This is a genomic window from Parabacteroides bouchesdurhonensis (assembly GCF_900186615.1).
Taxonomy (GTDB): Bacteria; Bacteroidota; Bacteroidia; order Bacteroidales; family Tannerellaceae; genus Parabacteroides; species Parabacteroides bouchesdurhonensis.
On the sequence record NZ_LT896588.1, the window covers coordinates 396,704 to 454,374 of the forward strand.

General features: G+C 42.7%; 39 protein-coding genes (2 of these 39 running past the window's edge). 26 read left to right on the forward strand and 13 right to left on the reverse strand.

Going from position 1 to position 57,671, the window contains the following annotated elements; genetic code table 11:
* On the forward strand, positions 1-1,616 hold the 3' portion of the coding sequence (locus tag C1721_RS01820) for a MutS family DNA mismatch repair protein (RefSeq protein WP_102406621.1). 178 nt of this gene lie to the left of the window's left edge; only the last 1,616 of its 1,794 coding nucleotides appear in the window; its start codon lies off the left edge, out of view; its stop codon occupies positions 1,614-1,616.
* Positions 1,617-1,701: 85 nt separating this feature from the next.
* Here the strand turns inward: C1721_RS01820 and C1721_RS01825 are convergent, their stop codons facing one another.
* A complete protein-coding gene (locus tag C1721_RS01825; protein WP_102406624.1) occupies positions 1,702-2,496 on the reverse strand; it encodes a M48 family metallopeptidase in 795 nt (264 codons plus the stop codon).
* A gap of 252 nt (positions 2,497-2,748) precedes the next feature.
* Here C1721_RS01825 and C1721_RS01830 point away from each other — a divergent pair, with 252 nt between their 5' ends.
* The 6 genes from C1721_RS01830 (at position 2,749) to C1721_RS01855 (ending at position 8,030) form a co-directional block, all read left to right on the forward strand.
* A complete protein-coding gene (locus tag C1721_RS01830; RefSeq protein WP_102406626.1) occupies positions 2,749-3,192 on the forward strand; it encodes an arginine repressor in 444 nt (147 codons plus the stop codon).
* A gap of 55 nt (positions 3,193-3,247) precedes the next feature.
* Positions 3,248-3,817, forward strand: a complete 570-nt coding sequence (locus C1721_RS01835) for a GNAT family N-acetyltransferase (protein ID WP_102406628.1) — start codon at positions 3,248-3,250, stop codon at positions 3,815-3,817.
* 20 nt (positions 3,818-3,837) lie between these two features.
* The gene (locus tag C1721_RS01840) at positions 3,838-5,037 is read left to right on the forward strand and encodes an argininosuccinate synthase (RefSeq protein ID WP_102406630.1); all 1,200 of its coding nucleotides are present in this window, start codon (positions 3,838-3,840) and stop codon (positions 5,035-5,037) included.
* Between the two features lie 89 nt (positions 5,038-5,126).
* Entirely contained in the window at positions 5,127-6,095 is a 969-nt protein-coding gene (argC, locus tag C1721_RS01845) for an N-acetyl-gamma-glutamyl-phosphate reductase (RefSeq protein WP_102406632.1), read from the forward strand.
* A 57-nt stretch (positions 6,096-6,152) separates the two neighbouring features.
* Positions 6,153-7,280, forward strand: coding sequence for an aspartate aminotransferase family protein (locus tag C1721_RS01850; protein WP_102406634.1), 1,128 nt, complete (start codon positions 6,153-6,155; stop codon positions 7,278-7,280).
* Positions 7,281-7,427: 147 nt separating this feature from the next.
* Positions 7,428-8,030, forward strand: coding sequence for a copper resistance protein NlpE N-terminal domain-containing protein (locus C1721_RS01855; protein ID WP_102406637.1), 603 nt, complete (start codon positions 7,428-7,430; stop codon positions 8,028-8,030).
* A gap of 87 nt (positions 8,031-8,117) precedes the next feature.
* On the opposite strand, the gene C1721_RS01860 is transcribed toward C1721_RS01855, so the two are convergent.
* Entirely contained in the window at positions 8,118-9,305 is a 1,188-nt protein-coding gene (locus C1721_RS01860; RefSeq protein WP_102406639.1) for a C1 family peptidase, read from the reverse strand.
* 110 nt (positions 9,306-9,415) lie between these two features.
* Here C1721_RS01860 and proC point away from each other — a divergent pair, with 110 nt between their 5' ends.
* From proC to C1721_RS01940, 16 genes are all read left to right on the forward strand, one after another.
* The gene (proC, locus tag C1721_RS01865; RefSeq protein ID WP_102406642.1) at positions 9,416-10,219 is read left to right on the forward strand and encodes a pyrroline-5-carboxylate reductase; all 804 of its coding nucleotides are present in this window, start codon (positions 9,416-9,418) and stop codon (positions 10,217-10,219) included.
* A gap of 331 nt (positions 10,220-10,550) precedes the next feature.
* The gene (locus C1721_RS01870) at positions 10,551-13,676 is read left to right on the forward strand and encodes a SusC/RagA family TonB-linked outer membrane protein (protein WP_102406644.1); all 3,126 of its coding nucleotides are present in this window, start codon (positions 10,551-10,553) and stop codon (positions 13,674-13,676) included.
* Positions 13,677-13,775: 99 nt separating this feature from the next.
* Positions 13,776-15,311 (forward strand): SusD/RagB family nutrient-binding outer membrane lipoprotein, encoded by a 1,536-nt coding sequence (locus tag C1721_RS01875; RefSeq protein WP_234347253.1) that lies wholly within the window; start codon positions 13,776-13,778, stop codon positions 15,309-15,311.
* A 464-nt stretch (positions 15,312-15,775) separates the two neighbouring features.
* Entirely contained in the window at positions 15,776-16,981 is a 1,206-nt protein-coding gene (locus C1721_RS01880; RefSeq protein ID WP_102406650.1) for an ROK family transcriptional regulator, read from the forward strand.
* Between the two features lie 151 nt (positions 16,982-17,132).
* The gene (locus tag C1721_RS01885; protein ID WP_102406652.1) at positions 17,133-18,305 is read left to right on the forward strand and encodes a n-acyl-d-glucosamine 2-epimerase; all 1,173 of its coding nucleotides are present in this window, start codon (positions 17,133-17,135) and stop codon (positions 18,303-18,305) included.
* 113 nt (positions 18,306-18,418) lie between these two features.
* Positions 18,419-21,541, forward strand: a complete 3,123-nt coding sequence (locus C1721_RS01890) for a SusC/RagA family TonB-linked outer membrane protein (protein WP_102406654.1) — start codon at positions 18,419-18,421, stop codon at positions 21,539-21,541.
* Positions 21,542-21,553: 12 nt separating this feature from the next.
* The gene (locus tag C1721_RS01895; protein WP_102406656.1) at positions 21,554-23,329 is read left to right on the forward strand and encodes a RagB/SusD family nutrient uptake outer membrane protein; all 1,776 of its coding nucleotides are present in this window, start codon (positions 21,554-21,556) and stop codon (positions 23,327-23,329) included.
* Between the two features lie 77 nt (positions 23,330-23,406).
* Positions 23,407-26,538, forward strand: a complete 3,132-nt coding sequence (locus C1721_RS01900; RefSeq protein WP_102406658.1) for an FAD-dependent oxidoreductase — start codon at positions 23,407-23,409, stop codon at positions 26,536-26,538.
* 12 nt (positions 26,539-26,550) lie between these two features.
* On the forward strand, positions 26,551-28,443 hold the full coding sequence (locus C1721_RS01905; protein ID WP_102406660.1) for an FAD-dependent oxidoreductase: 1,893 nt from the start codon (positions 26,551-26,553) through the stop codon (positions 28,441-28,443).
* Positions 28,444-28,464: 21 nt separating this feature from the next.
* Positions 28,465-29,571: a DUF4434 domain-containing protein gene (locus tag C1721_RS01910; protein ID WP_102406662.1), complete on the forward strand. Its 1,107-nt coding sequence runs from the start codon at positions 28,465-28,467 to the stop codon at positions 29,569-29,571.
* A gap of 16 nt (positions 29,572-29,587) precedes the next feature.
* On the forward strand, positions 29,588-31,015 hold the full coding sequence (locus tag C1721_RS01915; RefSeq protein WP_102406664.1) for a sugar porter family MFS transporter: 1,428 nt from the start codon (positions 29,588-29,590) through the stop codon (positions 31,013-31,015).
* Between the two features lie 206 nt (positions 31,016-31,221).
* Positions 31,222-31,422: a ferredoxin gene (locus tag C1721_RS01920; RefSeq protein WP_234347254.1), complete on the forward strand. Its 201-nt coding sequence runs from the start codon at positions 31,222-31,224 to the stop codon at positions 31,420-31,422.
* A 237-nt stretch (positions 31,423-31,659) separates the two neighbouring features.
* The gene (locus tag C1721_RS01925; protein ID WP_102406666.1) at positions 31,660-32,214 is read left to right on the forward strand and encodes a helix-turn-helix domain-containing protein; all 555 of its coding nucleotides are present in this window, start codon (positions 31,660-31,662) and stop codon (positions 32,212-32,214) included.
* A 21-nt stretch (positions 32,215-32,235) separates the two neighbouring features.
* Positions 32,236-33,888 carry an AMP-binding protein gene (locus C1721_RS01930; RefSeq protein ID WP_102406668.1) on the forward strand — a complete coding sequence of 551 codons (1,653 nt, stop codon included), beginning with the start codon at positions 32,236-32,238 and terminating at the stop codon, positions 33,886-33,888.
* A gap of 30 nt (positions 33,889-33,918) precedes the next feature.
* Entirely contained in the window at positions 33,919-34,992 is a 1,074-nt protein-coding gene (gene proB, locus C1721_RS01935; protein ID WP_102406670.1) for a glutamate 5-kinase, read from the forward strand.
* Between the two features lie 3 nt (positions 34,993-34,995).
* Positions 34,996-36,240: a glutamate-5-semialdehyde dehydrogenase gene (locus tag C1721_RS01940; RefSeq protein ID WP_102406672.1), complete on the forward strand. Its 1,245-nt coding sequence runs from the start codon at positions 34,996-34,998 to the stop codon at positions 36,238-36,240.
* A gap of 6 nt (positions 36,241-36,246) precedes the next feature.
* On the opposite strand, the gene C1721_RS01945 is transcribed toward C1721_RS01940, so the two are convergent.
* Positions 36,247-37,680 (reverse strand): CCA tRNA nucleotidyltransferase, encoded by a 1,434-nt coding sequence (locus C1721_RS01945; protein WP_102406674.1) that lies wholly within the window; start codon positions 37,678-37,680, stop codon positions 36,247-36,249.
* Positions 37,681-37,811: 131 nt separating this feature from the next.
* Here C1721_RS01945 and C1721_RS01950 point away from each other — a divergent pair, with 131 nt between their 5' ends.
* Positions 37,812-40,415 (forward strand): chitobiase/beta-hexosaminidase C-terminal domain-containing protein, encoded by a 2,604-nt coding sequence (locus C1721_RS01950; protein ID WP_159063521.1) that lies wholly within the window; start codon positions 37,812-37,814, stop codon positions 40,413-40,415.
* 26 nt (positions 40,416-40,441) lie between these two features.
* Complete coding sequence (locus C1721_RS01955) at positions 40,442-41,284, forward strand: outer membrane protein assembly factor BamD (protein WP_102406679.1); 843 nt, start codon at positions 40,442-40,444, stop codon at positions 41,282-41,284.
* Positions 41,285-41,408: 124 nt separating this feature from the next.
* Here C1721_RS01955 and C1721_RS01960 read toward each other — a convergent pair whose 3' ends face one another.
* The 3 genes from C1721_RS01960 to C1721_RS01970 all read right to left on the reverse strand — a co-directional run bounded on the left by C1721_RS01960 (position 41,409) and on the right by C1721_RS01970 (position 48,494).
* The gene (locus C1721_RS01960) at positions 41,409-44,015 is read right to left on the reverse strand and encodes a DUF6383 domain-containing protein (protein ID WP_102409193.1); all 2,607 of its coding nucleotides are present in this window, start codon (positions 44,013-44,015) and stop codon (positions 41,409-41,411) included.
* Positions 44,016-44,228: 213 nt separating this feature from the next.
* Positions 44,229-46,922, reverse strand: a complete 2,694-nt coding sequence (locus C1721_RS01965) for a DUF6383 domain-containing protein (RefSeq protein ID WP_102406681.1) — start codon at positions 46,920-46,922, stop codon at positions 44,229-44,231.
* Positions 46,923-47,642: 720 nt separating this feature from the next.
* Positions 47,643-48,494: a mechanosensitive ion channel family protein gene (locus C1721_RS01970; protein ID WP_102406683.1), complete on the reverse strand. Its 852-nt coding sequence runs from the start codon at positions 48,492-48,494 to the stop codon at positions 47,643-47,645.
* Positions 48,495-48,645: 151 nt separating this feature from the next.
* Here C1721_RS01970 and C1721_RS01975 point away from each other — a divergent pair, with 151 nt between their 5' ends.
* The gene (locus C1721_RS01975; RefSeq protein WP_102406685.1) at positions 48,646-49,467 is read left to right on the forward strand and encodes a tetratricopeptide repeat protein; all 822 of its coding nucleotides are present in this window, start codon (positions 48,646-48,648) and stop codon (positions 49,465-49,467) included.
* 254 nt (positions 49,468-49,721) lie between these two features.
* Here C1721_RS01975 and leuB read toward each other — a convergent pair whose 3' ends face one another.
* From leuB to C1721_RS02010, 7 genes are all read right to left on the reverse strand, one after another.
* Positions 49,722-50,783, reverse strand: coding sequence for a 3-isopropylmalate dehydrogenase (gene leuB / locus C1721_RS01980; RefSeq protein ID WP_102406687.1), 1,062 nt, complete (start codon positions 50,781-50,783; stop codon positions 49,722-49,724).
* Positions 50,784-50,903: 120 nt separating this feature from the next.
* On the reverse strand, positions 50,904-51,347 hold the full coding sequence (locus C1721_RS01985; protein ID WP_102406689.1) for a methylglyoxal synthase: 444 nt from the start codon (positions 51,345-51,347) through the stop codon (positions 50,904-50,906).
* Between the two features lie 149 nt (positions 51,348-51,496).
* Positions 51,497-53,005: an alpha-isopropylmalate synthase regulatory domain-containing protein gene (locus C1721_RS01990; protein WP_199830391.1), complete on the reverse strand. Its 1,509-nt coding sequence runs from the start codon at positions 53,003-53,005 to the stop codon at positions 51,497-51,499.
* Positions 53,006-53,224: 219 nt separating this feature from the next.
* Positions 53,225-53,815: a 3-isopropylmalate dehydratase small subunit gene (leuD, locus tag C1721_RS01995; protein WP_102406691.1), complete on the reverse strand. Its 591-nt coding sequence runs from the start codon at positions 53,813-53,815 to the stop codon at positions 53,225-53,227.
* A gap of 173 nt (positions 53,816-53,988) precedes the next feature.
* Complete coding sequence (leuC, locus tag C1721_RS02000) at positions 53,989-55,383, reverse strand: 3-isopropylmalate dehydratase large subunit (RefSeq protein ID WP_102406693.1); 1,395 nt, start codon at positions 55,381-55,383, stop codon at positions 53,989-53,991.
* A gap of 18 nt (positions 55,384-55,401) precedes the next feature.
* Positions 55,402-56,904, reverse strand: a complete 1,503-nt coding sequence (locus tag C1721_RS02005; RefSeq protein ID WP_102406695.1) for a 2-isopropylmalate synthase — start codon at positions 56,902-56,904, stop codon at positions 55,402-55,404.
* A gap of 339 nt (positions 56,905-57,243) precedes the next feature.
* Positions 57,244-57,671: the end of an ADP-ribosylglycohydrolase family protein gene (locus C1721_RS02010; RefSeq protein WP_102406697.1), read on the reverse strand. Its footprint extends 1,117 nt past the window's final position; only the last 428 of its 1,545 coding nucleotides appear in the window; the start codon falls outside the window, past its right edge; it ends in the stop codon at positions 57,244-57,246.

Here is a 57,671-nt window from a genome sequence, read left to right on the forward strand (position 1 = left end):
TTCTATATGCAGTTCCTTTTGCCATCCTTATGCTTTATCACAGCAAATTGTTTAATCGCAAAACTTATGCAGAGTCTTTAATTCAATTAAATACAGATGAATTAAAAGGATTGGATTATGATTTCAGCGCTTTTGACGGTGCAGAGGATAAAAGCGCTGGCGAACACGACTTTAGTTTGGACCTTGACTTATTCGGACAGCGTTCATTATTTCAATCCATCAACAGGACCGTCACCCTATTTGGACGGGAATTGCTCGCCAATTGGTTTATGAACCCGTTGACCAATAAAGACAGCATATTGAAACGTCAGGAGGCTGTTAAAGAACTTGCCCCACAATCCTTATTAAGACAGCATTTCTATGTAACCGGAATCCAACAGAAAGGCAGCAAGAGCGATTTGAATATGCTTGTGTCTCTGACAAATGAGGAAACGATATTTGCCAATAGTTTTTTGTGGAAAGTTCTCATATGGATTATTCCTGCGTTATGGATACTCATCATCATTGGTTGCGCATTCAATTTGGTGAGCTATTCTGTCCCCGGTATCTACCTTATAATATGTTTGTTCATTGCCTATTTCAGAGGCAAACAAGTCAACGATTTATATAATTCGGTGGATAAGATGAACAAAATACTCTCCGTGTACTCCGAATTAATGAAAAGTATCGAAGGTGACCAATTCCAGTCGGCAGAACTTGTTTCCATAAGTAACGAGTTAAGCTCCGGGAAAAAGACCGCGTCACAGGCTATAAAGCAACTTTCCTTATATATAGGAGGTTTGGATCAACGTTTCAGTGCAGCCGGAATCATCCTCAATTTATTTTACCTGCGTGACACACGACATGCTATTTTACTGGAAAAATGGAAATTGGAACATGCAGACGACGTGCCTCGCTGGATCAATGCGTTAGCCCATTTCGACGCACTCTGTTCATTAGGTAATTTTAGTTTCAACCATCCGGATTACATTTATCCGGACATTGCCGATACTTATTTTTGTATGGAAGGCAAAGCACTCGGTCATCCTCTATTAAACAGAAATGTGTGCGTAAAAAATGACATTGATATAGAAAGAAGCCCTTGGTTCTTGATTATTACCGGAGCAAACATGGCCGGCAAAAGTACGTATCTGAGAACAATTGGCGTCAATTATTTATTAGCATGTGTAGGAGCTCCGGCTTATGCTAAATCCCTGGTTGTCTATCCTGCAAAAATGGTCACCAGCCTGCGTACCTCCGATTCATTGGTCAGCAACGAATCCTATTTTTTTGCAGAACTAAAAAGACTAAAAATGATTATCGACCGACTGCAACAAGGAGAAAAGCTATTCATTATACTGGATGAAATACTGAAAGGGACCAATTCTATTGATAAACAAAAAGGATCTATTGCCCTGATGAAACAACTTGTATCATATAAAGCATGCGGCATCATTGCCACGCACGACCTGGTATTGGGAACATTGGAAAATGAATTTCCGGAGCAGATAAAAAACTATCGTTTTGAAGCCGACATAAAAGATGATGAATTGTCTTTTTCTTATCAATTACGTGAAGGCATTGCCGAAAATATGAATGCTTGTTTTCTAATGAAGAAAATGGGAATTACAATATAGAAAAAAAGTTCCATTCGGAAGAAATTCCAATTTCTCTCGAAAGAAATCAAATTTTCTTCCGAATGGAACAAAAAACGGTCTGCGATTATTTCTTTCCATATTTTGCCTTTATCTCCGGCAATTCTTTCTGAATATTAGCAATACGGGTTGCATCACTGGGATGAGTGCTCATAAATTCCGGTGTTGAGCCATTTTTTCCTGCAGACATTTTCTGCCAAAAATTAACAGCTACATCCGGATTATAGCCAGCCATCGTCATAAAAACCAAACCCATATAATCCGCTTCCGATTCATGCTTGCGGGAAAAAGGAAGCATCACTCCATACTGAGCCCCTACTCCATAAACAGTATTTGCCGCTTGCTGCACAGCTGCGCTTTTATTACTTACAGCAACACTCAGAAGAGCTGCTCCATACTGGGACATCAATTGCTGGCTCATCCGTTCATTACTATGCTTTGCAACGGCATGCGCTACTTCGTGCCCGAGAACAACAGCCAACTCGTCATCCGAAGATACCAAAGGCAACAATCCTTCATATACAACAATTTTCCCACCGGGCATGCAGAAGGCATTCACCTGAGGATCATTCACCAGATTGAACTCCCAATTAAAATTACCCACTTCATTCGCCATGCCGTTTGCCTTTAAATAGGCTTCTGTAGCTGCCGCTATTTTCTTACCCACGCGGATTACCATGTCACTCTTTACCTTATCCGTTGACTTCTTGGCCGTCTTAATATAATCATTGTATTGTGTCAGACTTGACGACAAAACTTCCTGATCCGATACTAGCAGTACTTGTTTACGGCCGGTTAAAGGAACACTGGAACAACTTGCAAGGATCAACAATACACCTAATAAATATGCAATCTTTTTCATAACTCCTATTTTTCTCTTTCAAACGCAAAAATAATACAACTTTATAATGATAGAACAAACAATCCGGATGTTTAGATTTATTTTAAATCATCCCGATCATTTTTTTAATTCATCGAGATGATTTAGAAAAAACATCGGGATGAATTTAAAAAACATCTCGATGAATAAATTATATCAAAATAAATAGTCGCAAATGTATATTTATTCAATTATACTCTTTATATTTGCAACCTGTTTGCATAAATATACAATATGAGTACTAAAAAAGAACGATTGGACGCTATCTGCCGCATTATAGAAACGGAAGCTATAGGTAATCAGGAAGAACTGCTTAAAGCATTAACTGCTAGCGGTTTTTCTACTACCCAAGCAACGCTTTCACGCGACATTAAGCAACTGAAAGTGGTGAAGGTACACGACGGAGACGGGAACTATGTATATCGTTTACCCAACTATGCGGTATTTATGCAATCTGAACAAGGACAGGGAGCAAGTCATCCGAATATTGAGTTCTCAGGCAATCTGGCCGTTGTAAAAACGCGTCCGGGTTATGCAATGGGAATAGCTTCGGATATCGACACGCATGCTCCCCGTGAAATACTTGGTACTATTGCCGGAGATGATACGATACTGATTATTCCACGTGAAGGCATCAGCCGCGACAGGATCGTAAAGGCTTTATCGAATTTTATATAATATATTAATGTATAGGCAAAACTTGAATTAAGAAGATTAAGAACAAACAAATACAATGGAACAAGAAACAGAAATTGACGTTATGGTAGCTGATGCTTCACACGAAGTATATGTAGATACCATCCTCGAAACAATTGAAGCTGCTGCTAAAGTTCGCGGAACCGGAATTGCCAAGCGTACACACGAATATGTAGCACAAAAGATGAAGGAAGGTAAAGCTATAATTGCACTTGCAGGAGATGAATTTGCAGGTTTCAGCTATATTGAATCATGGGGTAACAAGCAATACGTGGCCACTTCGGGACTTATCGTTGTAGAAAAATTTCGAGGTTTAGGTTTGGCAAAACGCATTAAAGACGCTTCCTTTGCACTAGCACGTTTACGATGGCCGAAAGCAAAAATATTCAGTTTAACCTCCGGTGCAGCTGTTATGAAAATGAATACAGCGCTTGGCTATGTTCCGGTTACTTTTAACGAACTGACCGACGACGAAGCTTTCTGGCATGGATGCGAAGGTTGCATCAACCATCACATATTGGTGGAAAAGAACCGGAAATTCTGTATTTGTACAGCCATGCTTTACGATCCGGAGCAGCATAAAGATGATTCAGAACATAAGAAATAATAATAAAACAAGATAAGAAGATGAAGAAGAAAGTAGTAGTAGCATTTAGTGGCGGTCTTGATACCTCTTTCACTGTAATGTATCTGGCTAAGGAAAAAGGTTACGAGGTATATGCCGCTTGTGCCAACACAGGTGGTTTCAGTGACGAACAACTAAAGCAAAATGAAGAAAATGCTTATAAACTGGGAGCTACAAAATACGTAACAATTGACGTAACAAAGGAATACTACGAAAAAAGCTTGAAATATATGGTATTCGGAAATGTTCTGCGTAACGGGACATATCCTATTTCCGTTAGCTCGGAACGTATTTTCCAGGCTTTGGCAATCGCGCGCTATGCAAACGAAATTGGCGCAGACGCTATTGCCCACGGATCAACAGGTGCCGGAAATGACCAGATTCGCTTCGATATGACATTCCTTGTGTTAGCTCCAAATGTAGAAATCATCACTCTGACCCGTGACATGGCATTAAGCCGCGACTACGAAATCAGCTATCTGAAAGAACATGGCTTTGAAGCAGACTTCACTAAATTGAAATACTCATACAACGTTGGATTATGGGGCACTTCCATTTGTGGTGGAGAAATTCTGGATTCCGCACAAGGATTACCGGAAAGCGCTTATCTGAAACAGGTGGAAAAAACAGGTAGTGAGCAACTGCGCATCGAGTTCAAGAAGGGAGAAATCTATGCTGTAAACGGTGAAGTTTTTGATGATAAAATCAAAGCAATTCAAAAAGTAGAAGAAATTGGTGCCGCTTACGGAATAGGCCGCGATATGCATGTGGGCGACACGATTATCGGCATCAAAGGGCGTGTTGGTTTTGAAGCAGCTGCTCCAATGCTGATTATAGGAGCGCATCGTTTCCTTGAGAAATATACGTTAAGCAAATGGCAACAATATTGGAAAGATCAGGTTGCAAACTGGTACGGCATGTTTTTGCATGAAAGCCAGTATCTGGAACCGGTTATGCGTGATATTGAAGCCATGTTGCAGGAATCTCAGCGTAATGTGAACGGAACTGCTATTCTTGAGCTTCGTCCGTTATCATTCTCCACTGTTGGTGTCGAGTCTGACGATGATTTGGTAAAAACCAAATTTGGCGAATATGGAGAAATGCAAAAAGGTTGGACAGCCGAAGATGCAAAAGGTTTCATCAAGGTAACATCTACTCCTTTGCGTGTTTATTATACAAACCACAAAGACGAAGAGATTTAATAATTATCCAATATGCAAATGTGCTAATATGCCAATAAAAGACAATATTAGTATTTACATTAGCATATCAGCAAATTCAGATATTATTTATGATTAAAATTGGAATTATAGGTGGAGCAGGTTATACGGCAGGTGAATTAATTCGTCTGCTTATTAACCATCCTGACGCCGAGATTGTATTTGTAAACAGTACCAGTAACGCAGGAAACCTGATTACCGACGTACACAGCGGTCTTTACGGTGAAACGAACATGCGCTTTACCGGTGAACTTCCGTTAGACAGCATCGACCTTCTTTTCTTCTGTACTGCCCATGGAGACACAAAGAAGTTTATGGAAAGCCACACTGTGCCGGAAAGTGTAAAAATTATAGATCTCAGCATGGATTATCGCATCGAAAGTGATGAACACGATTTCGTGTATGGATTGCCGGAGCTGAATCGCCGCCGTATCTGTAATGCAAAGCATATTGCAAATCCCGGTTGTTTTGCCACCTGTATCCAATTAGGAATACTGCCGTTAGCTAAACACTTAATGTTGAATTCCGAGTTACATGTAAATGCGATCACAGGTTCTACAGGAGCTGGCGTAAAACCTTCGGCAACGTCTCATTTTAGCTGGCGTAACGATAATATATCTATTTATAAACCTTTCACCCATCAGCATCTGGCTGAAATAGGACAAAGTTTAAGACAATTGCAAAACAGCTTCAACAGTTCAATTAACTTTATTCCGGTACGAGGTAATTTCTCCCGCGGAATATTTGCTACCACATATATGGATTGCAAGATTGAGCTGGATGAAATCAGACGCATTTATGAAGAGTATTATGACGACCATTCGTTCACCTTTCTGACAGACAAGAATCCGGATTTGAAACAGGTAGTCAATACAAACAAATGCCTTATCTATTTGCAGAAGCACGAAGAAAAGCTGCTTATTGTTTCTATGATAGATAACTTACTAAAAGGAGCCAGCGGACAGGCTGTTCATAATATGAACTTGCTGTTCGGACTAGAAGAAACTGTAGGTTTGCATCTGAAGCCTTCGGCATTTTAATAATTTGAAATCTTCATTAGCGTATTCGCTGATTGTTTCATTAACACATTATTTATTATGAACTTATTTGACGTATATCCATTATTCAACATAGAGATAACGAAAGGCAAAGGATGCCACGTATGGGATACAGAAGGGAATGAATATCTTGACCTGTATGGTGGGCATGCCGTTATATCAGTTGGGCACAGTCACCCGGCGTATGTAAAAGCTATTACGGAACAAGTAAACAAACTGGGATTCTATTCAAACTCCGTAATCAACAGTTTACAGCAAAAACTTGCCGACAAATTAGGCAAAGCCTGTGGATATGAAGATTATTCGTTATTCTTGATAAACTCGGGAGCAGAAGCAAATGAGAATGCTTTAAAACTGGCTTCTTTCCACAATGGAAAGAAGCGTGTATTAGCATTCAAACATGCTTTTCACGGACGGACATCTGCTGCTGTCCGGGTAACTGATAACCCCAAAATAATTGCTCCGGTAAATGAAGATTTAGCTGTGACTTATCTTCCACTCAACGACATTGAAGCAGTAAAAGCCGAACTGGAAAAAGGAGACGTCTCATCTGTAATTATTGAGGGAATCCAGGGTGTAGGCGGCATTCAACTGCCTAATGATAAATTCATGCAGGATTTACGTACATTATGTACCAAATACGAAGCATGTCTTATCTTAGACGAAATACAATCCGGTTACGGACGTAGCGGGAAGTTTTTCGCCCATCAATATGCCGGTATTAAACCGGATTTAATCACTGTAGCAAAAGGTATCGGAAACGGTTTTCCAATGAGTGGATTGATTATAAGCCCTATGTTTAAACCCGTTTACGGAATGTTAGGAACAACATTCGGTGGTAACCATTTAGCTTGCGCGGCAGCTATTGCCGTATTGGATATCATGGAAGATGAAAAGTTAATTGATAACGCGGCTAAAGTTGGAGCTTATCTATTAAGTGAACTGCATATGTTACCCGGAATCAAAGAAGTTCGCGGACGCGGATTAATGATTGGTATCGAATTCGAAGAATCTATCAAAGAAGTCCGCGGTAAACTGTTATTTGAAGAAAAAGTATTTACAGGTGTAGCGGGAACAAATACAATCCGTTTGCTCCCACCTCTCTGCCTTAGCATGGATGAGGCTGCAGATTTTATGAAACGCTTCAAAAAAGTACTAAAAGCTTAATTCGTTCTTAATTTATATTATTGAGCCGCTTCCTGAATTTTCAGGAGGCGGCTTTTTGCATAATAGTTAAATTTATTTCTCTGTAAAACAAAATATAGGGGAACATTTGTTATATCCCCAAACGTCACTAATAAAAACACAAACAAAATGAAAAAGTATTTTATCGCAATTGCAGCCTTGGGACTTTTGGCTGCTTGTAGTGGAAAACAATCCCAAAAGAATGTTCCTGTAGAAGTAGAGGAAGAAAGCATAACCGTAGCTGAGGCTGTGCCTGTAGAGGCAGCTCCGATTATTCCTTCTATGAAAGAAAAAACAGCGAAACCGATCAATATGCGTGACTCTTTAAAAACTGATCCGAAAAAAGGAGCTGTAATACAAAAGAAGTACAAAGGTAAAGTTAAAGCCGCTAAAAGCGATGCCAAAAGCAGTACTGCCAAAGCCGCTCCGGAAGTTGATTACGACCTGACAATGTATTATCAACAAGATGACACCAACAATGGCGTATATGAAATGGACGCGATTTATTTACAGGAAGATAACGGACAAAACAAAACATATACATCGACAGGTAAACGAGAAGTAAAGAAAGGCACTCCTAAAGATGCCAACGCAACTGTTTATGCTCTTATCCCGAGTGACGGCAGTGATATAATTTACTTTTTAGTAGATGGAAACACTCTTGTTTTGCTTGATGAAGAACTTCAACCGTTAAGCGGTGATATTAGTTATGTACTAACAGAAGTACAATAATTTAAAGCAGCACATCTTTGTATATATAGAAAAGAGGCACTTCTCTACATAGAGAGAAGGCCTCTTTTCATGTTTATATAAGCTTGTTTATTTAATACCTAACTTCGCTTTTATAGCATTAGGAATGGCATCTTTATGAACAATGATATTCATTGTTTTATATTTCACAAATGCTTCCGAAGCATACCAAACTCCTTTATAATTATTATCTGTTCCCCAAGAATTCTTAACCATGTAAAATTTCTTTCCGTTTTGATCTTTGGCAATGCCATAAATCTGCATGCCATGATCGTCTGTTGTCTGATAATTATCATAAGCAATTTGACGCATATCCTGAGTAATGTCTAACTCCTTGCACGGTTTATTCAGCATCTTTTTGATTTCTTCATCCTTTTCCTTTTTACTTAAACCTAACCAATGATCTTGATCCGAGCCACTACGTTCCATTGATTCTATGTCGGGAACAACAGCTATACCGTTGCGGGTAAAACCTTTTTCACTAACATCCGAACCCCATGCTATTGTATAACCGGTATTAATTGCATTATCAAAAACCTGCATTAACTCATCAATAGGTAAATTATAGGAATCAGACCAACGCCAGTTATCTTCCACTTCAATAGGAAACGTAGTATAAAACGGATGATGCGTATAAGAAGTCAATGACACATAATCATCAGGATTCAAACCCAACTCCTTAGCAAAACTCATTGGTGTATAATCTTTTCCTTTATAAGTAAATGTTTCAGGAAGCTCACCAAGATAAGCATCAATAATACCATCAAAGCCTTTTTTCCAAGCTGTAGACAATTTTCCATTCGGATTCTTTATCAATGTACTTAAATATGCAGTAGCAACCTGTTCCATTTCACTATGAGCGTGCATGTCTTCACCATATTGCAAACCGGTCATCACTTCCTCCGGGACAACGCCATAGTTTTTCCATGCGTATAAAACATCATAAAAAGAACCACCTTGCGCAAAGTTCAGTTTCCCGTGAAGTCTTACATATTTATCTGCTTTATCTTTATAAGAATGGTTTACAATATACATTTCGGATAAATCATATTCTCCTTTACCCATACGAAGCAATTCTGACTCCAAGAATCCCAACGTAGAAAAACACCAGCATGTTCCTGTACGATTTTGATTTTTAACCGAAGTAATTTTCAATTCTTTAACCGGAGTGAAAACATAATCTCCCTGTGTTTCCTGCGCACCCACCGTTGTAAGTGAACATGCCAATAATAAACTGGCGGCGATAAGTCTCTTCATATTCTTATTATTAATTATTAAATTAGCAATTAGTCATTTGCCTGCAAATGTAATAGATTTATTTTATATACATTTGTACAAAACATGATTATTAATTAAATAACTAACAAATGAAAATAACAATCATCGGCTCCGGAAACATGGGAGGAGCTATTGCCCGCGGTCTGGCCCAAAGCCCTGTATTCAAAGCATCCGATATAACTTGCACGGCTCATTCGGAAGAAACATTAACTAGAATGCGAATGGCTAATCCAGATTTTATCCTGTCCCATAATAACATTGAATCTGTTCAAGGCAGAGACATTGTAGTTATTGCAGTTAAGCCATGGAAAGTTGAAACGATTATAAACGAAATAAAACCGGTGTTAGATTACAATAAACAAATTATCGTATCCGTTGCAGCCGGTATTACTTTTGAACAATTAAATACATTTCTTGCAAAAGAAACTGATTCTAAAAAAATGATTCATCCTGCCATTTTCCGGGCAATACCAAATACAGCTATAGAAATATGTAGCAGTATGACATTCGTTTCCGCATATAATAGTTCCCAAGAACAAACAGACGTAATTCTTAACATTTTTAATGAACTTGGCAATACTTTATTAATAGAAGAACGATTAATGACAGCCGGAACAGCACTAGCTTCCTGTGGTATTGCTTTTGCTTTTCGTTATATTCGCGCAGCTATAGAAGGAGGTGTAGAATTAGGTTTTTATCCAAAACAGGCACAAGAAATAGTTGCATATACAGTAAAAGGGGCAGTAGATTTATTACTTAAAAACAAAAGCAACCCCGAAGTAGAAATTGACAAAGTGACTACTCCCGGAGGTATAACCATTAAAGGATTAAACGAAATGGAACTATCCGGCTTTACACCTGCTATCATAAAAGGGTTAAAAGCCTGCAAATAGAAACTTTACTCCTGTTTGATAAATAATGTTTATTCATCAAACAGGAAATAAATTTACCTTCCTCATTTATCAAATAGAAAACCACATTGAATAACAAGCATATAAAAATTCCATTTTTCGACAAAGTGTTAAAAATTCACCCGTAAACAAAAATTTAACATTAAAAAGCACATTTTTATTTTCCAAACATCTTATATTCGCTGCGTCGTTTATTAAAATATTTAACGAATGCCGTTGCCAAAAACTAAAGATTTGGTCAACAACAAAAGGAAAAAAATCACAGCATACTACAAAGTATGCCAATTTATCCACTTTATAAAAATAACCTTGTATGAGTAGAAATGTCAGACAAAGGAAAAAGCTCGTTCAAACAGCAATCATTCTCGGGCTTTTATCCGGCATTGGAACAATTAATGCTGATGCCGTTGTTCCTTCAGAGGGAATCACAATTTCACAACAGAAAGAAATTGTTGTAAAAGGAACAGTTAAAGACAAAACTGGAGAAACCATCCCAGGAGCGAACATTGTAGTGAAAGGAACAAATGCAGGTACTACCACCGATTATGATGGTAACTTTTCATTACAAGTTCCGGCAAACGCCATCCTCGAAGTATCTTTTATCGGATACAAAACAGCTGATGTAGCAGTAAACAATCAAAACAACATTAATGTTGTTTTGTCTTCAACAGTTGAAGAACTCGACGAAGTAGTAGTAACTGCTTTAGGTATTAGACGCGAAAAGAAAGCGCTAGGTTATGCTATGCAGGAAATCAAAACTGAAAGCATGGCCGAAATTCGTTCGGAAAGTGTAGCAAACATGCTACAAGGTAAAGTTGCAGGTGTACAAATCTCCCAATCTGCAACAGGTGTCGGAGGTTCTACCCGTGTTGTATTACGTGGTACGACATCTTTAAGTGGTAATAACCAACCATTATGGGTTGTCGATGGTATGCCTATTAGCGACAATCAAACAGACAAAGCCGGCCAATGGGGTGGTATTGACTACTCTGGCGCTGCTGCCGAAATTAACCCTGAAGACATCGAAAGCATTTCTGTATTGAAAGGTGCCAACGCCGCTGCAATGTACGGTTCTCGTGCACAAAACGGTGTTATTATCGTAACAACTAAAAAAGGAAAATCCGGAAAATTACAATTAGAATATAACGGAAATATCCATTTTAGTAAAGCATACGACTCTTATGAATATCAAAACATCTATGGGCAAGGTTCAGGTGGCACTTTTACTGTAGGTGCTACAGAAAGTTGGGGTCCTAAAATGACCGGGCAGATGATTGATAACTGGCGTGGCGCAAATGGTATCTACAAAGACAGCCGCTACGACACTCAGTACGCTTTCCTTCCTCAAGATAATTACGTTGAAGAATTTTATCGTACCGGTGTTAATTACACAAATACTTTAACTGCATCTGGAGGTTCTGATAACCTAACCTCTCGATTTTCTTTCTCCGATTCAAGGAATCAGGGTATTACCCCTAATCATTCTTTGAACAAACAATACTATGATTTAAGTAGTGAATTCAAAAGTAAATATTTAGACATTAACGCAAAAATTAACTTCATGCGCCAAAAAGGTAACAACCGTCCTGCATTAGGAGAATATGGTATCATGAAATCGTTAATTACATTGCCACGCGGTATTCGTTTATCTGATTTGAGAAACCCTGTAGGGCTAGACGGATACACGGTTAACTGGACCGGACAAAGTAATGAGTTCAGAAATCCATTTACCGACACAATGACTGAGAATGGAAATCAAGATGAACGTAATCGTCTTATCGGAAAAGTCCAATTGACAGGTAAAATAACTGATTATTTAAGAGTTACCGGACGTGTTGGTATTGACTGGTATCATGATCAAATCAGAAATTACGGATCATATACACAAACCTACACTTCAACATCTTATTCTCACACAATGGCAACCAACCAAGAGTTCAATGCCGATTTGATGTTGAATTTTGACAAACAATTTGGAGACTTCTCTGTTATTGCTAATTTAGGAACTGCTACAACAAGTTTCAAATGGAATAATGTAAGTGGTTCATCCGGTTATTTCAGTATTCCTCATTTGATAGCATTGGGCAACGGTAACAACCAAACTACATCTGAAGGATATTCAAAAAAACGCGTAAACTCAATTTTAGGAAACGCAACTATCGGTTGGAAGAGCCGTATCTATTTAGATGTAACAGCTCGTAACGACTGGTCTTCCACATTGCCATCCAACAACTGGTCTTATTTCTATCCATCTGTCAGCTTATCTGGTATCTTGTCAGAAATGATTAAATTGCCGGAACAAATCACTTATTGGAAGATTCGCGGATCATTTGCAAAAGTTGGTAACGATACCAATCCATACAGATTATTAAGCGTATACACTCTGGATAAGACCAATGGTGACATTTTGAATGCTACTGCATCTACCACATTCCCATTGACAAATTTGAAACCGGAAGATACCCGCTCATATGAAGTAGGTACCGAATATCGTATGTTCAACGGACGTTTAGGACTTGATTTCACATACTATAATGCAAATACAATCAATCAGATTTTAACAGTTAAAGTTCCTATTTCTTCAGGATATTCATCTAAATTAATCAATGCCGGTAAAATGAAGAGTTACGGTTTGGAAGTATCTCTAACCGGCACTCCGATCCAAACAAAAGATTGGACATGGGATGTTACCTTAAACTGGGGATTAAACCGTACAGAATGTGTTGAACTGGATCCTAATTTGAAACGATTCGTTATTGGTGAAACTCGTATCGGTAAAGTTGTTGTTGATGAAGGTGGCCGTTATGGTGATATCGTAGGTATAGGCTATAAACGTGATGCAAACGGACGTGTTTTAATAGGTGATAATGGTTTACCTATTACAGAATCTGAAAAAGTATTAGGAAACATGACTCCTGATTGGACAGGTTCATTCAGCACATCTTTACGTTGGAAGAACTTATCATTAAACGCATTGATTGACGTTCGCTGCGGTGGTGATTTGATATCAACAACAGACTTGTATGCTTCTTCAGCAGGTGCATCAAAACGCACTTTAGCTGGCCGTGAAGAGGGCATGGTCGTTAATGGTATCGTTGAATCCACAGGACAAGAAAATACCAAAACAGTATCAGCCCAGTCTTACTGGTCCGCTATCGGAGGTGCTTACGGTGTGGCTGAAGAATTTATGTATGACGCTTCTTATGTGAAATTCCGTGAATTATCAATCGGTTACACATTACCTAAAGCATGGTTGAAAGATCTGCCTATCCAAAGTGTAAAACTGTCTGCCGTAGGTCGTGATTTGTTCTATATATTCAAAAACGCACCGGTTACTCCGGAAGCATCATTCTCTCGTGAAGATTATGCACAAGCATTTGAATATGCAGCATTACCTTCAACTCGTTCATTTGGTTTTACACTTAATGTTAAATTCTAATTTCACTGATTTATTATGAAAATGTTCAAACAAAAAATAACATTAGTCCTTGCCCTAGTTACTGGCGCTTTAACAAGTTGTACTGGTAACTTCGAGGAGATGAATGTAAATCCCAAACAACCAGTGGCTGTAAGTCCGGCTCTGCTTTTGCCGAAGATGGAAGAATACGGTTTCAATTGTCGTTCATGGGAATATCAGGTAGGTGAAAACTTACATGCAAATCAGTATGCGCAATACATTGCTTGCTCCACAACATCATTCAATACGGATCGTTACGCATGGAGAGACAGTTGGGTAACAGACGGATACTGGAAACCTTTTTACTTGTATTATGCTAACAACCTATATACAGTAAAGAACTCGCTAGAAGCCAATCCTCAATACAGCAACATGTATCAGGTAATGCGTATTTTAGGAGCAATGGTTGCTTCAAGAACTACTGATGTATTTGGTGACATTCCTTATTTTGAAGCAGGCCAGGGAACTTTATCTCCTGCCTACGACAGTCAGAAAGACATCTATTATGATTTGTTCAAAGAGCTGGATGAAGCTATTGCCAGCTTGAAAGCAAATAAGAATGATGCAACACAAAGCGCTTACGGAACATCGGATATCATCTATGGTGGTGATCTGGATAAATGGATCAAATTAGGAAACTCTGTCCGTTTGCGCCTTGCTATGCGTATCTCTTTTGTTGATGCAGAAAAAGCAAAATTAGAAGGAGAAAAAGCGCTTAAGGAAAGTTTGATAGACAGTAATGACGACACTGCAGGTATTAAGCAAGATACAAGAAGCAACGGCCACTCTCTTTGGGTTATCAGCTTCTGGAATGAATTCCGTGTCAGCAAAACAATAATAGACAAGATGCTGTATGAAAGTAGTGTAGAAGACCCACGTTTGCCTTTACACTTCAGTCAGACAGAAGCATATGTTAATGGAACTTCTGATGTAAGATGGAGAGGTCTGCCTAATGGTCTGCCTACAAATATGATAAATAATGCCGACCAATACCCGGATTATACCCCATCAAATATTTCTTGTATTTGGGGATATAACTCTTGCGGTAACTGGAATTCTAATCCTAAAGGCTCTGGTGTTCCCGCTCCTAATTCATATTATGCGCAAGTAACTAAGCCATTCATTATTTTTAATTATGCAGAAGTTTGTTTCTTGAAAGCAGAAGCTGCTATTCGCGGATGGGCTGGCGCCGGTGATGCAAAAGCCAACTATGAAGCAGGTATCCGTGCGTCATTCAGTGAAGCAAGAGAAAATGCAGATCCAACGGTTTACACAACTGACAATGATGATGCATATATCAATGGAGGTAATGTAAAATGGGACGAAAGTCTGGATTTTGAAGGAAAGTTGAAAAAAATCATCACTCAAAAATGGATCGGTATATATCCAAATGGTGTTGAAGCATGGTCAGAATTCCGTCGTACAGGTTATCCAGATTTTACGCCGGTTGTAGAAAGTGAACTAAGTATCCTTCCACAAGGAACATTTATCAAAAAACTTCGTTATCTTGATGACGAGTTAACAATGAATGAAAATGCAAAAAATCCGAACCTGAACCAAGGTAAAGGCGACGGACAAAACGTTAGAGTATGGTGGGATACGGGTAGATATAAATAATCACTTCTCACATATTTAAATTATATAAAGGGGCTGTCTGACACAAGTTGAAGACAGTCCCTTTACTAATTCAGAAAGATCAATCATTCAGTACCCTGATGGATTTACAACCGGATCCTTCAGTTTTTCGTCACTCATAATCAGTTATTAATGACTAATACTGAATGGTTGAACAGTCTAATATATGTTAATTGAAAGACAATAGCTTTGATTCATTTTCAAAAGAGCTAACCTTTGAACATAAAAGTCCCGTCTTAACATTTCAAAAGAGCAGACCTTTGAAGTGTTAAGACGGGACTTCTTTATGCAAAAGATATATCCTTTTTATAGAAGCTTCCATACCTGCATAGGAAAATATTATTTCCATAAAATTATATTCGAAAATATTAAAAAGAAAGAAAAATATCCTAACTTTGGCAACATAGGACAGGAATACAAAAACTTTGATCTAAATTAATTATATTATGGCTACAAATTTTTCTTTTACAGACTGCAGCTCCAAAAACGCAACTTTGAAAAAACGGATCATACAATACCTTATTATATCCTGCAATTCTTCAATTGCCGATATTGCAAAAGAAATGGAATTAAGTGTCCCGACTGTCACCAAACTAGTCATGGAGTTACTGGAAGATGGCTACATTCTTGATTCAGGAAAACAAAACACAAACGGAGGACGGAAGCCTAATATATATGGACTAAACCCGGAATCCGGTTACTTTGTAGGTGTAGATGTACAAAGAAAACGCGTTTTACTTGCCACTATAGATTTCAATGGTAAACTTATTGATCAGAATGAGACTGTTCCCTATGTTCTGGAAAATACGCCCGAAGCTTTAGAACAATTATGCTCTATTATAGAAACATATATAAATAATTTGCCTATTGAAAGAAACAAGATCTTACAGGTTGGTGTCAATATGAGCGGACGCATTAACTCTATATCCGGATATTCATATAGTTTCTTTTATTTTAGCGAACGTCCACTTTCTCAGATCATTGAAGACTACATCCAGATTCCCGTAAATCTGGAGAATGATTCGAGAGCAATGATGTACGGGGAATACATGGCAGGGAGTGTGAAAGGTGAAAAAGATATATTATTCATTAATATAAATTGGGGACTCGGCGCGGGAATCATTACCGACGGGAAATTATATTATGGAAAATCCGGATTTTCCGGAGAATTTGGTCATATAAGTGCCTTCGACAATGAAATTATTTGTCGATGCGGAAAAAAGGGATGCCTGGAAACCGAAGCTTCCGGATACGCTATCCAAAGAATATTGTTAGAACGCCATGCACAGGGAAGTACAACAATACTATCCGATAAAATAAAAGAAACCGGAGATATAACATTAAACGATTTTGTAGACGCCGTACTCAAAGAAGATATATTGGCTATTGAAATTTTAGAATATGTAGGACATAATCTCGGACGATGGATTGCCGGATTAATCAATATATTTAATCCTGAACTGGTTATTTTAGGCGGTCCTATCTCTCAGACACAAGACTATATCCGCCTTCCAATCAAGAGTGCCATTCGTAAGTATTCTTTAAACCTAGTTAACCAAGATACTAATTTAATAATTTCAAAATTAGGGGAGCGGGCCGGATTAATTGGCGCTTGTTTCCTTTCCAGAGGAAAGGTTCTTGATATGTTGTAAAAAATAATTCAATAATTTATTAATCTTTTCTTGTTCTAGCCTATTTGTTATTAAATTATTTTATTTACATTTGTTGCAGAAACAAAAAGGAATGAAAATAATCTATAATAAAAAGCAACATTGTTGATATAAAGAACAAGGAGGATTAAAAATGGATTTTAAACAACTGGCAGAAAAATACAAAAGTGAATTACTTAATAATGTAATTCCTTTTTGGTTAGAAAAATCACAAGATCATGAATATGGAGGTTACTTCACTTGCTTAACTCGTGAAGGCAACGTTTTTGACACTGATAAATTTATTTGGTTGCAAGGGCGTGAAGTATGGATGTTCTCCTTCCTTTATAATAATGTAGAAAAAAAACAAGAATGGTTGGACTGTGCAATTCAGGGAGGGGAATTCTTAAAAAAATACGGTCACGACGGAAACTATAATTGGTATTTTTCTTTAACACGTGACGGAAAACCGCTTGTCGCTCCTTATAATATATTCTCTTACACTTTCGCAGCGATGGCATTTGGTCAATTAAGTTTGGCAACAGGCAATAAAGAATATGAACAAATAGCAAAGACCACTTATGAAAAGATTCTTTCGAAGATGGATAATCCTAAAGGTAAGTGGAACAAACTGATTCCGGGAACTCGTGATTTGAAGAACTTCGCTTTGCCGATGATTATGTGTAATCTGTCTCTCGAAATTGAGCATTTGCTGGATAAAGAGACCATGAAACACACAATCGATGCTTGTATCCATGAAGTTATGGATGTATTCTATCGTCCGGAAATAGGCTTGGTTGTTGAAAACGTAACTATAGACAACCAATTATCCGATTCTTTTGAAGGCCGTCAATTAAATCCCGGACATTCAATTGAGGCAATGTGGTTCATTCAAGATTTGGGCGTTCGTCTGAACCGTCCTGATTTAATTGAAAAGGCTGTAGAAATATCATTGAAAATGGTAAAAAAAGGATGGGATGAAAAGTATGGAGGAATTTTCTACTTCATGGATCGTCTGGGACATCCGACGCAGCAATTGGAATGGGATCAGAAACTATGGTGGGTACACCTTGAAACTATGATCTGCATGTCTAAAGGCTATCTTCTAACCGGAAACAAAGAATGTTTAGAATGGTTTGAAAAAGTACAAGATTACGCATGGAACCATTTTAAAGACCAAGAATATCCGGAATGGTATGGATATCTGAACCGTCAGGGAGAAGTCCTTCTTCCATTAAAAGGCGGAAAATGGAAAGGATGTTTCCACGTACCAAGAGGGATGTACCAATGTTGGCAAATCATGGAAAAATGTAAAAACATGAAATAACAAAAAGAGACTTATATCACACACCAATATAAAATTTACAGACCTAAAAAAGGCCTTTTGTTAAATTGTTAAATCTCTTAATCTATATTTATGTCTAATTAATAAATTTAATTATGAAAGTCCACTTTAAAAATTCAAAAACAAAAACCGACAGGGTAAAACCGTTGGTTCTGTGTTTAGCAATTGCAGGAATGGCTATTGGTAATTATCAACCGATTTTTGCTGAAGAAATTCCAATTGTGACGAGTGTTAACCAGGAAAAGAAAGTCACTGGTAAAGTCATTGACGACAACGGGGAAGCTGTTATCGGTGCAAATGTTATTGTAAAAGGTACCACTATAGGTGCGATTACTGATGTTAATGGAGAATTCTCTATTCAGGTTCCTTCTGATAATAGTATCCTGGAAATCTCTTATATAGGATATAGAACCCAAGAGATTTCTGTTAAAGGACAGAAATCTCTTGACATCACACTGATGTCAAATGCCGAAAACCTCGAAGAAGTCGTGGTTGTAGGATACGGAACCCAGAAAAAAGTAAACTTGACTGGAGCTGTACAAAGCGTTTCAAGCGAACAACTCGTAAAACGAAACGTTGCCAACTCATCACAAGCATTGCAAGGTTTGATTCCTGGTGTAGTTGTAAGCCAAGCATCTGGTGCCCCCGGAGCTACAGCTTCAATACAGATTCGTGGTACCGGTTCTATAAACTCTGCTGCATCTCCTCTTGTTTTAGTTGATGGCGTTGAAGGAGACATGAATTCTATTGAAATGAATGCTATTGAGTCCATTTCTATTTTGAAAGATGCCGCATCTGCTGCTATTTATGGTTCTAAAGCGTCTAATGGTGTTATATTAATAACAACTAAAAGAGCTCAAAATTCAGGTGTTAAAGTTTCATATAATGGATATGTAGGTTTCCGAACTCCTACAGAAATGCCAGATCCAGTTAATGCCGTTGAATATATGGAAGCTGTAAATACTGCTCGTGCAAATCAGGATATGGGACCTCAATATGATAAAACTCTTATTGATCAGTATAGAAGAGAAGGTGCTGATAATATCCATAACTTCGACACGAATTGGAAAGATCTGTTGTTTAAAAATACAACATTGACTCATAACCATTCCGTAAGCGTAAGTGGAGGTTCTGATCGTGTGAAAACATTTGCAAATGCATCATACAATTATGAAGATGGTTTAATTCCAAACAACGACTATAACCGAAAAGCAATAAGAACAAATACTGATGCTAAAATTACAGATTGGTTATCAGCTGGTCTTAATTTAAATATCCGTAGAACTGTAGAAACACAACCAAACGCTACAGCAGTATCAATTATCAACGAATGCTTAACTTACACTCCCGTTTTTGGTGGTATAAATTCAGACGGTACATGGGGAAATGGTCAAAATGGTGTTAACCCTATAGCACAAGCAAAAGCTGGAGGTACAACAGTAAATGACCACAACGACCTCAGTGTAAAAGGGACATTAGTATTAACACCTCTTAAAGGTCTTGAAATATTAGGCAGCTATTCTTCTCGGAAATATGAAAATAAAACGGATGCTTTTTTAAGTACTTACGACACATACGAAGCAGGTAGCTATATCATGACATATCCTACTACAGGAAATGCAAGAAGTGAGTCATGGTACCGACAAATAAGCAATCAGTTCAATGCTCAGGCTTCTTATGAAAACACATTCAATGAAAAACATTACTTCAAAGGATTTGTAGGTTTTCAGACAGAAGAGGTAAAAGCGAAAAGTATGGGTGCCGGACGTAAGAACTTCTTCTACGACGGATATGAACAAATAAATCATGGAGAAGCCTCAACATCTACAGCGTCTGGTGGTAGATCTGAATTCGCAATGATGTCATACATCGCACGTATAAATTATACTTTTGCAGATAAATACTTGGTTGAATTAACTGGTCGCTATGATGGTTCTTCTCGTTTTACAGCAGATAACAGATGGGGTTTTTTCCCTGCTGCTTCTGTCGGATGGAGAATATCAGAAGAAGCCTTTTTTGAACCATTAAAAGATAAAATCAGTAATTTAAAATTCCGTGCTTCTTATGGTACTTTAGGAAATCAAGATATTAGAATAAATGACAATCCTATTTATTATCCCTATGCTGCTACACTAAGTTCTGGTGCCGGTTATTGGTTTAATAAGGAGTACTCAACAGGAGTTTATGCATCAAGTATGTCTAATCCTAATATTACATGGGAAAAATCAACACAAGCAAATTTCGGATTAGATGTAACTGCTCTTAATTCCAAATTGGATGTAACATTCGACTATTATATCAGAAATATAACAGATCTGTTACAAACATTCCCTGCTCCAATGTACGTAGGATTATCTTCTGCTTGGCAAAATGCAGGTAAAATGAGAAATAACGGATGGGATTTAGCAATCAACTGGAGAGATAACATTGGAAAAGTAAATTATAGTATAACCGCATTGTTATCCGATGTAAAAAATGAGATAACGGATCTATATGGAAACGAATATATCAACGCATACAATACAACACAAGAAGGACATCCAATCTATTCTTGGTATGGTTATGTTGCTGATGGATATTTCCAATCACAAGCGGAAATAGACAATCCTGACCAACCCGTATATGGCGGAAATAAGACAAACGTAAAACCTGGTTTTATTAAATATAAAGATATAAGCGGACCTGATGGAAAACCTGATGGAGTAATAAATGATTACGATCGTACTATAATTGGAGATCCGCAAGATCGCTATACTTTCAGTCTAAATTTAGGTGCAGAATGGAATAATTTTGACTTTTCTGTATTTTTACAAGGCGTAGGTAAAAAAGACATTTATTTTGAAGGAAATGGGGCCAGACCTTTTTACGTAGGTAGAACTATTTATCGCAATCAATTAAATGCTTGGTCAGAAGACAATAGAAATGCAGAATTTCCTTTATTGTTAATTGATGGTAGTGGAAGTAATATGAACAACATACCTTCATCTTTTTGGGTTAGAAGTGGAGCTTATATGCGTTTAAAAAATGTCACAGTAGGCTATACCCTTCCGAAGAAATTTCTTAATAAAACAAAAATAGATAATCTTCGTTTTTACATAAGTGGCCAGAATTTATTTACGATATGCAATGCATATGACGGATATGATCCTGAAAGTAAGATAAATAGTTTCTACCCTGTAATGCAGGTATATACATTTGGAGTTGATTTAAGATTTTAATAAAATACAGTTATGAAAAAATTAGTATTATATATATTTGGTCTGACTTTAATTGGACTTAGCACTATATCGTGCAGTGATTTCCTAGACAGAACAGATACTAATGATAGTTATACAAGTAATGGTTTCTTTAACAACGAAACCTCTATAAAAGAAGGTGTAACTGGTATCTATGCAAACATGTATATGAATTTAGCCTATAATGTTCCTCATGTTATAACATTAGAACATTTCACCCCTCTTGCTTTAGAAAGAAACGAAAATACAACGATCGGTGCTGGCGGTGGTCTTAATCCGGATAACGCATCGGTACAAGATTTTTGGACATTCTTATATAGAAACATAGCACGAGCTAACGAACTTATTTCCGGAGCAAAAGCCTATGAAGAAACATTAAATGCAAAATCCTTCCAATATTTAGCAGAGGCCCATGTATTAAGGGCATTTTGTTACTATTATCTAATAGGATTATGGGGAGATGTTCCGTTTTTTGACAGTCCGGTAACAACAGAGCAATACACAACCGCATTAAGAACATCTAAAGTGGAAATTCTGGATTTCATTATAAATGATATCAACCAAGTTGCAGAACAATTGCCTTGGACAGCTGAAGACAGAGGACGTGTAGACAGAGCATTTGCATATGGTGTTATAGCACGTGCAGGATTATTAGGCGGAGGCTTGAATTACGGAGGAAAAAGCTCTGAATATTTTAGAGCTGCAGCAAACGCAGCATCTAAAGTTATTGGGCAAAGAGGCTTAGCACATAATTTTGAAGACATGTGGACTATTGCGGGGCAGGCAAAAAGTGATGTACGTAATGAATTTTTGTTTGAATTACCTTATAGCACTACAGCCAGTGTCCAATTGATTAATATGATTGCCTTCGGACAAGTATCCAGAATTCAAGGCCAAACGGGTCGTCATCCAAGTATGATGTTAGCAGATACTTATGAGTGTATTGATGGTAAACGTATTGATGAATCACCGTTGTACGATCCACGCCACCCTCAAAGAAATAGAGATCCAAGATTTGGTGCAACACTTTGGATGCATGGAGATACATGTACAACTAATAATGGTTCGCTAAATTCCATTATATTGGAAGCTTACGAATTAACTACCAAGCAGTACAATTACGCAACAAACACATGGGATGAAAGAAATAATGACGATATGAATAGTGCTGCAGCCTGGGCTAGTTTCTGTAATGCCGGTGTTGGTTACATTTGGGCTAAGTACAGTAAAGAAACAGATGAAAACATTGGTAGTGCCAGTTGTAATGTACCTATAATGCGCTATGCAGAAATATTATTAAGTTATGCAGAAGCAAAAATCGAACTGAATGAATTAGATCAGTCAGTATATGATGCAATCAATCAAGTTCGTAACCGTGCGGGCATGCCTGATGTATCAGCAGATCGTATAGGCAATCAAGACAAAATGCGTCAATTAGTAAGACGTGAGCGTAAAGTAGAGTTTGCATTGGAAGGTCTTCATCTTTTTGATATGAGAAGATGGGGTATCGGAGATATAGAAAATGACAAACCATCTTACGGACTGCCATTACCTACAGTTCGCTATGAAGGTATGTCTGCTACAGATATTCCTAATTTCAAGACGAGCGCACGTCATGATCTCAATGATATTCCTAATTACGATGCATACAAGAGCAAATTAAAGGTTCGTGATGTAAACCGCTATTGGGAGAAAAAATTCGAATTATGGCCTATTCCTCAACAGGAAAGAAACCGTAATCCAAATATTGTACAAAACGAAGGTTATTAATAACAGGATAATTGAATCAAGCCGGAGAATCCTCCGGCTTGATTCTCTCCACAATAAAGATATGAAAAAGAATTACCATGATAACACGTAGAGATTTTTTAAAGTTAACTGCTGCCAGCAGTGCACTAGTATCGTTTGGCAACGTAGCCGAAGCAAAGAACAAAATTCAACAAGTTACCCAAGTTCCATCCTATTGTGAAGAGTCCGGACGTAATATTCCGGTTATTGAAGAAACAGATATTATTATCGTTGGAGGCAGTTCCGGAGCAGTATCAGCTGCCATATCCGCAGCACAAAGCGGAAGTAAAGTTTTTCTAATTGCCGGCATGCCTTATCTAGGAGACGACATTTGCGGTTCGTTCATGTATCAGATAAATAAAAAAGAAGAACAAGCACAAACAGCAATCGCACGTAAAATATTTTTAATTGAAGAAGATCCCAGAGAAGTTTACAAAGCAAAAACCGAAAGTGATCTTATCTATACCCAATATAAAGCACCTACCCCTCTACAAGTAAAGACCATCCTTGAAAACGAATTAATTGACAACAATATACATTTCTTATACAGTACATTCGTCACCAATGTTTTAGTTGACGAGAAAAAACAGGTCGCCGGCGTTATTATTGCTAACCGCTCAGGCAGACAAGCTATCCGTTGTAAAGGAATCATTGATACCACAACAACCGCTGCAGTTGCAGAGATGTGTGGAGTTCCTTTTACAGAATCCAAACAGACAAAACAAACATTCACATATACAGTAGTCGGTAATAACGTAAAGGAATCTCCAGTTATTAAAAAAGCAGAAACTCTGCCGTTTACGTTCTTTTCCGCAGGTAAGGAGTATCCGGTTATCCGTTATACTTTCGATTACGAATTAAAAGATAAATCATATGCTTCCCTAATGGAAGCCGAACAATTCATACGTGATATCACATGGGATGCCGATCAGGTAGACAGTTCCGATCTTCTATGGTATACCCCCTCATATCACATCATACCTGTTTCAAAGGATATTAATTCCCTTGAAGGATTAGAAAAAGAAGCGTTTGTCGATAACATCATTAAATACACTCCGGACGGATACGATACTGTCCGTTCTACCCATGCCCTTCCAAAAGAAGTTTTCTCCTGTAAAGGGGTTACAAATTTATGGGTAATGGGGCCATGTGCCGCTGTGTCCCGTGATGTTGCGTCATGGCTTTCACGTCCTGTTAATGCTATGACTCTTGGCGAAATGATGGGAGAATATGTAGCCAATCAAGTTCAAGATATCCACCTGGCAGGTTCAGTAAAATTATCCGTACCCGAAGGTAAAGCCTCCTATTGCGGAGACGTGAAAGAAATTCTTTCACCGTTACGTCCACAGATGGACAAAGGATACATTAAAACGGCTCAATCCATATTACCAGTCTTAGGACATTACGATGTAGTCGTGATGGGTGGAGGAACTGCCGGTGCTCCGGCCGGAATCTCCGCCGCCATGCACAATGCGAAAACTTTAGTCGTAGAATATCTCCACGGATTGGGAGGACTTGCCACCTTAGGTTTTATAGGACGTTATTGGGATGGTTTCCGTGAAGGTTATACGGCGGAAATAGACAAAAGCGTGCGCAATATGGCACCCGCCGACCATCCACGACAAATGAAGTCGAATGCAGATTCCCGTATGGACTGGAAAGTAGAATGGTACCGTCAACAACTTCGTAAAAACAAGGCTGATTTATGGTACGGAGTTCTTGGTTGCGGAGCTTTAGTTCACAAAGGAAAAGTAGAAGGACTTGTCGTTGCCACCCCATTCGGTCGCGGCGTAATACTTGCCGATGTAGTTATCGACAGTACCGGCAGCGCAGATATTGCCATTGCCGCGGGTGCCGATTATGAATATACCGGAAAGAAAACCCTTGCCGTACAGGGGGCCGGACTATCCCGTTTCGAGCTAAATGATTATTATAACAATACAGATTGGACATTGATAGACGACACAGATATTCTTGACGTCAGTCGTCTGTTTGTACAAGGAAAAGCAAAATACAAAGGAGGTTATGATTTAGGCAAACTTCCTCAAACACGTGAACGCCGCCGAATTATAGGCGATTACACCGTAAGCGTATACGATGTCATTAACCATAAAAGGTATAATGATACGATCTCGTATCACAAAAGTTCATTTGATACGCACGGTATGACCATCGATCCGTTCTTTACATTGAATCCTCCGGGTAAACGTCACGTCATCTATGACGCAGATGTGCCATTGAGAGCACTGCTTCCCCGCGGACTTGAAGGAATTATCGTTACCGGCCTTGGCGCCAGCGCACACAGGGATGCTATGCCTGTCATCCGTATGCAGCCTTGTTTACAAAACCAAGGATACTCGGTTGGATATCTCGCCGCGCTAGCTGCAACGGACAAGACTCCGTTGCGGAAAGTCAACATTCGCAAAATACAAAAGCATCTGGTAGAAAAAGGCATCCTGCCCACCCGAGTACTTTCCGACAAAGAAACAAAAACATACTCCGATAAAACGTTTGAAGTTGCCGCCCAACAGGTTACAGATCATTATAAAGGGCTTGAAATTCTTTTGACAGATCCCGACAGGTGCATCCGTATTATTCGTAAACGTATCGCCGGAGCATTAGGCAACGATCACGTGATCTACGCCAGCATCCTTTGTATTCTGGGCGATAAGGAATTTGCACCGGTTCTCACGGAGGCGATACGCTCATATGATGGTTGGGATGCAGGATGGCATTACACGGCCTCCGCACAGTTTGGAGAATGTATGAGTCCTCTCGACAGTCTCATCATTGCTCTTGGAAATACCGGCGAAGCGTCTGCCCTCCCTGTTATTCTTGAAAAAGCAAACCAATTGAAACTGGAAGACTACTTTTCGCACTACCGGGCTATCTGTATGGCCTGTGAATCAATCAAGAGCAAGGACGCCGTGCCTGTACTGCATAAACTGATAACGACCGAGGGAATGCGTTACCATGATATACCTTCATACCATGTAGCACAAAACCGTGTTGTTCCGTACATACACGATATTACTTACAGAAACCGCATTCTGAAAGAGCTTCATCTTGCGAAGAGCTTATATCTCTGCGGAGACAAAAATAAGGTTGCCGAGAACATATTAAACCGTTACGCGCGAGGTTTGGAAGGGCACTATGCACGCTTCGCACAAGAAATTCTTGCAAACAAATAAAAACGATCACTCATGTTACGAAACACTTTTAAATACTTTATAATTTGTCTTGCCGCTATCTCTTTGATAGCTTGCGATCAGACACAGAAAATTGACGTATTAATCATTGGAGGAGGCGCCAGCGGAACTACCGCCGGCATACAATCAGCCCGTTTGGGAGCCAACACACTTATAGTAGAAGAGTTTGAATGGTTGGGAGGAGCCCTCACTTCTGCTGGTGTTAGTTGTGTAGATGGCAACTACAGGCTTCCCAGTGGAATCTTCGGTGAATTCCGCAACGGACTGGCAGAACATTACGGTTCATTAGACAGCCTCCGCACAGGTTGGGTATCCGCTGTTAACGCAGAACCTTCCGTCATGAACCAAACTCTGAAACAAATTGCTTCAAAGGAAGAATTACTTTCCATCTGGTATAACTCCACCGTCCAAAATATTGAAAAGACGAAAAAAGGCTGGCGTATAACTGTCAACAAAGAAGGCCAACCACAGACTTTAGTAGCAAAAGTTCTTATTGACGGCACCGAACTGGGAGACATTGCCAAAGCATGCGGCGTAAAATACGACATAGGGATGGAAGCCCGCAGCATATCCGGTGAAGATATTGCTCCGGAAGAATCAAACGACATCATTCAGGATCTTACCTATGTAGCTATCCTGAAAGATTATGGAAAAGATATGACTATTCCCAAGCCGGAAGGCTATGATCCTTCCATTTTTTACTGCACCTGCAAATATGAGAAGTGTGTAAACCCAAGTGAAAAGCACACATTATGGGATCGCGACAAAATGATAACCTACGGTAAACTGCCAAATAACAAATACATGATAAACTGGCCTATCGAAGGAAATGATTATTATCTAAATCTCATTGAGCTAACTCCGGAACAACGCAAGCTGGAACTGGAAAAAGCGAAACACTTCACGTTATGCTACATTTATTATCTTCAGAATGAATTAGGTTTTAACACACTCGGACTGGCGGACGATGAGTTCCCTACAGCCGATAAGCTACCTTTTATCCCCTACCACCGTGAGTCACGCAGGATACACGGGAAGGTACGCTTCAATCTGAATCATATCGCATCTCCATATACACAACCTGAGAAGTTCTACCGCACTTCCATAACTGTAGGAGATTATGCCGTAGACCATCATCACGCCCGCTACGATAAATGGGAAGAACTGCCCAATCTCGCATTCTATCCTGTACCATCATTCGGAGTGCCTTTAGGAGTAATCATTCCCGAAGATGTAGACAACCTGCTGGTCGTTGAAAAATCGATTTCCGTCTCTAACCTTGCCAACGGAACAACCCGCTTGCAACCTGTCCTGATGCAATTAGGACAAGCAGCCGGAGCTCTTGCCGCCCTTTCCGTAAAAGAAAACAAGAGTGTAGCCGATGTTCCCGTCCGCGATGTGCAAAATACCTTGCTCGCTGCCAACTGTTACCTGTTGCCCTATCTGGATTTGCCGCTTGGCGACAAACATTTCGCCGCCCTGCAACGTATAGGCGCAACCGGTATATTAAAAGGACGGGGAGCGCACCAGGGATGGGCAAACCAAACTTGGTTTGACGCAGATTCCGTGTTAACGGCAGATGCTGTTCTTCCCGGATTGCACGAGTATTACCCACAATTTAACACAAACATTTTGAATCCCGAGATAACAATATCGGATGCCCTTACGTTATTATACCAATTGAAGTCTTCACAGAATCAAACCGGAGAGGAAAAGAGTGCCGACGAATTTGCAGCTACTGTTTCCTCCCAATGGGATTCGCTGGGGCTGGAGAACTTCACTCCCGAAAGGAATATAACCCGTAAGGAATTTGCCGTATTGTTAGATAAAATTGTCGATCCTTTCAATCAAGTTGCTATCGACATTAAAGGAAATATAGTAAATTAATTAACTTAATACATTTTCACCATGACGAATAGTAGAAGAGACTTTATTAAACAGGTTTCTGTAACCGGTGCTGCACTTGCCACCGGAGCTCTCGCTTCCTCCTGTACCGATAAGAACAATGCTCCATGCGGAGTTTATCCGACGACTAACGGAGAAAACATAGAAAGTACATTAATCATTCCGAAAGCACAAGGACTCAAGATAACCGGAGCTTTCCTCGATGAGATTTCGCACGATATACCTCACCAGAATTGGGGCGAAAAAGAATGGGATCAAGATTTCGCATATATGAAAGCCATCGGAATCGATACCGTAATAGTAATCCGCAGCGGATACCGCAAATTCATTACCTACCCATCGGAATACCTGATGAATAAATTCGGTTGCTACATGCCTTCGGTAGACCTGATAGACATGTACCTCCGTTTAGCAGAGAAATACAATATGAAGTTCTACTTCGGATTGTACGACTCCGGCAAATATTGGGACACCGGCGACATGACATGGGAAATAGAATCCAACAAATACGTGATAGAGGAAGTCTGGAAGAAATACGGACACTACAAGAGTTTCCAGGGATGGTATCTTTGTCAGGAAATAAGCCGTGCAACCAAAGGCGCAATAGATGCATTCGGCAGCTTAGGACAACAATGCAAGGACGTATCCGGTGGGCTGCCTACCCTTATCTCCCCATGGATAGATGGCAAGAAAGCTGTAGCCGCCGCTTCCGGAACACTGAACAAAGCTCAGGCCGTATCGGTAGAAGAGCATGAACGCGAGTGGTCGGAAATATTCGACGGCATCAAGGGTAAAGTAGATGCCTGTGCTTTTCAGGACGGACACATTGATTACGACGAACTGGATGCGTTCTTTAGCGTAAACAAAAAAATGGCGGATAAATACGGCATCGAATGCTGGACCAACGCCGAATCGTTTGACCGCGATATGCCTATCAAATTCCTGCCTATCAAATTCGATAAGCTGCGCATGAAACTGGAAGCTGCCGCTCGCCAGAATTACGACAAAGCCATCACGTTTGAGTTCGCTCATTTCATGAGTCCGCAGTCGGCATACTTGCAGGCAGGCCACCTGTACAATCGCTACAAGGAATACTTCAACCTGAAATAAAACGAGGATAAAACACATGAAAAATAACAATATAAACATGGGATATGTAATCTTCCTATCCCTCGTAGCCGCGCTGGGAGGCTTCCTGTTTGGATACGACACGGCTGTTGTATCGGGAACTAACCAGCAGGTGGCAAAACTGTTTAATCTGGATGAGATGCAGCTCGGTTGGTATGTAGGCTGCGCTTTGATAGGTTCTATCGGCGGCGTATCGGTGGCAGGAATCTTGGGCGACAAGTTTGGCCGTAAGCGCACTATGCTGTTTTCGGCCATCCTGTTCTCACTCTCCGCTATCGGATGCGCGGTCAGTTCAGACTTTACCATGCTTGTTGTCTCCCGCATCTTCGTAGGAGTAGGTATTGGTATCGTATCTATTATTTCACCGTTGTATATCTCCGAAGTGGCAGTCTCCAAATACCGCGGAAGTCTGGTATCTTTATACCAGTTCGGCGTAACGGTAGGTATGGTTGGCGCCTATTTGGTGAACCATGTCCTTTTGAATGTTGCAGAGAGCGGATTGGCCTCACTTGCCGACCCCTCCACGCCTACTCTGTTTGAAAAAGTATTCTATACCGAATCATGGCGCGCCATGTTGGGTATGTGTGCCGTTCCGTCTATCCTATTCTTTATTGTGATATTCTTCATTCCGGAAAGTCCGCGCTGGTTGATCTTACAGCATCGTAACGATACCGCACAAAGTATTCTGGAACGCATCTACGGAAGCATCCAGGAAGCCATGGCGCAATTGGAAAGTACCCGTCAGATGGTATTAAGCGAGAGTTCCACAAAAACGGGCCAATGGGCATATCTTTTCAAACCAGCTATCTTCAAGATGGTATTGATCGGTTCCGCCATTGCCATACTTGGGCAGTTTATGGGTGTGAATGCCGTACTTTATTACGGCCCTACTATATTTGAGCAAAGCGGGTTGTCCGGAGGAGACTCTCTGTTCTATCAGGTTCTGGTAGGTGCGGTTAACATGGTTACCACTATTATCGCACTTTTCATTATAGACAAGGTTGGACGCAAGCAACTGGTATATTGGGGCGTATCGGGCATGATCATTGCTCTGCTGATGATTGCCTTCTACTTCCATTATGGCGAAGCTATGGGCATATCCAGCGTATTCCTTCTGATCAGTTTTATGTTCTATATCTTCTGCTGTGCCATATCCATTTGCGCGGTAGTATTCGTATTACTGTCCGAAATGTTCCCTATCCGTGTACGCGGACTGGCGATGTCCATTGCCGGATTCTCTCTTTGGATCGGAACTTATTTGATCGGTCAGTTGACCCCGTGGATGCTGAAACATTTCACACCGGAAGGTACTTTCCTGTTGTTTGCCGTTATGTGCATCCCGTACATGTTTATCATGTGGAAGCTGGTTCCTGAAACTACAGGACGATCACTGGAAGAAATTGAACAGATGATTTCTGAAAAATAATTGCCGTAACAGGTAACTCTACGTAAATTTTTAAGGCCGGATTATTCGTGATGAACAGTCCGGCTTTGTTTTTTCTTATTTTCCCTCCAAGACAAACGCAAAACGTATCCGTAGACCTGCGGAGATACACGACGTAAACAATAACCGGTAAAACACCAAAACTTTCCGGCAGGCAGGATTGTTTTCTATACGTATTAATCATCTTAATGAAAAAAACTATGTCGATAAGTAAGGTATGGATAGAAGACGGCTGTATAGCCTGTGGAAACTGTGAGGCAGTTTGTCCCGAAGTATTTTTTTTAACAGATCACTCAAATGTCAAGGAAGGCGTAGACTTCGGAGACTTTGAAGCGGGAATCAAACAAGCCGCCGAAGAATGTCCGGTAGAAGTGATCAAGTACGAATAACATACAGTAGAAAGTTTTTCATCGCTTCCGAATATATTTCTTATCAGGGGCAGGTGTAACCCAGGTCAAAAAAAACAGCGGGTTATCACCTGCCTCTGTTATTTGAAACAGTACTCTTTTTTTGTCAGCTTTTAAGATGATTTTACTATCTAATTTACATTATACCCACTCATCCGGTAGACTTTTTGCTTTTTCTTCCTATCTTTGGAGCATCTAAATTATAAAGAACTACAACAAATGAATGAGCAGATAAAACAAATAGCAGAACGTCTTGCCGGACTACGCGACGCGCTGGAAGTTACCCCTGCGGAAATGGCAAAAGTATGCAATCTGACAACAGAAGAATATCTGAAGCTGGAAAGCGGCACTGTAGATATATCTGTCAGCATATTGCATCAAATTTCGCAGGCCTACGGAGTGGAACTCACCACGCTCATGTTCGGAGACGAACCGAAGATGAGTTCCTATTTCATCACCCGAAACGGAAAAGGCGTAGCCGTAGAACGAACAAAGGCCTACAAGTACCAATCGCTCGGGGCAGGTTTTGCAGGGCGTAAAGCAGACCCATTTCTGGTTACCGTCCATCCCAAACCGGAAGATGAACCTTTTTATCTCAATTCACACGCAGGCCAGGAATACAACCTCGTATTGCAAGGCCGCATGCTGCTGCAAATAAACAATAAAGATTTAATACTGGAGGAAGGAGACAGTATCTACTTCAATTCGGAACTTCCCCACGGAATGAAAGCGCTAGATGGGAACAAGGTTGTTTTCCTCGCTGTCATTCTGTAATTTGATAGAAAATACACAACTATGTTAGAAAGATTTATAGATAAAACGACATTCGAGTCTCAGGAAGACTTCATACAGAACTTCAAGGTGAAAGTTCCGGAAAATTTCAACTTCGGTTACGATGTGGTAGACGCTTGGGCTGCCGAAGAACCGGATAAAAAGGCACTCTGCTGGACAAACGATCACGGCGAACATATAGATTTCACGTTCGCGGAACTTAAGAAATACACCGATCAGACTGCGTCCTATTTCCAATCTTTAGGTATAGGTCATGGCGACATGGTAATGCTCATCCTGAAAAGAAAGTATGAGTTCTGGTTCAGCATCATCGCCCTGCATAAGCTGGGAGCCGTAGTAATTCCGGCAACGCACCTGTTAACAAAGAAAGATATTGTGTACCGCGCCAATGCGGCAGACATCAAGATGATCGTTTGTGCCGGCGAAGAACCTATACTGACCCATATCAAGGATTCCCTGCCCGATTCACCAACCGTAAAAACAGTGGTATCCGTAGGGCCGGAACTAGGAGGGTTTGAAGACTTCCACCAAGGCATCAGGAACGCTGCTCCGTTCCAACGTCCGATGCATGCAAACAGCAACGACGATATTTCGCTGATGTATTTCACTTCCGGCACGACAGGCAACCCCAAAATGGTAGCCCACGATTTTACATATCCTCTGGGACACATTGTAACGGGCAGCTTCTGGCACAATCTTCATCGTGACAGTCTTCATCTGACCATAGCCGACACGGGCTGGGGAAAAGCCGTATGGGGCAAGTTGTACGGACAATGGATTGCAGGTGCTACCGTATTCGTCTACGACCACGAGAAGTTCACACCGGCTGCCATGCTGCAAATGATACAAGACTATAAGATCACCTCTTTATGCGCTCCTCCAACCATATTCAGGTTCCTGATCCGTGAAGACCTCAGCAAGTACGACCTGTCGTCTCTGAAATATTGCACGATAGCCGGCGAAGCGTTGAATCCTGCCGTATTCGACACATTCTATAAGCTGACGGGCATTAAACTGATGGAAGGATTCGGTCAGACAGAAACGACATTGACGGTAGCGACCTTCCCCTGGATGGAACCCAAGCCGGGATCAATGGGTGTACCTAACCCGCAGTATGATGTGGACCTCTTGCGTCCGGACGGAACAAAAGCGGAAGACGGGGAGCAAGGCCAGATAGTGATACATACTGATAAAGGCAAACCGATAGGTCTGTTCAAGGAGTATTACCGCGATGCAGAACGCACACACGAAGCTTGGCACGACGGACTGTATTACACCGGCGACGTAGCCTGGCGCGACGAAGATGGTTATCTTTGGTTTGTAGGCCGCGCCGATGATGTAATCAAAAGTTCCGGCTACCGGATCGGCCCGTTTGAAGTAGAAAGCGCCCTGATGACCCATCCCGCCGTTGTGGAATGCGCAATCACCGGCGTTCCCGACGAAATACGCGGGCAAGTTGTAAAAGCAACCATTGTCTTAGCCAAAGATTACAAATCGAAGGCCGGCGAAGAGCTTATCAAAGAACTGCAAGATCATGTAAAGAAAGTGACAGCTCCTTATAAATATCCGCGCGTGGTAGAGTTTGTAGACGAACTCCCGAAAACTATCAGCGGAAAGATACGCAGAGTGGAGATCAGAGACAAAGACAATCAATAACGGGACATTTATAAACCGGCATTATCATACATGAAACGAATTGCCATCAAGATAGGCAGCAATGTGCTCACTCGTAAAGACGGTTCGCTGGATATCACCCGCATGTCGTCGTTGGTAGATCAGGTAGCCGAACTCCATAAGCAGGGGAAAGAGGTTATTCTCATTTCGTCGGGAGCTGTAGCTTCGGGACGGAGTGAGATAAACGTGGGGAAAAAGCTGGACGCAGTCTCCGCGCGTCAACTTTATTCTTCTGTAGGACAAGCCAAGCTGATAAACCGTTACTACGAATTATTCCGCGAACACGGACTAACGTGCGGTCAGGTACTCACTACTAAAGAAAGCTTCGGCAGTCGTACGCACTATCTGAACCAGAAGCATTGTATGGATGTGATGCTGGATAATAAGGTGATTCCCATAGTGAACGAGAATGACACCATTTCCGTAACGGAGCTGATGTTCACGGATAATGACGAATTATCCGGCCTTATTGCCGCTATGATGGATATGGATGCGCTTATTATCCTGAGTAATATCGACGGTATTTACAATGGCAATCCGGCCGCCCCAACCTCAGTGGTTATCCGGGAGATCGAGAATGACAAGCAGGATTTGTCCGAATATGTCCAGGCTAGCAAGTCGTCTTTCGGACGCGGTGGAATGCTCACAAAATGCAGCATTGCCCGTAAAGTGGCGGACGAAGGAATTACCGTTATTATCGCGAACGGGAAGAAAGATAATATCCTGCCGGAATTGTTGGCCGAAGGAAGCAATACGGTTTGTACGCGCTTCATCCCATCCTCCAAACCGGTTAGCAGCGTAAAGAAATGGATAGCCCACTCCGAAGGTTTTGCCAAAGGCAAGGTCTATATTAATAAAGGGGCTGAGAAAGCATTGGCTGGTGATAAGGCAACAAGCGTTTTGCTGGTAGGCGTTACACAGATCAAAGGAGACTTTGAGAAAGACGACATTGTTAAGATTATCAATGAAGACGGCATACAGATCGGCGTTGGTTGCTCCGCTTACAGTAGCGATGAAGCGATCAGCCTGATAGGTAAACGCGACATAAAGCCGTTAATTCACTACGATTATTTATATCTGGATTAAATTATGAGCATTCATATCCTATTACATCAGGCTGCAGAAACAGCACGGTCATTAGTCCTCACCGACGAGCAGATCAACAGTGTCTTAAAAGATACGGCTGATGCGTTATTAGCCGGTTGTCAGCATATTCTTTCGGAAAACAGGAAAGATTTGGATCGTATGGACCGGACCGACCCTAAATATGACCGTCTGAAACTGACAGAGGAACGTCTGCGGGGAATTGCTGCAGATATGGTAAACGTTTCCACCCTGCCCTCTCCCCTTGGTGCTATCCTGAGCGAGGCAACCCGCCCTAACGGCATGGTGATCCGGAAAATCAGCGTGCCTTTCGGTGTAATCGGAGTGATTTATGAAGCGCGTCCTAATGTAACCTGCGATGTATTTTCTCTGTGTCTCAAAAGTGGAAATGTTTGCATACTGAAAGGAGGCTCGGATGCCGACTTCTCGAACCGGGCAATGGTAGAAATAATACATACGGTATTGAAACAGCATGGCATTAACGAAGCTGTCTGTACTCTGCTTCCCCCGGGTCGTGAATCGACGCAGGAGTTACTCTGCGCTGTCGGGCTTGTTGACCTAATCATTCCGCGTGGAAGCAGTTCACTTATCAACTTTGTACGTGACAATGCCCGCGTTCCGGTTATTGAAACAGGTGCCGGGATATGCCATACTTATTTCGATAAGGCAGGAGACAAGGATAAAGGCCGAGACATAATAAATAACGCGAAGACCCGGCGAGTGAGTGTCTGCAATGCGCTCGACTGCCTCATTATTCATCGCGACCGCTTATCGGATTTACCCTGCCTTTGCGAAAAACTGAAAGACAGTCATGTAATCATTTATGCCGATGAACCCGCGCTAAAAGCCTTGCAAGGACAATATCCGGTAGACCTGCTGCTGCCGGCAACCGGAGATAGTTTCGGTACGGAATTTCTCGATTATAAGATGAGCATCCGCACGGTTGATTCCATCGAAGAAGCATTCGACCACATCGCCCGTTACAGTTCAAAACATAGCGAGTGCATTATCAGCGAAGACAGCAACGCCATACAACTATTCCAGCAGATGGTAGACGCAGCCTGCGTATATGCGAATGTCTCCACCGCCTTTACCGACGGAGCGCAATTCGGCTTCGGAGCGGAAATAGGCATCAGTACCCAGAAACTGCATGCACGTGGGCCAATGGCTTTGCCGGAGCTTACTACTTACAAATATCTCATTCAGGGAGACGGACAAACACGGAGTTAATAGAAGCTACTTGTCTGCCGCTTGAAGTCCCATTTTTTCCGCCTTTTGCAGCATAAACGCGTGAGCGGCCTCGTATTCATTGGGGATAACACCATCCAGAATGGCATTCTTTATCGCTTCCTTGAGTGCGCCTACCGGCTGTGAAGGCGGTAACCCAAAAGTTTTCATAATCTCCTCGCCGGATACAGGGGGCTGGAAGTTACGTACACGGTCCTTCTCCTCAATAGCCACCAGTTTCTCCCGAACCAAGCGGAAGTTATCCAGAAAACGTTTCACTTTCTCCGGATTCTTACTGGTGATGTCGGCTTCGCAGAGCTTCATCAGGTCTTCAATGTCATCTCCGGCATCAAAAAGAAGACGGCGGACAGCAGAGTCGGTCACTTCATCGTCAGCCAATGCTATCGGGCGCATATGCAGGCTTACCATCTTTTGTACGTACTTCATCTTCTCGTTCATCGGGAGCTTCATTTTCCGGAAAATACCCGGAATCATCTTTTCCCCAACAAAGTTGTGATTATGGAAAGTCCATCCCAACCGGGCATCGAAACGTTTCGTGGCAGGCTTGCCTATGTCATGGAAGATCGCACTCCAACGTAGCCAGAGATTACCGGTAGTTTTACTCAGTCTGTCCAGCACCATCAATGTATGAGCAAAATTATCCTTATGGCCTATCCCCTCCTTCGTTTCCGCACCTTTCAAAGCACAAAGTTCAGGAAAGATAAGAGGCAACAAACCACATTTGTCCAGCAGTTCAAACCCGACGGAAGGCTTTGGTGAAAGCACTATCTTGTTCAGTTCGTCAACAATACGCTCTTTGGATATGATGTTGATGCGTTCCCTGTTACGGATGATGGCGTCAAACGTATCGGGAGCAATAAAAAACCCCAGTTGGGACGCAAAGCGCACGGCACGCATCATGCGCAAAGGATCGTCACTGAAGGTAATGTCCGGATCAAGAGGCGTACGGATGGTCAGTTCTTCCATATCTGCCAATCCGCCAAAAGGATCGACCAATTCACCGTAGCGGTCTTTGTTCAGGCAAAGCGCCAAAGCATTGATCGTAAAATCCCGGCGGTTCTGGTCATCTTCCAACGTTCCGTCTTCCACCACAGGTTTGCGACTGTCATGGCTATAAGATTCCTTACGCGCCCCGACAAATTCCAATTCCAGCTCACCGCACTTTACCTGTGCCGTCCCGAAATTCTTAAACACAGAAAGGTTCGTTCCTTTTCCAAGCTTCCCCGCCACCGCCTTCGCCAGTTCTATCCCGCTGCCTACGGCAACTACATCAATATCCTTGGATACGCGGTTCAGGAAAATGTCCCTCACATAACCGCCTATTACGTATGCTTCCACACCCAGTTCGTCCGCCGCCGCCGATATAATATGGAACGGACGGGCCGAAATGTGTTTCAATATATTTTCTTGCTCTATATACATATACCTCTGTAAAATGGCACAAAGATAATTAATATTTAAGGAGAAACTCTCACTTTTTCATCTATGGATAGGTAAAATCCGGAAATTATCCTATAGATTTGTCTGTCATTTAACATAACTTCCAAATGCGTATGAAAACACGTACTTTTTTTATCTCCCTGATCTTCGTATTTCTATTTTGCACGATAGGGGTAGCCCGGGAACTCAAAGTAACCTCCCGGATGAGTTATTATACCCACGAAAAAACGGCGGAGATAATCGTTTACCTGCCAGAAGGAGAAGGAAACGTTTCCGTTGAAGGGGATAACACAATATTCGATCTGCATTCAGGGGTGAATTTAATTCCTGTAAAAGCCGAAACCCTCCACACAGGAGATAACAAACGTACGGTAACAATCACCCGTAAAAACGGAATAAAAGAAGATTTTCCGGTCAATATCATTCTCCTTACTCCTAAAACCAATGAAGTAAAAATAGACCGCCTTACCGGAAACCTGCTTATAGACGGATGGCAATGGTTGCCTGTCGGCTTCTATTCCAGCTTAAAAGACCACAACTATGAGTTCCTGCGGAGTGAAGTAACCCAAGGCATTAATTTGTATTCTCCATACCATACAATCTCGGCGGAGAATCAGGATGCGCGAATGGCTTATCTGGACCTATGCGCCCGATTGGGTATCAAAGTCAATTATAATGTATGCAGCCTGGCAGGAAGCCAGGGTGTCGGACTGAATGTAAAAGCTACTCCGGAAGAAAAATACAAAGCTTTGAAAGAAGAAATATTACGTGTGAAAGATCACCCGGCGTTACTCTCCTACTATATCGCGGACGAACCGGACGGACAAGGCGTAAGTCCGGAGTTATTAAAGCAATCGTACGACCTGATCCACGAATTAGACCCTTACCACCCTGTATCTGTCGTAATCATCAGCTCCCTTCCGGCACGTCGTTACGCCGGCACTTATGACATTATCATGGCAGACCCTTATCCTGTTCCCAACGCTCCGGCAACGGAAGCACCCCGTATGATTCGCGAAATCTACGAGCAGATGTGTTATGAAAAAGCCGTCTGGCTGGTTCCCCAAGTATTCGGAGGTGGAGAAATATGGACTCGCGAACCTTCTGCCCGGGAAGTCCGCCTGATGATTTACGGAAGTATCCTGGCCGGAGCCAGAGGCATTCAAGGATTCCACCGCATGCCCGATTCCGGTTCTCCGCTCCTATGGAACGGATTCAAGGAAGTGGCTGTGGAATTACAACAAATCGCCCCCTACTTATATGATCCCAACCCGCAACCGGTAAATTCGGACAAGGATCAAATAACGGCATGCGCTTACCGCCGGGAGGATAATCTGCTAATCATCGCCCAGAACACAGTCAATAATCCTCTGCCTGTCACACTCTCCATTCCGGAAACTATCAACGGCACAGCAAAGCTTATCTTTGAAAACCGGGAAGTGCAAATCAATGACGGGCAAATTACCGATATTCTTCCTCCCTTCGGGACAGGTGTCTATAAGATAGCCCTGAAAGAACAACCTTCCGCTATCGTCTCCGGAAACTTGCTTGTCAATCCCAGCTTTGAAGAGTCGGTAGAAGCCGGAGAAATGACAGGAGGAAGCGGAGGCGCAGGAGGCAAAGGCGCAACTCTATTCCCCGATCCCCGCATCGCTTATGACGGAGAAATATCACTCCGGCTGAACAATCCTTTCCGGAATGCCGGAGCTTCCCGTAGTCTGTTCCCGATAGACAACGAATCGGACCGGACTTATATTTTATCAGTGTGGGCCCGGACAGATGCGCGTTCATTGGCGGAAAACAAGAAGAAAGGAGAAAAAATGACATTCAAACTATCGCTCAATTCATTGGGTGAAGAAGAATTTGAATTGACTGATACATGGAAAAAGTATGAACTTATTTGTCCGCCTAAAGCCTACAAACGTACTCATCATGGCGGCGCGTCAGGTGCTATCACTCTAATAGGAGAAGGAACGGCCTGGTTTGACCTGGCACAAATCACGCCGGAAATATCTATTTCAACAAAACGGACGGAAGATCAGAAAGGATTCATTGTGTCCATGGAGTCATATTTGAAAGATGGAGAAATCCGTTATACAACAGATGGAAGCGAACCGGCAGCCTCGTCTTTATTGTACGAAAAACCGTTCGAAGTACGTTCCGTTCAGACAATCACGGCACGTGTTTACGCGGGAGGCAAAGCTTATGCCACCACCTCGCAGACAGTTGCGGCCCATAAGGCGCTCGATGCCAAAGTAACTTATCTCCAGCCTTACCATCCGAAATATTCGGCAGGAGGAGACAATGCCATGACCGATGGGAAATTCGCTCCCTTAAACGCGCAAGCTCCTTTATGGCACGGTTATCTGGGAAATGACATCGATCTGGTTGTCGATCTTGGCAGCATACAACCGGTTCACCGTATATCTTTGGGATTTTTACAATCGCTGACAGCATGGGTAATGCCTCCGAAGGAATTGGAAGTTCTCCTTTCCAACGACGGAGAAAAATATCGTACCGCCGGTAAAATCAAATACGGGGAAGCACACCAGGGCACGGGCGAATACGATTATATACGTGTTCCTTTTGTTATCGGCAAACTCCGTTCCAACGCCCGGTATGTACGTATTAAAGCCAAACACCCGAAAACACTGCCTTCATGGTACCGTGTTCAGGGAGAATCATGGATGTTTATAGACGAAGTCGTAATTGAATAAATAGGAATCAAACAAACAGACATAAGATGAAAAAGTCAACTCTATGTATAGCACTCGCCGCTCTTGTTTTAGCAGGGTGCAACAGCAAGGAAAAAGAAGCGCAGGCACGTCTGGACAAAGCGCGCGCAATGTACGAACAGGGTGAGTTTTATTCGGCAAAGAACGAAATAGACAGTATCCGCGCCCATTATCCGAAAGAATTTAAAGTATTGAAGGCCGGTCTTGCCTTAATGCGTGAAGTTGAATACAAAGAGTCTGAACGTACACTGGCATTCTGCGATAGCCTGATGCCTGTCAAACAACACGAAGCAGACAGCCTGAGCCGTGGATTCACTTTCGAGAAAGATTCGCTTTATGAAGAAACAGGCAACTATATCTGGAAACAACAGACAATAGAACGCAACGTGCAGCGGTGCTATGTACGGTGTGGTGTAAATGAGAAAGGCGAGATGTATCTGGCAAGTGTTTACTATGGCAGCCGCCCCATCGACCACACAGGCATCAAGCTAAGTACAAAAGATGGTTTATTTGCCGAAACAGCCTCTATTCCTTATGACGGCGGTGTAAATTACCGCTTCAAGGATTTATGCAACATCACGGAAGTGGTCACCTACAAAGGAGACAACGGCTTGGATGCTGTCAAATTCATTTTCACAAATGAGAAAGAACGTATTAAAGTAGAATATACGGGAGGCAAACCGTACGTTATCTACATGGCGGACGCCGATAAGAAAGCCGTAGTAGCCACTTATAACCTGGCAACCGTACTGAGTGACATTGAAAACATGCGCAAGGAAAGTGAAAAGGCGCAGAAAAGAATGGCTTATCTGAAAAACAAACTGGAAGGTTCTACCAACCCGGTACAATAACGTTACAGACATTCGGGAAAAGAAAAAGAGCCGTATGGCAAGACCTCTTTTACGGAAGGTCGCCATACGGCTCTGATACATCTATTATTAATATTACTTATTGATCAATCATACAATCCGGTCATTACTTCACAACTACCTTTTGGGCATCGCCACCGTCAACAGCCACTACGATAATACCCTTTTCGGAAGGAATAGAGAAGTTATCGGAGGTTGCGATTACGGTCGCAATATTCTGTCCTAAAATATTTGTTACGGTAATCTTCTTGCCTGCGGCATTGTAAACAGTTACCTGATCGTTACCACCGGTTATAACCACTTCGGATACATTAATATCTTCATTGCTTGTAGGAGCATCCGTCGTTTCTACTGTAAACGGAACACCTACGTTAGACATAACAACTACGTTATTTACCATACCGATATACGGAGTGCGGAAACCGCCGCCTGAAATATCCCGGTTCAGTTCCCTCTGGTTTTCCAGCTGATAACCGCCATCTTCCATCGTCTTGAACGCAAACAGGGCAGGACTGTTCTTCATTGTCTTAATCGTATCATTCACAATGAAACCGGCACGATAGTAAGTAACATTGTTGTCTGTCACCGTTTCGTTAGAGTCACGCAAAGAAACCAGATAATAACGGCCATCCGTTTCAGCCTTCGTTTCCGGCAGATGCAATGCTGTAGAAATGTAATACAAAGTCTTGCCCGGTATTACGGTATCCACCTTTTCAACCCACAAACTAAAGTTGTCGGCTTCATAACCGGATTTCAATATTTCCTGGCCCTCATTCTTCATCTCCGCAAAGAAATTAAGCGGGTTCATGGTCAGATACTTTCCATTTGATATTAACAACCTGTGGGAATTATCAAACGAAGCATATTCAGGAGCGTCAACCGTTGTAAAGTCAAAGTAAGCAACCTTGTCGGACAAAATCAGATTCGCGTTATTAATGTCCAGAGATACAAATTCCGGACCGGCAGTCTGCATCTTATATTTACTGCCTTCCAACGCAGTTACAAACGTAAATGTAAGAGCCTTGCCTGCTGTAGAAGTCAATACCAAACCGGTGTTGTTCGGTTCTACATTGTTGGCTACAGAGTCGTTCGTAAACTGTTGAAGCAATTTATAAGTAGCTGTATACAGTTTGTCACCCAAGCTGGTTGCTCCCGTATTAACGGTTGCGTTAGGGATAGAATCTTCTACAATAGCCACCTTGAAAGCAATAGGAGTTTCCGGGCTGCCTGCCTTTGCACGCAACATGGTATCGGTAGTAAATACCGGCAGATTACCAACACCTATATCGGCAACTGCACTCAACTGATAACCGTTGTCAGCTATTTCGGAATCAGAGAAATGAAGTACGCCCAAGAACTTATTGTCGAAGTTTACATCCTTCTGATAAACGAATGTGATCGAGTCCGTCCTGCCGGATATAGTATATGTATTGGCCATACCCTGAACAGGGAATACTTCCTTGTTCATACCGAAGTCCGAACCGTCGTAACGGCTGCCTATACTATATTTACCATCATTTTCCAATACATACCACTGTCCTTTAGCCTGGAATACCGACAAAGAATCCGCACCCATCAAAGGCTCTGTGTTTTTACTGGACACAAAGTATTTGCCACCGCCATTCTTGCCGGCGTTCTGCAAATAGTAAACACCCGTTCCCGTAGCGATAGCGGAAGGAGTTCCTTTCTTAACCGTGATAAGAGGAGCAGCTCCCTGCAACGGGGCATTTCCTTTACTTGCGTCATATTTGGATACAGTAAGCACCTTCGCGGAAGCTACACTGGCATAAACCACACGAACCGTATCCGTAGTGGCAGTACCTACGCTTAAATCGCCATTCACATCAGGAGCGCCGGCAACATACATAGCCAGCGAATCATTCTTTAAGTCGATAGTGAATTTAAATTGCTGGCATAAAGCATTCGGCCTTACCACCGTACGGGTTGAGTCGATAGTGAAAGTAGCGCCAAACACATTTTGCTGGCCGGCTATCGCAGTTTTCAACGTATCTACACCCAGATATTTAGCAACGCCATCCGGATAAGTCTCGTCTCCTTTCACCTGCAAAGTCATAACGTCTTCACCTGTTACCTGCTTAGCCAGCAAGTCTTTTCCGGAGAAAATATCCCCCTGGTAGGTCTCGCCGAAAGTTAACTGGAAAACAGAGAAACCGTTGCCCATTTCCGTAGCGGTAAGTACCATTGCGGAGTCCGGCGCGTACACTTTAAAATCGGTCGTCCCGGTAGTTCCCAATGACAAATCATCTCCGGAAACATCCAAAGCCAGAGATTGCCCGTTGCCATAATAGGCTTTTATAACTCCGTTATCAAAAGTCCATTGGTTTATACCTGTCGCAATAACAGGTTCAGCGCCGGCTTGCGCGGCAAAAGAGAGAACCGTTTGTGTTGTCTTATTCTTAAACTGGTAAACGATACCGGCAGGAGTAGTACCGGCATTTGTAATTTGCCACAAAGCAGAATCAATGGCCGCTTTTGCAGGAGTAGCATCAAAAGTCTTTACAATAACAGAATCCGATTTATCTCCGGACAGAGACAAATATTTCGTACCGTCGGTTTGTAAAAGATAATAATTACCGGCAGTCCATCCATCGGCATCTACAGGTTGGGCCGACGTAACCACATCGGCATGAGCTGTAAACGCACCTGCAACCATAAACACGGCAGCCGCTAAAAGAGTACATTTCTTGTTCATATTCATCTATATTTTATTATACAATCAAACCATTAACAAGGGCTCTTACGGAAATGTTTTCCCGGCTTCCGGCATTAACTATGATTTAGCTACTTATAACAAATGCCCGATATAATGAGGATTTGGGCAGGCATAACAAAAAAACCCCGCCGGATTACTCCGGCGAGGTTCATTCTATAGGAGGGTAGGAAATCCTACTCTATTTTTACATTTTTATTCTACAACAGCCTTAACAACTTCACCTTCTACCTTCACGATAACTACGCCTGAAGTAGCAGGAATTGTTTCAGCGTCAGAAGTAGCAACTACAGTGGTTGTGCGGCCAACTACGTCAGATACAATGATCTTCTTACCGGCAGCGCCATATACTGTTACGTTACCAACACCGGCAGCAACCTTGATTGTGTTAGCGTCGATAGCTTCATTTGATGTAGGAGTTTCGGCAGCTTCAAATGTAATAGGTTGAGCAACAACCATATTTGGAGCGGCAAAAAGAACAACATCATTTACTACAGCCAAGAATCTGTTTGCAACGTTCATCGGAGTGATAACATAGCTGTCACCAACAACTTTGAACATCATAACAGATCTGTTTGCAGCGTTAGTTACCTGGATAGGAGCATTTGCAGCAGTATTTGCATACCAGATAGAATCTTTCACTACGCGTGTTGCAACGAACAATGCGCTATCAGCAACTATACCGGCTTCATTATAACCATCTGTTTTACCTACTGTCAAAGCAGTACCTACAATTGTATCATTATCAACATTTGCACCCTTATAGATATAGTATCCATAGTTTGTATTATCAGCACCTCTGTCTACATAAGCGCTATCAATATACAAAGCGAAGTCGTCTGCATCCAAACCGGCTTTCAACTCATCGCTTTCACGCATGAATTTAGCAACGCCGTTATTGTTGGTAAGCATGTCGTAACCCTTATAGATATTATAGTGTCCCAAAGGAAGTTTTGCATAAGTAGGAGCATCGCCGCCTTCAATCTTGAAGAATGTTTCCTTACCGGCTACCAGTTCATTATAAGCAACTGTCAAATAAGTAGCATTCATAATTATAGCACTATCAGGATTTACAGTTTCAATATTAGATTTTACAATCTGATAACCTTCACCATTAATACCTGAAACGAAGAAGTAACGTTGAGTACTATCTGCGTCTACAGCCATCTTTACAAGATTTGCGTCAGTAGCATAGAACTTGGATTTTGCATTGTAAGGTCTTTCCATTGCATAAGAAACACGCATCAATGTATCACCTAATTCCTGAGCACCGTAATAAACCGTATCACAAATTCCGTCTTTAGCGATATCCGAAGTCAAACGCATTTGCAATGCATCATCGAATGCAGTCTTAGCACCGGCTACGATAGAATCCTGAGTAGTTGACAAATAAACATCGTCAGTTGCTTTAGAAACCAATTTGAATGCTACAGCGCCATAACCCATTTCTTCTTTTGTGAAGAACTTATAACCTACGCTCTTATCAGCCGCATTTACATCAAGTTTTGTAAATAATACAGTATCAACACCTGCACCATTTTCAAATGCATAAACTCCGGCAGCAGCGTTCTTTACTGAATAAAGAACTTTCTTATCCAACAGCAGTGAAGCAGGAGTAGCATCACCATAAGTTTGGCCATTTGTTCCTACCTGAGGATCAACAGTTTTAGTTTCACGAGACTGGATTGAATAAGTACCGTCTCCATTATCCTTTACAAATGCTTGTGTATATGCAGCATATGGAGTAGCTTCGTCTGCACTGTATTCATAAGCGCCATTAGCAAATACCAGATATTTGCCATTACCTGTAGAATTGCCACCCGTACCGATAAACTTCAATGAGTAAACGCCTTCACCTGTTGCTAATTTAACAGGATCACCCTTTACAAAAGTAATGAACGGAGCAACAATCTGAACAGAGTCGATAGTCAAAACTTCTGTACTGTTTGCCAACGTTTTATAACCTACAAGATATTTATCAGCAGTATTGCCACCATGGTCTACAATTGAATATGCGCCGGTTGCATTATCAAATACAACAACCGTATCTGTAGTCAAATAGATTGAGTCATTGCTCAAATTCATAAATACATTGAATGATTGCAAACCTGCATTAGAAACACCCTTATAACGAGCATCACCAGCAGCAACCAATGTATCCAATTGGAACTTAGGAGCCTTTACAGAACCTGCATAGCTAGCAGTATCAACAGTAATATATTGTGCCGGTTTTGTTCCAGCAGCACTGTTTTCGCTTCCTACAACCTGGAATTTAAACTTATCTTCACCGCTAACTGCACCAGGAACTGATGTCGGAATCAATTCTGTTGCGGTAAAGATACCACCATCCTTATCACCAAAGCTAAATTGGAAAGTAGTTGCGTTTCCTGTTAAATCTTTAGTAGTCGTTAATCGAATTTCAGGAGCATCCGTTATTTTCAATGCAGTAGCATTTGCTACATCACTAGCCAATGCACCGGCAGCATCACTATAAGCAATGATTTTGCCATCGCCAATGTATGCATAAATTGCCACGTCTTCTTTAAAAACGAACTCTGTTACACCTTCTGCGATTTTTGCAGTAGCACTTGCGCTTTTTGCAAAAGAAAGCAATTTGTTTGTAGCCTTATTAGTGAATGTGCATACTGTGTCACCACCTGTTTCAATTCTGATGATCTTAACATCCCACAATGCAGAGTCATTAAGAGCCTTTGTTGTAAGAGTATTAACAGCTTTCATTTTTACAGAGTCTACAGTGGGTACATCTTTAGACCATGATAAAGCTTCTGTACCGGCAGGATTTGTCAGCTGTACATACTTTACCTGAGCTGTAGAGACCACTGTTAATGCTGCGAACGCAGCCAAAAGAGTAGAAAATCTCTTGTTCATAATTCAAATAATTTATATTAATACTAAGTAAATAAGTTCTTTAAATCAAATATTCCCTTCAATAAAAACGTAACAAGGGATTAAACCGAATATTCTTGCCAACAAAAGTAAACATAGTTTTCATATCTGCAATTGTTTTCCTTCAATTTTTTTTCTTTCTATATACTTTCTTATCAACAAAATAACATAATCCGTACGAAAGTACCGTTTCTTTATACAAAGTCTTCCTTTTTTTCTTCAAGTCCTGTATTTACCAATACTTCTTTAGCAGCCTAAACTTATCCGGAACGTATTATATATTAATGTACGCGCGTACATAATTTTCTAATCTTCAAACATCGTTCCATTTTGTTCCATGCCGGTGAAACAAAAGTTTCATCCCGATGGAACAAATGTTTCATGCCGGAGGAACAAGTGTTTCATGCTGATGGAACAACTGTCTCATGCCGGTGGAACAAATCCTTTTACGTTAATCATAAAGAAAGGCCCGCAATCGAACGACTGCGAGCCTTAAATCTTTCTTGTTTACAATCAAATAATACTAAAGTAATAAAATAAAGTTCTGAAATATCTTTATTAAAGGGAAACAACTCCCTTCCATATATGCTTTATTTTAGTTTACAAAGATAAATCTTTTTATCCAACAGATATATAATTTATTATTCATCTTACCAATCCTGTTGGTTTATGAACAAAAAGATTCGTTTTAAGTACATCTTCCTAATCTTTGGCCTGGTGTACAGTAAGCTGAGGGAACGGGAATCCTATTCCTTCGGCATTGAAAGTTGCATAAACAGCCTGGTTTATATCAAAATAAACGCCCCAATAATCCGCGCTGTTCACCCATACGCGCACTACAATGTTTACACTGCTGTCTGCCAAAGCAGTCAATGCGATAAACGGAGCGGCCGGTTCTGACAGGATGCGCGCATCTTTTGCCAGAATGGATTCTATCACGGATTTCACTTTTTCATAGTCACTTCCATAGTCAACACCAAATGTCCAATCCACACGACGGGTAGACTGATGGCTGAAATTGGTCACCACTCCGCTACTCAACGAGCCGTTCGGGATGTAAATTACCTTATTATCTGTAGTGGTCAGTACCGTATGGAAAATTTGTATTTCCTTCACGCTGCCACCCACGCCTTGAGCTTCAATATAGTCACCTACTTTATAGGGTTTAAACAAAAGGATAATCAATCCACCCGCGAAGTTAGACAGATTACCGCTCAACGCCATACCGACAGCCACACCGGCAGAAGCCAGCAACGCGGCAAACGAAGTGGTTTGTACGCCCAAAGCCCCTACTACAGAGATAATCAGCAAGATTGTCAGTACCACATTTACCAGACTGCCGACGAATGTCTTTACCGACAAATCGATATCGCGTTTACTCAATATTCTTCTGACCAGCTTGTTTATCAGGTTTATAATCACCCGGCCCACAATAAAAACCAAAAGGGCCTTTATCAATGTCCAACCTAAACTGGAACCTTGTTCTACCAGTGTTCTTAATGCTCCTTCCAACTTTGTGCCGGCCTCAACCGTTTCTACTATTCCCAAAATCATATTTATTAATTTAAAGTTATCTTATTTATATAACAATTTTAACCACGAAAAGTCTTACAAAGTGTAGCAAAGGTATAAAGTTTTTTTATTCCTGCGAAAGGATTGATTTATTGAGTAGCTTTGCTACGAATAACAAATTAAACATAACAGAATGAGATTCTTCGCCCTATTAGCCGCACTACTCCTGTCTATAGGCCATACGTATGCCCAGACTTATGAAGAATATATTCAGAAAAGCTATGACTTTCTGGATAAAAATGATTTGGTTTCCGCAGAAGAAAGTATAAAGGCCGCCATGCACCTGGAGCCCGGGAATCCGACAAATTACGCGCTGCTTTCCAATTTAGGGACCATTCAACGCCGGCAGGGCAAACTGGAGGAAGCATTGGTTTCATACACTGCCGCGTTAAGCCGCCAGCCAAAGAATACGGGAATACTGGAGAACCGGGCATCTTTATACACCGAACTAGGCGAAACAGAAAAGGCACTGAATGATTATACCGCCCTTTTGCTCATTGACCCGGAGCATCAGGAAGCCCTTTATTGCAGAGGGTTGCTTTACATCCAGCTAAAGAATTTCCTTTGGGCCGAACAAGACTTCGACAAGATTCTGGAAGTTAACGAGAAGTCCGTCCGCGGACGTTTGGGGCATGCCATCCTCGAGAAGCTGCGGGGGAATTATGAGATGAGCGAGCGTATATACAACTACCTGATCAGTGAAATGCCACGCGACTGGATACTGTATGAAGGCCGCGCGGACGTTTACTTTATGATGGGAAAGAATGCACGCGCCATGGCCGACATAAACCGGGTATTTACCGAAAGCACGCCAAGCGCCGCTCTTTATGTGTTACGAGGTAAAATAAAACTGGCTCAATACGAGAAAGAAGGGGCGGCTCTGGACTTTGCCAAAGCGAAACAGATGGGATACGATCCGGAGGTAATCGGTGAGTTATTGAAAATGACGAAATAAGAATCCGCCCTGTGCTTCCGTAAGCCACAGACGCTTTCCCTTGTCTTGGCGGACTTGATCCGCCATCTCATACTAATGACAGGAATGTAGTTTAGGATGAGGTTGCGGGTCAAGCCCGCAAGGACAGAAAGAGAGTGGCAACGACAGGAAGAGAATTAGAAAATGAACAGAGGATCGCAGACTTTTATTGAATTAATAAAAGTCTGCGATCCTCTGCGTGTTCTGCGTAGTCCGCGTTCCCTTACAGTAGTGTCTTAATGCTTCCGGATATAGTCTACAATCCATTCGCCAACCTCTTTCGTGCCATACTTAGCACCGCCGGCAACCTGAATCTCGGGAGTACGCACGTTGGCATCCAATGAAGCGTCTACCGCTTTACGGATCAACGCGCCCTCCGCCTTGCAGTCGAAATACTCAAACAGCATGGCAACGGAAAGGATTTGAGCCAACGGGTTAGCGATGTTCAACCCTTTTGCCTGAGGCCACGATCCATGAATAGGCTCGAACACCGGTGTGCTTTCGCCAGTTGAAGCAGACGGAAGCAAGCCCATAGAACCGCTGATACAAGACCCTTCATCCGTCAGGATATCGCCAAACGTATTCTCGGTAACCATCACATCAAAGAACTTCGGTTCCTGGATCATACGCATGGCGGCATTGTCTACAAACATATAGTCGGTAGTAACTTCCGGATAATCCGGAGCCATCTCCTGGGCAATCTTGCGCCACAAACGGGAAGAAGCCAGCACGTTCGCCTTGTCTACAACCGTAAGGTGTTTGTTGCGCTTCATGGCATACTCGAAACTTACTTTCAAGATACGTTCAATCTCCGGACGAGTGTACATGTTCGTATCATACGCCTTATCATTATCCTGGTACTTTTCACCGAAATACATGCCGCCGGTCAGTTCACGGATGCACAGGAAATCGGCCCCGTCAACCAGTTCGGCACGCAAGGGCGATTTATGCAACAGGCACTTGAATGTCTGTACCGGACGGATATTAGCGAACAGTCCCAGTTTCTTACGCATGGCCAAAAGACCTTGTTCGGGACGGACCTTTGCCGTAGGGTCATTATCAAACTTAGGATCACCCACTGCCGAAAAAAGCACTGCATCCGCCTGCTTACATACCTGATAGGTTTCTTCGGGGAACGGATCACCTACTTTGTCAATCGCATCTGCTCCGCAAATAGCATACTCGTAATTTACTTTATGTCCGAACTTCTCGCATACGGCTGTCATTACGTTTACGCCTTGCACAGAAATCTCAGGGCCGATACCATCACCAGCCAATACTGCAACTTTCAATTCCATATAATTTAATATTAATTTGCCAATGTGCCAATGTGATAATATGCCAATGGAGATACCAATTATTCAATTCTTTAATTGGCACATTTAGCGAAGCGCCACATTGTCCAATTGGCTAATTATTTAATCTCTTTTGAAATACTCATACTTTGGTTCTGTGGGTACATAAGAATCGTCGTCCCACAGCGAGCTTGTAATCATCAGGTCGGCACTGTAACGGTTACAAGCGATAGGCACATTATGAACGCGGCACTGGCGAAGCAACATCTGAATGTCCGCTTCATGAGGCTGCGGATTCAGGTCGTCTATCAGGAACACTGCCAGATCCACCTCTTTACGAACTACCATAGCCGCAATCTCGGCATCCCCGCCCAGAGGACCGGAATGCATACAGGTCATATCAACGATAGCACCGGTTTCTTCCAACGCCTTTTTAACAAGCCCGCCCGTTGTTCCGGTACAAACCAGATGATGATGTGACAGGTACGCTGCATTGTGAACAGCCCATTCAACCATATCGGCCTTCCGATTATCGTGCGCTACAAGCGCAATAGTCAACCTTTTCATAACTTAATAATTTATCAATGTGTTAATTTGCCAATGTGCCAATGATAATGTGCCAATGTGATAATGTGCCAATATGCCAATGGAGATACCAATTATTCAATTCTTTAATTGGCACATTTAGCGAAGCGCCACATTACCATATTGGCACATTATTCTATCTTATTCAACATCTTTATTGTCGCCTTAATGGCTGCCTCCGTCTGGTCGGCATCCAATCCGCGCGTCTTGAAATCTACTCCGGCAAAGTTCCAGCTGATGACGGTCTGCACAAAAGCATCCGTACGTCCGCCGGGCGGGATTGTTACGGAATAATTCGTCAGCATCGGGAACGGACGTCCCAAGTCCGAATAGATACGGCGGAGAGCACGAACGAAAGCATCATACTGCCCGTCGCCGGAAGCCGACTCCTCGTAAGCTTCGCCGTCTATCTCGATCTTGAGCGTGGCAACCGGCTTTAATCCCTGAGTCAAAGATAGAGAATAATTCAATATCCTGACCCTCTGGTCGGCGATAGCATCATGGTGCAACACGTCGCTGATGATATACGGCAAGTCCTCGGGAGTTACCGCCTCTTTCTTATCACCCAGTTCGATGATCCGTTCGGTTATCTTGCGCATGGATTCTTCATCCATATCGATACCCAGGGTTTCCAGGTTCTTGCGGATGTTCGCTTTGCCGGAAGTTTTGCCCAAGGCATACTCGCGGACACGTCCGAAGCGCTCGGGAAGCAGGTCATTGCAATACAGGTTGTTCTTGCTGTCGCCATCGGCATGCACACCGGCACACTGCGTGAAGACGTTCTCGCCAATGATCGGCTTGTTGAGCGGGATATGTACGCCCGAGTAGGTTTCCACCAAACGGCTTACATGGTTGATGCGCTCTTCGCGGACACTGGTTTCTTCACCCAACTGGTCTTTAAGCACAGCTACCACGCTGCTAAGCGGCGCGTTTCCAGCCCGTTCGCCCAGACCGTTTATGGTGGTATGGATGCCTTTTATACCTACCCGGATAGCGGAATATACGTTGGCTACAGCCAGGTCGTAATCGTTATGAGCATGGAAGTCGAAGTCCAACGCCGGATAACGGTCTACCATCATCTTACAATACTCGTAGGTATTGCCGGGATTCAGAATGCCCAACGTGTCCGGTAGCATGAAGCGGCGGACAGGCAGGTCTTTCAATGAGTCTACCAGCTGGAATACATACTCGGGGGAGTTCTTGATGCCGTTCGACCAGTCTTCCAGGTATATGTTTACATCTATGTTCCTCTTGGCAGCGTTCGATACAACAAAACGAATGTCTTCGATATGCTGTTCGGGGGTCTTGCGAAGCTGTTCGGTTACATGCCTGTAAGAACCTTTACACAAGAGGTTCACTACACGGCAACCGGCAGACTCGATCCAATTCAGCGACACGCACCCGTCTATAAAGCCCAAAACTTCCAGACGGTCCAGGTTTCCGGTACGCTTTGCCCATCCGGCAATCTCTTTTACGGCCTCAAACTCTCCGTCCGACACGCGTGCCGAGGCAATCTCTACCCGGTTCACGCCCAACTCGCAGAGCAGCATCTTCGCAATACTCAGCTTCTCGCGTGCCGAGAAAGAAACTCCCGAGGTTTGTTCCCCGTCCCGGAGGGTTGTATCCATTATCTCTACCATATTCTCATTTCTCCTTCGTTGTTATCTTTTACTTGGTATTATGAGGGAACGCGGACTAAAGGAGGTACACCAACCGCCTTAGCTCCAGCCCTAGCGTGTCATTGCGGGCTTGACCCGCAACCTCATACTAAACAGAAAGCCCTATTATCAGGATGAGGTGGCGGATCGAGCCCGCCATGACAGACACTATGACACATCCCCATTCCCTTCATGTTGGTTTTACGACCGGGCAGCTTCGTAGGCTTCGATTTTGGACTGGTTGGCAAGGAGGTAGTCGATATCGTCGAGGCCGTTCACCAGACAGTCTTTCTTGTAAGCGTTGATGTCGAAGTGTTCGCTGCGGCCGGTGGCATTGTTGGTGATGGTTTGCTGAGGCAAATCTACCGTCAGTGTTGCTTTCGGGTCGGCTTCTATGGTGGCAAAGACTTCGGCAAGGAACTCCGGTGATACAACAACGGGCAAAAGTCCGTTGTTCATGGAGTTGTTCTTGAAGATGTCGGCAAAGAAGCTGCTTACCACTACGCGGAAGCCGTATCCAGCCACTGCCCACGCGGCATGTTCGCGGCTGGAGCCGCTCCCGAAGTTCTTGCCAGCCACCAGTATCTGCCCTTTATAGGTGTCCTGGTTCAGCACGAAGTGGGGGTTCGGGGTTCCGTCCTTGTCGTAGCGCCAGTCGCGAAACAGGTTATCGCCAAAGCCCTCGCGTGTGGTGGCTTTCAGGAAACGGGCGGGGATGATCTGGTCTGTGTCCACATTCTCCAATGGCAGGGGGACGCAGGTAGAGGTTATGCTAGTTATCTTCTCTTTCATTTTATGTTCGTTTTAACTGGTTATAATTTCATCTTTTGTATGTGTAGGGCTATCGTCCTTTTTCTCTCCGGTGTGGAGAAGCCTCGTTCTCCGGTGTGGAGAAGCCCCATAGCCCGGTGTGGAGAAACCCCATAGCCCGGTGTGGAGGAGTTCCATACCCAGGAGTGGAGCTTTTACAGCTCGCGCGGATCGGTGATGCAACCCGTCACAGCCGCTGCGGCAGCCACCAACGGACCTGCCAGGATGGTGCGTGCGCCCGGTCCTTGCCGGCCTTCAAAGTTACGGTTGCTGGTAGATACGGCGTACTTGCCGGCCGGTACTTTATCATCGTTCATAGCCAGGCAGGCCGAGCATCCGGGCTGGCGCAGCTCAAAGCCTGCTTCTTCCAGTACCTTGTCCAGTCCTTCGGCACGTATCTGCTTTTCAACCAGCCAGCTTCCGGGTACGAGCCATGCGGTTACATGGGCGGCTTTCTTCTTGCCTTTCACCAGGGAGGCGAAGGCGCGGAAGTCTTCTATACGGCCGTTGGTGCAACTGCCCAGAAAGACGTAGTCTATCTTCTTGCCCAGTACGGGCTGACCGGCGGTGAAGCCCATGTAGTCCAGCGATTTCTTATAGGAGATGCGGCTGGCCGGGTCTACGCTTTCCATCGCGGGGATGTTCTCGCGGATGCCCATGCCCATGCCCGGGTTTGTGCCGTAGGTAACCATCGGTTCGATGTCTTCGGCATGAAACAGTATTTCTTTGTCGAACACGGCATCGGGGTCGCTGTAGAGCTTGCGCCATCCGGCAAGGGATGTTTCCCATTGTCCGGCACGGGGGGCGAACTCGCGGTCTTTCAGGTAGGCAAACGTTACGTCGTCCGGGGCAATCATGCCTCCGCGCGCACCCATTTCGATGGAGAGGTTGCAGATCGTAAGGCGTTCTTCCATCGTAGTGTTGCGGATAGCTTCGCCGGCATATTCAACGAAGTAGCCGGTAGCGCCGCCGGTGGTCATCTTACTTATAATGTATAGCGCGAAGTCTTTGGCCGTTACGCCCGGTTTACGCTTTCCGTCGATGGTAATACGCATGGTCTTCGGCTTGCGTTGCATGATGCATTGGGTAGCCAGCGTCATTTCCACCTCGCTGGTGCCGATACCGAAAGCAATCGCTCCCATCGCGCCGTGGGTGGAGGTGTGTGAGTCGCCGCAAACGATGGTCATGCCCGGTTGCGTAAGTCCGTTCTCAGGGCCTACCACATGGATAATACCATTCTTGGGATGCTGTAGGCCGTAATAGGTGAGACCGAAGTCTTTCGCGTTCTTTTCCAGCGTATCCACCTGGTTCTTCGATACGGGGTCTTCAATAGGCCTCTCCTGGTGAAGCGTCGGTATATTGTGGTCCGGCATACAGGTGATCTGTGCAGGGCGGAAAGGTTTCAATCCGCGTGAACGGAGTCCCGCAAAGGCTTGCGGACTGGTTACTTCATGGCAATACAGCCGGTCGATGTATAGCTGTATAGTTCCGTCGGGAAGTGTATCTACTACGTGTTTCTCCCAAATCTTTTCAAATAATGTCTTGCCCATAGTCTTTATTTTTATTATTCAGCCAACAATAAACTTGTTAATAGCATCTACAAAGGCTTCTACGGAAGCGGCGATAATGTCGGTATTCGCCGAGAAGCCGTAATACGTAGAGCCGTCATACTCAACCTGCATGTGCACCTTTCCGGTATCATCACTGCCTTTGTTAATGGCTTGGATAAGGAACTCCTGGATGGTCATGTCGTTATTGCTGATGGCTTTCTTGACGGCTTTGATACCCGCATCCACAGGCCCGTTGCCGGCAGCCGCTTCATAGCGTTTCACGCCGGAGAGGCTCAGGCATACGCTGGCTACCGACTGTACGCCTATGCCACTGGTAACTTGCAGGTATTCCAACTTAATACGGTGCGTGGCGGTACGGTCTTTGCCTACAAGCATCAATACGTCGTCGTCGTTGATATCCTTCTTGCGGTCGGCCAGCTTGAGGAACTCTTCATATACATTATCCAGCTTTTCCTGCTCCAGCTCTACGCCCAGTACGTGCAGGCGGTTCTTCAGGGCGGCGCGTCCGCTGCGGGCGGTCAGTACAATGGCATTGTCGTCGATGCCCACGTCTTTCGGGTCGATGATTTCGTAGGTCTGCACATTCTTCAACACACCATCCTGGTGGATTCCCGAAGAGTGCGCAAAGGCATTGCGGCCTACGATGGCTTTGTTGGGCTGAACCGGCATGTTCATCAGGCTCGACACCATACGGCTAGTTCCGTATATCTTGGTGGTGTTGATATTGGTAACGATCTCGCGTTCCTTGTGGCTTTTAAACACCATGGCGATCTCTTCCAGCGAGGTGTTGCCGGCGCGTTCGCCAATGCCGTTGATGGTAACTTCCACCTGGCGAGCGCCGTTCAATACGCCCTGTACGGTATTGGCGGTAGCCATTCCCAAGTCGTTGTGGCAATGGGTAGAGATGATAGCGTTGTGGATTCCGTCTACATGCTCCATCAGGTACTTGATCTTCGCACCGTATTCGTCTGGCATGCAGTAGCCGGTAGTGTCCGGGATGTTAACGACTGTAGCGCCTGCCTTGATAACGGCCTCCACTACACGCGCCAGATATTCATTGTCCGTACGGCCTGCGTCTTCACAATAGAACTCCAGATCTTGCACGTATTTCTTCGCGTACTTGGTAGCAGCGATAGCACGTTGCAGTATCTCATCCTGGTTGGAGTTGAACTTATACTTGATATGGTATTCGGATGTACCGATACCGGTGTGGATACGTCCGCGCTTGGCAAACTTCAAAGCTTCGGCGGCAGCATCTATATCTTTCTCTACGGCACGGGTCAGGGCGCAAATAGTAGGCCATGTAACCGCCTTTGAGATTTCAACCACACTCTTGAAATCACCCGGACTGGAAACCGGGAAGCCGGCTTCAATAACATCAACGCCCAACATCTCGAGAGCCTTTGCAACCTGTATCTTTTCCACTGTGTTTAACTGGCAACCGGGAACTTGCTCCCCATCTCGTAATGTTGTGTCGAAAATGAATAATCTGTCTGACATATTCTTATTGTTTAATGTATTAATATCCTGCTATCACTCCCAAGCATTAAAAAAGCCTTTCTCACAAGGAAGTGAGAAAGGCTCTTTTAATTATTTATCATGCCCGAAAAGCATACAGTCTCACTTCCCATCCCGTTCCCAGAGTAGAATAATAGATAGAGAAATAATGAGGCTATTTTGTATGTTCCGTTCCATTGTCTGTTTGTTTATAACGCTGCAAAGATACAGTCTTTTTCTAAACCTCCAAATATAATCCGATATTTTTTAATCAATATTACTTATAAAATGTAAGATAAAGCCGGTTGTAATAATAAAATCATCAACGATAGTACCTGTTTCCTACTGACACGGTTGCTTAGATATTACTTCGCTATCGGTATAAAGGATAACATCCGTCATCCATATATCAGCGCCTTTCACCGGGTTGAGCCACTTACACTTTACGGTATAGTCTCCTTTGGGGAGGTCGTAATTGAAGTATATCTCACGCTTCCTATGGTCGAAGAACTTGGGCATCTTGCTTGTATCAACCAATTTATCATTGAGGTAGATTTCCACTTCCGCCACATAATCTTCGGGAGCTGTACCTTGCAACCATCCTTTCAGAACCAGGGCCGTACCATTGTAATGCAGTGAATCGAACGCGGTAATTGACTTATTCAAGGTTTCCTTACTCAATAAATGCAGGCCTTCAAAGCTAACTTCCAGCCGAACCGGTTCCGGTTTCTGGTAAGCAATGGTTACCGTTTCGCCATCTACTTTACCGC

Excerpts from the sequence above, each read along its gene's own strand:
- argC (WP_102406632.1), top strand. The coding sequence starts at position 5,127 with ATGATTAAAATTGGAATTATAGGTGGAGCAGGTTATACGGCAGGTGAA.
- C1721_RS01840 (WP_102406630.1), top strand. The coding sequence starts at position 3,838 with ATGAAGAAGAAAGTAGTAGTAGCATTTAGTGGCGGTCTTGATACCTCT.
- leuB (WP_102406687.1), bottom strand. The coding sequence starts at position 50,783 with ATGGAATTGAAAGTTGCAGTATTGGCTGGTGATGGTATCGGCCCTGAG.
- C1721_RS01985 (WP_102406689.1), bottom strand. The coding sequence starts at position 51,347 with ATGAAAAGGTTGACTATTGCGCTTGTAGCGCACGATAATCGGAAGGCC.
- C1721_RS01925 (WP_102406666.1), top strand. The coding sequence starts at position 31,660 with ATGAATGAGCAGATAAAACAAATAGCAGAACGTCTTGCCGGACTACGC.
- C1721_RS01965 (WP_102406681.1), bottom strand. The coding sequence starts at position 46,922 with ATGAACAAGAGATTTTCTACTCTTTTGGCTGCGTTCGCAGCATTAACA.
- C1721_RS01930 (WP_102406668.1), top strand. The coding sequence starts at position 32,236 with ATGTTAGAAAGATTTATAGATAAAACGACATTCGAGTCTCAGGAAGAC.
- leuC (WP_102406693.1), bottom strand. The coding sequence starts at position 55,383 with ATGGGCAAGACATTATTTGAAAAGATTTGGGAGAAACACGTAGTAGAT.
- C1721_RS01990 (WP_199830391.1), bottom strand. The coding sequence starts at position 53,005 with ATGGTAGAGATAATGGATACAACCCTCCGGGACGGGGAACAAACCTCG.
- C1721_RS01880 (WP_102406650.1), top strand. The coding sequence starts at position 15,776 with ATGGCTACAAATTTTTCTTTTACAGACTGCAGCTCCAAAAACGCAACT.
- leuD (WP_102406691.1), bottom strand. The coding sequence starts at position 53,815 with ATGAAAGAGAAGATAACTAGCATAACCTCTACCTGCGTCCCCCTGCCA.
- C1721_RS01960 (WP_102409193.1), bottom strand. The coding sequence starts at position 44,015 with ATGAACAAGAAATGTACTCTTTTAGCGGCTGCCGTGTTTATGGTTGCA.
- C1721_RS01870 (WP_102406644.1), top strand. The coding sequence starts at position 10,551 with ATGAGTAGAAATGTCAGACAAAGGAAAAAGCTCGTTCAAACAGCAATC.
- C1721_RS01855 (WP_102406637.1), top strand. The coding sequence starts at position 7,428 with ATGAAAAAGTATTTTATCGCAATTGCAGCCTTGGGACTTTTGGCTGCT.
- proC (WP_102406642.1), top strand. The coding sequence starts at position 9,416 with ATGAAAATAACAATCATCGGCTCCGGAAACATGGGAGGAGCTATTGCC.
- C1721_RS01975 (WP_102406685.1), top strand. The coding sequence starts at position 48,646 with ATGAGATTCTTCGCCCTATTAGCCGCACTACTCCTGTCTATAGGCCAT.
- C1721_RS01825 (WP_102406624.1), bottom strand. The coding sequence starts at position 2,496 with ATGAAAAAGATTGCATATTTATTAGGTGTATTGTTGATCCTTGCAAGT.
- C1721_RS01970 (WP_102406683.1), bottom strand. The coding sequence starts at position 48,494 with ATGATTTTGGGAATAGTAGAAACGGTTGAGGCCGGCACAAAGTTGGAA.
- C1721_RS01835 (WP_102406628.1), top strand. The coding sequence starts at position 3,248 with ATGGAACAAGAAACAGAAATTGACGTTATGGTAGCTGATGCTTCACAC.
- C1721_RS01920 (WP_234347254.1), top strand. The coding sequence starts at position 31,222 with ATGAAAAAAACTATGTCGATAAGTAAGGTATGGATAGAAGACGGCTGT.
- C1721_RS01850 (WP_102406634.1), top strand. The coding sequence starts at position 6,153 with ATGAACTTATTTGACGTATATCCATTATTCAACATAGAGATAACGAAA.
- C1721_RS01860 (WP_102406639.1), bottom strand. The coding sequence starts at position 9,305 with ATGAAGAGACTTATCGCCGCCAGTTTATTATTGGCATGTTCACTTACA.
- C1721_RS01910 (WP_102406662.1), top strand. The coding sequence starts at position 28,465 with ATGACGAATAGTAGAAGAGACTTTATTAAACAGGTTTCTGTAACCGGT.
- C1721_RS01940 (WP_102406672.1), top strand. The coding sequence starts at position 34,996 with ATGAGCATTCATATCCTATTACATCAGGCTGCAGAAACAGCACGGTCA.
- proB (WP_102406670.1), top strand. The coding sequence starts at position 33,919 with ATGAAACGAATTGCCATCAAGATAGGCAGCAATGTGCTCACTCGTAAA.
- C1721_RS01945 (WP_102406674.1), bottom strand. The coding sequence starts at position 37,680 with ATGTATATAGAGCAAGAAAATATATTGAAACACATTTCGGCCCGTCCG.
- C1721_RS01915 (WP_102406664.1), top strand. The coding sequence starts at position 29,588 with ATGAAAAATAACAATATAAACATGGGATATGTAATCTTCCTATCCCTC.
- C1721_RS02005 (WP_102406695.1), bottom strand. The coding sequence starts at position 56,904 with ATGTCAGACAGATTATTCATTTTCGACACAACATTACGAGATGGGGAG.
- C1721_RS01900 (WP_102406658.1), top strand. The coding sequence starts at position 23,407 with ATGATAACACGTAGAGATTTTTTAAAGTTAACTGCTGCCAGCAGTGCA.
- C1721_RS01830 (WP_102406626.1), top strand. The coding sequence starts at position 2,749 with ATGAGTACTAAAAAAGAACGATTGGACGCTATCTGCCGCATTATAGAA.
- C1721_RS01895 (WP_102406656.1), top strand. The coding sequence starts at position 21,554 with ATGAAAAAATTAGTATTATATATATTTGGTCTGACTTTAATTGGACTT.
- C1721_RS01890 (WP_102406654.1), top strand. The coding sequence starts at position 18,419 with ATGAAAGTCCACTTTAAAAATTCAAAAACAAAAACCGACAGGGTAAAA.
- C1721_RS01955 (WP_102406679.1), top strand. The coding sequence starts at position 40,442 with ATGAAAAAGTCAACTCTATGTATAGCACTCGCCGCTCTTGTTTTAGCA.
- C1721_RS01905 (WP_102406660.1), top strand. The coding sequence starts at position 26,551 with ATGTTACGAAACACTTTTAAATACTTTATAATTTGTCTTGCCGCTATC.
- C1721_RS01875 (WP_234347253.1), top strand. The coding sequence starts at position 13,776 with ATGAATGTAAATCCCAAACAACCAGTGGCTGTAAGTCCGGCTCTGCTT.
- C1721_RS01950 (WP_159063521.1), top strand. The coding sequence starts at position 37,812 with ATGAAAACACGTACTTTTTTTATCTCCCTGATCTTCGTATTTCTATTT.
- C1721_RS01885 (WP_102406652.1), top strand. The coding sequence starts at position 17,133 with ATGGATTTTAAACAACTGGCAGAAAAATACAAAAGTGAATTACTTAAT.